General features: G+C 40.3%; 62 protein-coding genes, 1 tRNA gene and 2 pseudogenes (1 of these 65 running past the window's edge). 20 read left to right on the top strand and 45 right to left on the bottom strand.

Going from position 1 to position 56,834, the window contains the following annotated elements:
- The 15 genes from OCU21_RS01225 to OCU21_RS01155 all read right to left on the bottom strand — a co-directional run.
- Positions 1-1,654, bottom strand: partial view of a phage major capsid protein gene (locus OCU21_RS01225; RefSeq protein ID WP_261805677.1) — the 5' portion only. It extends 38 nt beyond the left edge of the window; only the first 1,654 of its 1,692 coding nucleotides appear in the window; the start codon lies at positions 1,652-1,654; the stop codon falls past the left edge of the window.
- The gene (locus tag OCU21_RS01220; RefSeq protein WP_261805676.1) at positions 1,654-2,748 is read right to left on the bottom strand and encodes a phage portal protein; all 1,095 of its coding nucleotides are present in this window, start codon (positions 2,746-2,748) and stop codon (positions 1,654-1,656) included. The genes OCU21_RS01225 and OCU21_RS01220 overlap by 1 nt, the downstream gene beginning before the upstream one ends.
- A 244-nt stretch (positions 2,749-2,992) precedes the next feature.
- The gene (locus tag OCU21_RS01215) at positions 2,993-4,879 is read right to left on the bottom strand and encodes a terminase TerL endonuclease subunit (protein ID WP_309297189.1); all 1,887 of its coding nucleotides are present in this window, start codon (positions 4,877-4,879) and stop codon (positions 2,993-2,995) included.
- Positions 4,876-5,340 (bottom strand): phage terminase small subunit P27 family, encoded by a 465-nt coding sequence (locus OCU21_RS01210; RefSeq protein WP_261805674.1) that lies wholly within the window; start codon positions 5,338-5,340, stop codon positions 4,876-4,878. Before OCU21_RS01210 ends, OCU21_RS01215 begins: the two co-directional genes overlap by 4 nt.
- A gap of 331 nt (positions 5,341-5,671) precedes the next feature.
- Positions 5,672-6,154 (bottom strand): HNH endonuclease, encoded by a 483-nt coding sequence (locus OCU21_RS01205; protein ID WP_261805673.1) that lies wholly within the window; start codon positions 6,152-6,154, stop codon positions 5,672-5,674.
- Between the two features lie 41 nt (positions 6,155-6,195).
- Positions 6,196-6,873: a hypothetical protein gene (locus tag OCU21_RS01200; RefSeq protein WP_261805672.1), complete on the bottom strand. Its 678-nt coding sequence runs from the start codon at positions 6,871-6,873 to the stop codon at positions 6,196-6,198.
- Between the two features lie 152 nt (positions 6,874-7,025).
- Positions 7,026-7,271, bottom strand: a complete 246-nt coding sequence (locus OCU21_RS01195; protein ID WP_261805671.1) for an ASCH/PUA domain-containing protein — start codon at positions 7,269-7,271, stop codon at positions 7,026-7,028.
- Positions 7,272-7,302: 31 nt separating this feature from the next.
- Complete coding sequence (locus OCU21_RS01190; RefSeq protein ID WP_261805670.1) at positions 7,303-7,872, bottom strand: hypothetical protein; 570 nt, start codon at positions 7,870-7,872, stop codon at positions 7,303-7,305.
- Positions 7,869-8,072 carry a hypothetical protein gene (locus OCU21_RS01185; RefSeq protein ID WP_261805669.1) on the bottom strand — a complete coding sequence of 68 codons (204 nt, stop codon included), beginning with the start codon at positions 8,070-8,072 and terminating at the stop codon, positions 7,869-7,871. The genes OCU21_RS01190 and OCU21_RS01185 overlap by 4 nt, the downstream gene beginning before the upstream one ends.
- 11 nt (positions 8,073-8,083) lie before the next feature.
- On the bottom strand, positions 8,084-8,311 hold the full coding sequence (locus OCU21_RS01180; RefSeq protein ID WP_261805668.1) for a hypothetical protein: 228 nt from the start codon (positions 8,309-8,311) through the stop codon (positions 8,084-8,086).
- A complete protein-coding gene (locus OCU21_RS01175; protein ID WP_261805667.1) occupies positions 8,301-9,107 on the bottom strand; it encodes a rolling circle replication-associated protein in 807 nt (268 codons plus the stop codon). Before OCU21_RS01175 ends, OCU21_RS01180 begins: the two co-directional genes overlap by 11 nt.
- A 182-nt stretch (positions 9,108-9,289) precedes the next feature.
- The gene (locus OCU21_RS01170; protein WP_261805666.1) at positions 9,290-9,529 is read right to left on the bottom strand and encodes a hypothetical protein; all 240 of its coding nucleotides are present in this window, start codon (positions 9,527-9,529) and stop codon (positions 9,290-9,292) included.
- 121 nt (positions 9,530-9,650) lie between these two features.
- Positions 9,651-9,881: a hypothetical protein gene (locus tag OCU21_RS01165; protein ID WP_261805665.1), complete on the bottom strand. Its 231-nt coding sequence runs from the start codon at positions 9,879-9,881 to the stop codon at positions 9,651-9,653.
- A gap of 2 nt (positions 9,882-9,883) precedes the next feature.
- Entirely contained in the window at positions 9,884-10,210 is a 327-nt protein-coding gene (locus OCU21_RS01160; RefSeq protein WP_261805664.1) for a DUF771 domain-containing protein, read from the bottom strand.
- Positions 10,211-10,240: 30 nt separating this feature from the next.
- Entirely contained in the window at positions 10,241-10,528 is a 288-nt protein-coding gene (locus tag OCU21_RS01155) for a hypothetical protein (RefSeq protein WP_261805663.1), read from the bottom strand.
- Positions 10,529-10,589: 61 nt separating this feature from the next.
- On the opposite strand from OCU21_RS01155, the gene OCU21_RS01150 reads away from it, so the two are divergent.
- Positions 10,590-11,072, top strand: a complete 483-nt coding sequence (locus OCU21_RS01150; protein ID WP_261805662.1) for a hypothetical protein — start codon at positions 10,590-10,592, stop codon at positions 11,070-11,072.
- On the opposite strand, the gene OCU21_RS01145 is transcribed toward OCU21_RS01150, so the two are convergent.
- From OCU21_RS01145 to OCU21_RS01125, 5 genes are all read right to left on the bottom strand, one after another.
- Entirely contained in the window at positions 11,050-11,274 is a 225-nt protein-coding gene (locus tag OCU21_RS01145) for a hypothetical protein (protein WP_261805661.1), read from the bottom strand. The two genes, OCU21_RS01150 and OCU21_RS01145, sit on opposite strands and share 23 nt — an antisense overlap.
- A gap of 131 nt (positions 11,275-11,405) precedes the next feature.
- Positions 11,406-11,585, bottom strand: a complete 180-nt coding sequence (locus OCU21_RS01140; protein WP_261805660.1) for a hypothetical protein — start codon at positions 11,583-11,585, stop codon at positions 11,406-11,408.
- A 6-nt stretch (positions 11,586-11,591) separates the two neighbouring features.
- Entirely contained in the window at positions 11,592-12,347 is a 756-nt protein-coding gene (locus OCU21_RS01135) for a phage antirepressor (RefSeq protein ID WP_261805793.1), read from the bottom strand.
- Positions 12,348-12,712: 365 nt separating this feature from the next.
- Positions 12,713-12,880, bottom strand: a complete 168-nt coding sequence (locus tag OCU21_RS01130; protein ID WP_373875448.1) for a helix-turn-helix domain-containing protein — start codon at positions 12,878-12,880, stop codon at positions 12,713-12,715.
- A gap of 37 nt (positions 12,881-12,917) precedes the next feature.
- Positions 12,918-13,130, bottom strand: coding sequence for a transcriptional regulator (locus OCU21_RS01125; protein ID WP_261805659.1), 213 nt, complete (start codon positions 13,128-13,130; stop codon positions 12,918-12,920).
- 236 nt (positions 13,131-13,366) lie between these two features.
- Between OCU21_RS01125 and OCU21_RS01120 the strand changes: the two genes are divergently transcribed.
- The 6 genes from OCU21_RS01120 (at position 13,367) to OCU21_RS01095 (ending at position 16,962) form a co-directional block, all read left to right on the top strand.
- A complete protein-coding gene (locus OCU21_RS01120) occupies positions 13,367-13,726 on the top strand; it encodes a helix-turn-helix domain-containing protein (RefSeq protein ID WP_261805658.1) in 360 nt (119 codons plus the stop codon).
- Complete coding sequence (locus OCU21_RS01115) at positions 13,716-14,132, top strand: M48 family metalloprotease (protein ID WP_261805657.1); 417 nt, start codon at positions 13,716-13,718, stop codon at positions 14,130-14,132. The genes OCU21_RS01120 and OCU21_RS01115 overlap by 11 nt, the downstream gene beginning before the upstream one ends.
- Positions 14,133-14,216: 84 nt before the next feature.
- Complete coding sequence (locus tag OCU21_RS01110; protein ID WP_261805656.1) at positions 14,217-14,936, top strand: DUF3862 domain-containing protein; 720 nt, start codon at positions 14,217-14,219, stop codon at positions 14,934-14,936.
- Positions 14,937-14,938: 2 nt separating this feature from the next.
- Complete coding sequence (locus OCU21_RS01105) at positions 14,939-15,379, top strand: hypothetical protein (protein WP_261805655.1); 441 nt, start codon at positions 14,939-14,941, stop codon at positions 15,377-15,379.
- 23 nt (positions 15,380-15,402) lie between these two features.
- Complete coding sequence (locus OCU21_RS01100; protein ID WP_261805654.1) at positions 15,403-15,693, top strand: hypothetical protein; 291 nt, start codon at positions 15,403-15,405, stop codon at positions 15,691-15,693.
- A 117-nt stretch (positions 15,694-15,810) separates the two neighbouring features.
- Positions 15,811-16,962 carry a tyrosine-type recombinase/integrase gene (locus OCU21_RS01095; RefSeq protein WP_261805653.1) on the top strand — a complete coding sequence of 384 codons (1,152 nt, stop codon included), beginning with the start codon at positions 15,811-15,813 and terminating at the stop codon, positions 16,960-16,962.
- 429 nt (positions 16,963-17,391) lie between these two features.
- Here OCU21_RS01095 and OCU21_RS01090 read toward each other — a convergent pair whose 3' ends face one another.
- The 3 genes from OCU21_RS01090 to OCU21_RS01080 all read right to left on the bottom strand — a co-directional run bounded on the left by OCU21_RS01090 (position 17,392) and on the right by OCU21_RS01080 (position 18,990).
- Complete coding sequence (locus tag OCU21_RS01090; protein ID WP_261805652.1) at positions 17,392-17,619, bottom strand: hypothetical protein; 228 nt, start codon at positions 17,617-17,619, stop codon at positions 17,392-17,394.
- 23 nt (positions 17,620-17,642) lie between these two features.
- Positions 17,643-17,786 carry a hypothetical protein gene (locus OCU21_RS01085; RefSeq protein ID WP_261805651.1) on the bottom strand — a complete coding sequence of 48 codons (144 nt, stop codon included), beginning with the start codon at positions 17,784-17,786 and terminating at the stop codon, positions 17,643-17,645.
- A 589-nt stretch (positions 17,787-18,375) separates the two neighbouring features.
- Positions 18,376-18,990: a hypothetical protein gene (locus OCU21_RS01080; protein WP_261805650.1), complete on the bottom strand. Its 615-nt coding sequence runs from the start codon at positions 18,988-18,990 to the stop codon at positions 18,376-18,378.
- 743 nt (positions 18,991-19,733) lie between these two features.
- Here OCU21_RS01080 and OCU21_RS01075 point away from each other — a divergent pair.
- A complete protein-coding gene (locus OCU21_RS01075) occupies positions 19,734-20,603 on the top strand; it encodes an aminoglycoside 6-adenylyltransferase (protein WP_261805649.1) in 870 nt (289 codons plus the stop codon).
- A gap of 150 nt (positions 20,604-20,753) precedes the next feature.
- A tRNA-Gly gene (locus OCU21_RS01070) sits at positions 20,754-20,824 on the top strand.
- A 218-nt stretch (positions 20,825-21,042) separates the two neighbouring features.
- Here OCU21_RS01070 and OCU21_RS01065 read toward each other — a convergent pair.
- Positions 21,043-22,185: a tyrosine-type recombinase/integrase gene (locus OCU21_RS01065; RefSeq protein ID WP_125650361.1), complete on the bottom strand. Its 1,143-nt coding sequence runs from the start codon at positions 22,183-22,185 to the stop codon at positions 21,043-21,045.
- A gap of 66 nt (positions 22,186-22,251) precedes the next feature.
- Positions 22,252-22,743, bottom strand: a complete 492-nt coding sequence (locus OCU21_RS01060) for a helix-turn-helix transcriptional regulator (protein ID WP_125650363.1) — start codon at positions 22,741-22,743, stop codon at positions 22,252-22,254.
- Between the two features lie 187 nt (positions 22,744-22,930).
- On the opposite strand from OCU21_RS01060, the gene OCU21_RS01055 reads away from it, so the two are divergent.
- A complete protein-coding gene (locus OCU21_RS01055) occupies positions 22,931-23,212 on the top strand; it encodes a DNA-binding protein (protein WP_125650365.1) in 282 nt (93 codons plus the stop codon).
- 311 nt (positions 23,213-23,523) lie between these two features.
- Positions 23,524-24,768 carry a replication initiation factor domain-containing protein gene (locus OCU21_RS01050; RefSeq protein WP_125650367.1) on the top strand — a complete coding sequence of 415 codons (1,245 nt, stop codon included), beginning with the start codon at positions 23,524-23,526 and terminating at the stop codon, positions 24,766-24,768.
- A gap of 367 nt (positions 24,769-25,135) precedes the next feature.
- Here OCU21_RS01050 and OCU21_RS01045 read toward each other — a convergent pair whose 3' ends face one another.
- The 5 genes from OCU21_RS01045 to OCU21_RS01025 form a co-directional block, all read right to left on the bottom strand.
- Positions 25,136-25,759, bottom strand: a complete 624-nt coding sequence (locus tag OCU21_RS01045) for a hypothetical protein (protein WP_125650369.1) — start codon at positions 25,757-25,759, stop codon at positions 25,136-25,138.
- A gap of 34 nt (positions 25,760-25,793) precedes the next feature.
- A complete protein-coding gene (locus OCU21_RS01040; RefSeq protein WP_125650372.1) occupies positions 25,794-26,138 on the bottom strand; it encodes a hypothetical protein in 345 nt (114 codons plus the stop codon).
- 17 nt (positions 26,139-26,155) lie between these two features.
- Positions 26,156-26,512 (bottom strand): hypothetical protein, encoded by a 357-nt coding sequence (locus tag OCU21_RS01035; RefSeq protein ID WP_125650374.1) that lies wholly within the window; start codon positions 26,510-26,512, stop codon positions 26,156-26,158.
- Positions 26,513-26,683: 171 nt separating this feature from the next.
- Complete coding sequence (locus OCU21_RS01030; RefSeq protein WP_261805791.1) at positions 26,684-27,340, bottom strand: helix-turn-helix domain-containing protein; 657 nt, start codon at positions 27,338-27,340, stop codon at positions 26,684-26,686.
- A gap of 202 nt (positions 27,341-27,542) precedes the next feature.
- Complete coding sequence (locus OCU21_RS01025) at positions 27,543-28,460, bottom strand: IS1380 family transposase (RefSeq protein ID WP_261805648.1); 918 nt, start codon at positions 28,458-28,460, stop codon at positions 27,543-27,545.
- A gap of 821 nt (positions 28,461-29,281) precedes the next feature.
- Between OCU21_RS01025 and OCU21_RS01020 the strand changes: the two genes are divergently transcribed.
- Both OCU21_RS01020 and erm(B) read left to right on the top strand, forming a co-directional pair.
- Entirely contained in the window at positions 29,282-29,365 is an 84-nt protein-coding gene (locus OCU21_RS01020) for a 23S rRNA methyltransferase attenuator leader peptide ErmL (RefSeq protein ID WP_031929417.1), read from the top strand.
- A gap of 121 nt (positions 29,366-29,486) precedes the next feature.
- Positions 29,487-30,227: pseudogene (erm(B), locus tag OCU21_RS01015) on the top strand (23S rRNA (adenine(2058)-N(6))-methyltransferase Erm(B)); the annotation flags it as partial.
- Positions 30,228-30,489: 262 nt separating this feature from the next.
- On the opposite strand, the gene OCU21_RS01010 reads toward erm(B), so the two are convergent.
- The 7 genes and pseudogenes from OCU21_RS01010 to OCU21_RS00980 all read right to left on the bottom strand — a co-directional run bounded on the left by OCU21_RS01010 (position 30,490) and on the right by OCU21_RS00980 (position 34,825).
- Positions 30,490-31,353 (bottom strand): zeta toxin family protein, encoded by an 864-nt coding sequence (locus OCU21_RS01010; protein WP_001284311.1) that lies wholly within the window; start codon positions 31,351-31,353, stop codon positions 30,490-30,492.
- Position 31,354: 1 nt separating this feature from the next.
- Positions 31,355-31,627: an antitoxin gene (locus OCU21_RS01005; RefSeq protein WP_000301765.1), complete on the bottom strand. Its 273-nt coding sequence runs from the start codon at positions 31,625-31,627 to the stop codon at positions 31,355-31,357.
- A gap of 16 nt (positions 31,628-31,643) precedes the next feature.
- Complete coding sequence (locus OCU21_RS01000) at positions 31,644-31,859, bottom strand: peptide-binding protein (protein WP_001835296.1); 216 nt, start codon at positions 31,857-31,859, stop codon at positions 31,644-31,646.
- 91 nt (positions 31,860-31,950) lie between these two features.
- Entirely contained in the window at positions 31,951-32,847 is an 897-nt protein-coding gene (locus tag OCU21_RS00995) for a ParA family protein (protein ID WP_001835294.1), read from the bottom strand.
- A 102-nt stretch (positions 32,848-32,949) separates the two neighbouring features.
- Positions 32,950-34,287: pseudogene (locus OCU21_RS00990) on the bottom strand (type IA DNA topoisomerase); the annotation flags it as partial.
- Positions 34,271-34,606 carry a transposase gene (locus tag OCU21_RS00985; RefSeq protein ID WP_309297191.1) on the bottom strand — a complete coding sequence of 112 codons (336 nt, stop codon included), beginning with the start codon at positions 34,604-34,606 and terminating at the stop codon, positions 34,271-34,273. The pseudogene OCU21_RS00990 and the gene OCU21_RS00985, both read right to left, overlap by 17 nt.
- A gap of 57 nt (positions 34,607-34,663) precedes the next feature.
- Complete coding sequence (locus tag OCU21_RS00980; RefSeq protein WP_261805646.1) at positions 34,664-34,825, bottom strand: hypothetical protein; 162 nt, start codon at positions 34,823-34,825, stop codon at positions 34,664-34,666.
- 170 nt (positions 34,826-34,995) lie between these two features.
- On the opposite strand from OCU21_RS00980, the gene OCU21_RS00975 reads away from it, so the two are divergent.
- From OCU21_RS00975 to OCU21_RS00965, 3 genes are all read left to right on the top strand, one after another.
- Complete coding sequence (locus OCU21_RS00975; protein ID WP_261805645.1) at positions 34,996-35,373, top strand: hypothetical protein; 378 nt, start codon at positions 34,996-34,998, stop codon at positions 35,371-35,373.
- 13 nt (positions 35,374-35,386) lie between these two features.
- Positions 35,387-37,573: a glycoside hydrolase domain-containing protein gene (locus tag OCU21_RS00970; RefSeq protein ID WP_261805644.1), complete on the top strand. Its 2,187-nt coding sequence runs from the start codon at positions 35,387-35,389 to the stop codon at positions 37,571-37,573.
- 2,344 nt (positions 37,574-39,917) lie between these two features.
- Positions 39,918-40,418, top strand: coding sequence for a hypothetical protein (locus OCU21_RS00965; protein WP_261805643.1), 501 nt, complete (start codon positions 39,918-39,920; stop codon positions 40,416-40,418).
- 237 nt (positions 40,419-40,655) lie between these two features.
- Here OCU21_RS00965 and OCU21_RS00960 read toward each other — a convergent pair whose 3' ends face one another.
- Together OCU21_RS00960 and OCU21_RS00955 are read right to left on the bottom strand one after the other, a co-directional pair.
- Positions 40,656-41,417, bottom strand: coding sequence for a response regulator transcription factor (locus tag OCU21_RS00960; RefSeq protein WP_261805642.1), 762 nt, complete (start codon positions 41,415-41,417; stop codon positions 40,656-40,658).
- A complete protein-coding gene (locus tag OCU21_RS00955; protein WP_261805641.1) occupies positions 41,414-42,760 on the bottom strand; it encodes a GHKL domain-containing protein in 1,347 nt (448 codons plus the stop codon). The genes OCU21_RS00960 and OCU21_RS00955 overlap by 4 nt, the downstream gene beginning before the upstream one ends.
- A 714-nt stretch (positions 42,761-43,474) precedes the next feature.
- On the opposite strand from OCU21_RS00955, the gene OCU21_RS00950 reads away from it, so the two are divergent.
- Positions 43,475-43,711, top strand: a complete 237-nt coding sequence (locus tag OCU21_RS00950) for a hypothetical protein (protein WP_261805640.1) — start codon at positions 43,475-43,477, stop codon at positions 43,709-43,711.
- 341 nt (positions 43,712-44,052) lie between these two features.
- On the opposite strand, the gene OCU21_RS00945 is transcribed toward OCU21_RS00950, so the two are convergent.
- The gene (locus OCU21_RS00945) at positions 44,053-44,229 is read right to left on the bottom strand and encodes a hypothetical protein (protein ID WP_261805639.1); all 177 of its coding nucleotides are present in this window, start codon (positions 44,227-44,229) and stop codon (positions 44,053-44,055) included.
- A 509-nt stretch (positions 44,230-44,738) separates the two neighbouring features.
- Here OCU21_RS00945 and OCU21_RS00940 point away from each other — a divergent pair.
- Together OCU21_RS00940 and OCU21_RS00935 are read left to right on the top strand one after the other, a co-directional pair.
- The gene (locus tag OCU21_RS00940) at positions 44,739-45,098 is read left to right on the top strand and encodes a BlaI/MecI/CopY family transcriptional regulator (RefSeq protein ID WP_261805638.1); all 360 of its coding nucleotides are present in this window, start codon (positions 44,739-44,741) and stop codon (positions 45,096-45,098) included.
- An 8-nt stretch (positions 45,099-45,106) separates the two neighbouring features.
- Positions 45,107-46,237: a M56 family metallopeptidase gene (locus OCU21_RS00935; RefSeq protein ID WP_261805637.1), complete on the top strand. Its 1,131-nt coding sequence runs from the start codon at positions 45,107-45,109 to the stop codon at positions 46,235-46,237.
- 576 nt (positions 46,238-46,813) lie between these two features.
- On the opposite strand, the gene OCU21_RS00930 is transcribed toward OCU21_RS00935, so the two are convergent.
- The 3 genes from OCU21_RS00930 to OCU21_RS00920 all read right to left on the bottom strand — a co-directional run bounded on the left by OCU21_RS00930 (position 46,814) and on the right by OCU21_RS00920 (position 52,302).
- Complete coding sequence (locus OCU21_RS00930; RefSeq protein ID WP_261805636.1) at positions 46,814-48,415, bottom strand: ATP-binding cassette domain-containing protein; 1,602 nt, start codon at positions 48,413-48,415, stop codon at positions 46,814-46,816.
- A gap of 675 nt (positions 48,416-49,090) precedes the next feature.
- The gene (locus OCU21_RS00925) at positions 49,091-50,686 is read right to left on the bottom strand and encodes an ATP-binding cassette domain-containing protein (protein WP_261805635.1); all 1,596 of its coding nucleotides are present in this window, start codon (positions 50,684-50,686) and stop codon (positions 49,091-49,093) included.
- Complete coding sequence (locus OCU21_RS00920) at positions 50,683-52,302, bottom strand: ABC transporter transmembrane domain-containing protein (protein WP_261805634.1); 1,620 nt, start codon at positions 52,300-52,302, stop codon at positions 50,683-50,685. The genes OCU21_RS00925 and OCU21_RS00920 overlap by 4 nt, the downstream gene beginning before the upstream one ends.
- Before the next feature lie 954 nt (positions 52,303-53,256).
- Here OCU21_RS00920 and OCU21_RS00915 point away from each other — a divergent pair.
- Complete coding sequence (locus OCU21_RS00915; protein ID WP_261805633.1) at positions 53,257-54,108, top strand: NAD(P)H-hydrate dehydratase; 852 nt, start codon at positions 53,257-53,259, stop codon at positions 54,106-54,108.
- Here the strand turns inward: OCU21_RS00915 and OCU21_RS00910 are convergent.
- Positions 54,076-54,810 carry a pseudouridine synthase gene (locus OCU21_RS00910; protein ID WP_261805632.1) on the bottom strand — a complete coding sequence of 245 codons (735 nt, stop codon included), beginning with the start codon at positions 54,808-54,810 and terminating at the stop codon, positions 54,076-54,078. The genes OCU21_RS00915 and OCU21_RS00910 overlap by 33 nt on opposite strands.
- Positions 54,807-56,462 (bottom strand): putative polysaccharide biosynthesis protein, encoded by a 1,656-nt coding sequence (locus tag OCU21_RS00905; protein ID WP_261805631.1) that lies wholly within the window; start codon positions 56,460-56,462, stop codon positions 54,807-54,809. The genes OCU21_RS00910 and OCU21_RS00905 overlap by 4 nt, the downstream gene beginning before the upstream one ends.
- Positions 56,463-56,834 lie beyond the last annotated feature (372 nt).

Raw genomic sequence — 56,834 nt, 5'->3', positions numbered from 1 at the left:
GTTCACCCGCTTCTTCAATTGCCTTAACAACATCAATTCGCAGATATGTGGCCAATTTTTGCGTGTATAGATCATTATCCTGCCATTTAATGGTCGACTCTTTCTTAACCGCATCAAGAACGAACGACTTCAAATCGCCAACCCATCCATGAATAGCACTATCTTTTTCGCTTGTCTTCAAAATTTCATCGTCAACAACAATGACTGGTGAACCTAACAAAGATTTACCAGATGGCGCCGCAATATTATCCTGCAACAAATATCGACCATTTTCATCTTTATAGTGATCAACGATGTCAAAGGCGGACTGTGTAAGCACAAATGATTTTGTATACCCAGCAGGAATATCCTTGTTATATGCTGTTTTTAAGTCGTCTGCACTAGCAACATCCTTTTTCTTTACTGTAGTTGTTAGTACTTCACCAATTTTGCGTTGCTCGGTCAAACGCGTGACATCGCGAACATATCCACCCGCAAGAGCGCTAATATCGATTTCAGAATCATCAATCATCTCTTGAGTAATTGGTAAAGAACCCGCATAAGTTTGTACAGCATAGTCGATTGGCGTGATTTGCATGCCCAACTCTGGGTTCTTTTCTGCCTCTTTCTTTGTGACTAAACCAACTCCACTGCGCTTCAAAACTGGCAAGGTTCCTTTTGGGGCGCTGATGGTAATGCGGGTTACATACTGGTATAAGTCATTAGGGTTCGGTGCTTCTTTGACGGCATTAAGAATCTGTGTTGGGATAACCGCCTCATTATCGGCCGTAGTTACTGCGGCCCGTTGTTCACCATGCGATTTAATATACTGTTCAAAGCTTCGTGTCTCTTGATCTTTTTGATTGATTTCTGTCAGGTTTTTTGACATATCTAGTTTCTTCCCTTCTTCTTTATCCTTATCAGGATCAGCTTGTTCTGCTTTAGAAACAAATTTCTGAAAAAGTGTAGTAGCTTCGTCAATTAATGTAGAAAGCTTATTGATGGCTAAACTTTCCCCCTTAGAATCACTTCCGCTCTCATCTTTTTTAACAGTTGACTTACTATCAGCTGTTTCTTTTGTCTCATCATGGTTATCATTCTTAGCTTTGTCTATCTTTTTTTTCGGTTCTAAATCTGTCTTCATTTTGGTACCTCCCTCTTTCAGGAATTTATCATAACTTCGTTGGGTCTCGTCCGATACGTTTACACTTGTGCCATCATAACTTGGAATTGCCGTCAGACTAATCTCGTTCAACCGTTCAATCTGATTAATAATATGGTAATCCTGACCGTCTTTTGACAGCCAAGTATCGCCATTTTCGGCAACAAAAAACCCGAAAGATAGACCTTTCAGGTTACCGTTTTCAATATTCGTATATGTGTCATGCCCTAACTGTGTGTCTGGCAATTCCGCTTCAAAGAACAAACCTTTTTCATCAACGGTCATTTGCAGCGTGTTGCTATCAGCCCGTGCTAGGATTGCACTGAAATCGTGATTATACAACAACAGTGTTTGGGATAGATCAACTCCTAAAAAAGCGGTTGGCTTAATGATTTCAATAAATGGCATTGGCTTGCTCATCTTATCAAACACGACGGCATATCCAGTAATTTTCATCTTGCCGTTCGTTTTGATTTCACTACCCGACGTTCGAAGTTCCATGTCTTTCTCCACTACAGCACTCCCCTTTCTTTCAACATTTGCTGTGCTATCTCTGGTGTAATGGCAGGATTTGTTCCTGCCATCAGCTTATTGATCTGGCCAACTAAGGTAGAATTATCCGCATCAACAGCAGCCGTTTCATCAAAATTACAAGACACGTTAAGTTTCGCTTCAATTTCCGATTCAAGCGGACGCACATATCTGCGTAGCGTGTTGGCATACAAGCTCTTCGTCATGTCTAGGCTGGACTGTTGATCGCCTTTGCCATTAAGATAGCTGTCGGGCACACCAAAGGCTTTTGCGATTTGAGTCTTACCAAAATCCTGAGTGCTTAGAAATTTTGCCACATCAGCATTAATGCTGATCGTGTCAAGCTTGACTGCTTGATCAAGCACAATAGCTCGACCAGCATTCTTACCTTCGTTTGCATTTTCCCAGCCTTTTCGAATGCCCTCTTTTTCTTCCTTGCTAAGCACACCTTCTGGAGCAGTTAAGACAACTGCAGGATTTAGCGCATGCTTTAGACTGCTCAAGGTAAGATGCTGCGCGAAATCTTGCATATTGACACTAGCGGCTAGTGACTGCAACGGACTAATCCCGATATAAGTATCAGTATCATTACTACCCACACTCAACAGGCGAAAATGGAGCATGTCGGCGGACGAATAGGATTGTATTTGTCGTTCATCTTGCCAATTCACTTGATATGAGATGTCAGCACTGGCGTCTGCCAGGATAACACTAACTGAATCGGGAGGTGCAATCATCATGCGTTGGACAATATTATCATTTCTCCGATTAAGCGCTACATAAGAGTTGCCGCTGAGAAGTAGCTGTGCGACTACTGATTGCCAAAAATTGAACCCACTTACTAGATTGTTTGGCCGCTTCATCAGCGTCCCATAAGGTTCCTGAATAATAATCTTTGAGCTGGCCACATCTGATGAAATCAGATTGACAATCGCAAAAATATCAGAATTTTTTAGTGCGGTTTGCGCTGAAACTAATTTATTTGGAAGAATTTTACCATCGCTGATGACATAACTAGCAAAACTTGTACTAGGTATCACCATGGACCTTTTTTGAAATTTGCTAAACGGGTTCATTCACGTCTCACCACCTTTTCAGGTGAGATAATCCACGCGACAAACATGAACCCAACGGCCAATACGATTACACCAATAATTTTATTGATCATGAAGCCAGCAAAGATAAAGCTAATCACGCCCAATCCAAAGAGAATCCAAGTAAATAGATTCTGAATTAGGCTATTCACTGACTGATGCTTATCCTTTTCCGTGTCCTCACCCCCTCGCTTTCAATAACACTAACGTCTATCCGGCACCGATTTTAGAAACTGTAATTTTCAAAATAATTTTTCTTTTGCTCAGAACTCCAACCTTCAAACAGGCTTTTGTTCTTATCATCGCTGTCCGGATTATAATCACTGAAATGATAAATTGCACGGGCCATTGCATTAATAATTGCGTCTACACAATCAATTTTGCTAGTTGCTCTATCTTTATCGACCTTAAGACCAGCAGATGTGTTGACTGTGATTGCGTTTTTTAAGGCGTATTGAATAATTGGATCGTTATCATAATGCACGCGTCCGGTTTCGAGTGCCTTACGAAACTCGAACGTCGGTTTATTGAGTTTATCGGCGGTTTGTTTTAATGGCAACAATGGCCAACAATCTAGCGTTTGTAATTTCTCGACTGTATTTGCACTACTCCACCGATCAAAAATAAAGAATCGAACATTTAGCTGGTTTTGTTCGGCATATTCTAGTATCCAATCTGTCACGCTATCTTCATCAATATAACCAAAACGGTTTTTAGCAATAGTTGCATACCCGCGCGTTTCTGCCGCCCGATAGTTGATACCGTCCTGTTTCTCCTTTTGAGCGACATTTCCGTTAGTTCGTGCGGTTGGAATCCATGAATGCTGTTGAATATAATAATTGATTTCATTTTGATACATGTACGGGAAGACGGCTGCCATTGTCGTATCATCAGCAAGTCGGGATAAATCAAACCCTAGATAGACTTCTCGCCCAATGATGTCAAGCGGTTTGTCAATGACCGCGTCCTCAATATCGTGAACACTTAGATAGCGATTCTGCTTGACCTTAATCCACATATTCAGATTCTTGTTTTGAAACTCACTAATTGTTCCATCGGCCATTTTCGTATCACGTTCACTGATCATGCTTGTTAGCATTGACTTACCTTTTAGGGTCAAAATCGGATTTGATTTTATCCAGGTCTCCGGCTGTTCAACTTCATTCACGTGGTCCTGACTATAATTTATCATCAGATAATCATCTAGTGTTCGCTGATTGTCTCTTAGCATCGCCTCATGAATCAACTGCTCATCTAAATAAAATTGGCTATTGCTATCGGGATAGGCCGAACTAATTTGCCAGAATTGGCTATTGGGGGTTTGTACTTGGCCTGACGTAATCTTGCCATTATTTGCCTTGATCAGACCAATTCGCCCATCATCACCTGCTTCATCGCCGACCGCAAAAGAGAAATGATAACTATCAAACTGCCCAGATTCATGGCTCAAGCGCATTAACTGGTTTTGATTAACTGGCGATTTGATGACATCTTCACCGATTTTCACCTGTTGTGCTCGAAATATCTTGGCAAAATCTTTTTGCTTTTGCAATTTTAGAAATGTTGTTTTGACATAACGCCAACCTTTTTTACTTTGCTGGGTTACCGGTGCAATATATGCCATATCGGCATTAAATCCGCCGATAGAACCGATAATAAATTGGTAAGTCAAAAGAATATTTGTAATGTATGTTTTTCCATTTGTTCGACTCACCGAGAATAATACTCGATGATAACGACGTTCTTTATTCTTTGTACGCCAGCCTTGCGAAATACACAAAATTGCCTGTTGCCATAATTCAAGTGGCAGCGGTTCGCCAGCATCTACATCTGGGCACTGTTTGGCAAAGTTCAACACTTCGCGACAATAGTCCAAATCATAATGAAATGGAAATTCAGCTGTATTTTGCCTAGTTAGATCCTGTAAATGCCGCCAAGCATTCAATTTGATGTCTTCACCAGCTAGGATATCCCCTTCCAGAACAGCAAAGGAGTACCTAGTTCCTGGGTCACGATACTGCTCAAAAATTTGATCATATACGCCCGCCTTCCTTTGCTGACCATAAGCAACTTCGACAGACATTCCCCTCTTGGTCAAGTCGTACTCAGTCACCAACTTCCATCTCCTTTTTTCATTTTTTCAATAACGCTTGTAACATCAACTTCTGAATCATCAATATCATTACCGCTTAGAATAGATATTCGCGCTTGTGGGTTTAAACCTAGTGAGTCAGTCAACGACTTAACTTTGGTTGTTGAATCATTTAGAACAGCACAGGCGGGATTCTTACGCCCGTTTGCCAACACAATTCCATTCTTGATGACATTCTCATACGCTAATCTCTTGACAGACAACTGCTCACACAGACTCGCAACAATTGCCTTATCCGCTTGATTAACTAATCCCCCCTTCGTTAGTATTGGCCATAACTCGTTCCATGCGCGAAAAGCTATTCCAGTCAAATACCTTGGTGGAGTCTTCTGTAGCTGGCCAATTTCAGCTGAAGCCGCCAGCACATTCTCAGTTCGATTGCGCTGATCAGCGCGATCACTCTGATTAGTCGTGACTTTCATCTTTCGACCGGCCACCGTTGTACACCCCCTTTTTTTCTTCTGAAAAACCAAACTACTTAATAGCCTAAATTTTTGTTATAATTTCAAACCTTTTCCATCGCACCGTTTTTCGGTGCCAAAGCCTTGCTACTACTCATTTCTGACCTCGAATAAAAATCATTTCATTTCTGCATTTTTTTTGAGAGAAGATGATTTCATATTGTGCGGTTATTCTTAGGCCTATGGGGCGGGGGTATTTGCTCTCCAAATCCCGCCGCACTCACATCTCTAACGTTTTCAAGGCTCTAATTTTTAAAGCGCAAACGGCCAGTGCCAATGCACCGACCGTTCTTCATAGCGTCTGACCCTTCTTCTCACTCAGCACTTTGATCCACCATGATCTATCCAGATGGCCAAGCTTGATGTCCCCATTTGGTTGATCAGTAATCATCTGCTCAAGCTTTGTCTTTCGCCAGTGACAACGATAGCATAGAACCCACAAGTTGTTCGTGGCCAACGCGGCTACTCTCGTTGGTAGCAATCGTCTTGGGATAATATGGTCAACGATCTTGCGGTCTTGAATAACATTACCACAGACCTGACAGGTCGCTTCATCTCGTGCAAAGACATAATCACGAACAGAGCGCCAAGACTTTGATTGATAGAATGCCCTAGCTTCTGGATCACGCTCATATTGGTCATACCTACGTTGATCCTGCTGTCTAAGCGCTTTGGCCATCTTCGACTTACGATGATTCGACTTCACTGTCTGCCATTGCTGCCAATGCTTGGTCGCGTGCTGTTCACAATATTGCTGACTCTGTGGAATGATCATATGACAGAATGGCTCACCGCATTCATGTAACAACGGTCGGCTCATGCATTCACCAGCTTCTTATTCAGATAAACTAGTTTCAGTTCTAAAGCATTGATCAGGCGATATTGCTCCGCATGATCACATTTTGAAAAATCATTTAGCATCAATAATTGATGATTAATTCCTGAAATTTCGCCCATTAGCTCCTCACAATATTCTCGATTGCTGTTGATCCAAACCACAACATCTTCATCATTCGTTTCTGAATCAGCCAACAGGTCATGTATTGACTGCAGCAGTTCACGCTCCACCACATCCTTTTTATCTTGCCGACTACTAACTAATCCAATGATCTTCTGCCGATGTTGACAACAATATTTTTCAGCTCGCCGAAGCTTTGCAGCAAACTGCCTTCTGTCCAAATTAAGTCGAGCCATGGTTTCCGCTTGTCCAAATTGTAATGTGTCCAGCACAAATGTTTTAGTAGCCTGATTGGCAAACAGTTGTTCAACAATTGGAATGGCTGCTTCGATGTCTTGTCTAGTCCTCATCGCCGAGTCTAGTTCAATCATCCGGCTTAGTGCGTTAACACTGTCCATCCGTCGCCGTTGTTCCCGATAGTGCATGCGTAAAATGTCGCGACGCGCATAAACAATTCTGAATCCCATGACTTGATCATCTTGGTTGATTGCAGAGACGAGTGCAGCATCATCGTAATCATTCAGCCTGTTAGTCACTACCTCAACCAGCAATTCTTGTTGAGCGTCTGCATCCGAGATCCGCAGTGTGTTGGCAAGCTTATGCTGTTCAACTCGAAACGTCCGATAACCAATTAACTTGGTCGCAACCTCTCCCGAAATAATAAGCGCTCACCCAACCCTTCTAATCGCTATTTCCTGTAATCCAGCTCAATGCCCATGACAATATACCCATCTCTCTGCGCAAAATTGGTCATGTAGGTTACAACTACAGGAATACTCAATCCGGTATACCCCGATTCCGGCTGCCATTCATTTAAAACCAATACATCGCCAACGGAGAAATTTCGATCATTACGGCGAATCTCAAATCTCTTGCGTCCATTTGCAATGGCCGACAAGTAATCCGGTAGAATCTTCAATTCATGCTCACTCATTCTATTTCCTCACCGTTCAAAGTTTCTATTGCTAATTCTTGCCATTCTGCTCATCAACCCACGCCACCGCATAAGGCGCGAAATATTGCCGTGCTTCATTTAGGGCATCTATTAGATTCAAGGGCGTCAATCCCAAATCGCTGGCGATTTCATCAATGCTATAACCTTCTGCAACTCTGTTTAGTACATGTTTAGGATCAAAGGAAGCATCAGGATAATCAGCACGCTGAGACAGGATAAAATCATCAACCACATCTGCTGTTATCTTGACGGACTGATTAATGTAACTTGGCTCATTACCCAAATCGAGCGTTGTCTGTCCATTGTCAATTTCGACCCATTTATTATTACCATTTCGATGATATGACTTTCTCAATTCTCCAGAGCCCGAATCAACCTGTCGTTCAAAGCTCATCATCGCCGAGGTGATTGACAGACTGACCACATGATCACTTTTGATTGCACTCAACAAGTTTAGCTGATCATGTACTTTCTCAGCTGGTGCTTTTAGCTTGATCACCAAGTTGTTTTTGCTATCGATTGATAGCATCTCAAATGTCGCATAAAAATCCAATCCCATCACTGTTTCCTCCTCTTTCAATATGGCAGAAGTGCACCTAAAAAGGCTGCATTGATCTCTGCTGATGTCATATTACGCAACAGCGTTTTTAACTGTTGATTACTATGCGATTCATCATAAATTGTTAGGGCTACTCCAATGATGTTGACTGGATCATCAGCCTCTTCAATCAATAATCTCTGTACAATTTCTTCCAGTTTTTGTACATTTTCGGCATGCATTTGATCACCTCCTAAAATTGTAGTAATAGTTCACACAAGACCTGGTTCTTTTCTGCCGCCGTCAATCGATTGGCCGCCGAAGATTCAAACGGTTTGATCACATTTGGATGTCTTTGCAAATAAACCAAGGTCTTGACCATATCATCCTGATGCAGTGGCATTGACTTTCGAACCAGTCGTAAATAAACCTTCTGATCATCAGTCAAATAGCTAAGCTTATCTTTATCGTTATTTTCCATTTGATAACCCTCCTCTCGGCCTAGTCTTCTGCCACAGTCGCAGGTAGACGTGCCAACCAGTATCCTCGTAATACACTTGATCAATGGCCACCAGATCATACTTCGGATACTTCTTTGCAAAATACTCCCATGCCTGATCTGACTGCTCCGCCAATGATTCAATCTTTGATGTACGATACTTGTAATCATTCGTTCGCTGACACGGTCGCACGAGATTTCTTGATGAACTCCAACGTTTACGGCCCTGTGGATCTTTAGTCAAATATCTGGTCAATGCTTCAAGTCCATTTTGATTGACTTGAATCCTATCTGCATTGACATACCCCATCTGGTGACCATGTTTTGACCAAATCCCCTCGACCTCATCACGATCTAAGCCAGCATTCATGATAATGTGATGATGAATTCTCTTGGTCCAACCAGCATCGGTCAATTTGTACTCTGTGACTAAAATGTATTTGAGTGGATCCAGTCCCTTCTTCTTCCTTCGATACGAAATCCGTCTCAAATAATTCGTAATCTCCTTCTCTGCCTCTTTAACAGTTTCAGGGAGATATTCGTCAGAATACGTGCAAGTAACGTGAAGATCTCCCTTGCCAAAATTTCCATTGGCCAGCTGTAATAAATACCGCTTTGAATTCTTTTCATTCAATGACTGCTGCTGTGGTCTGCTTATCCTTACTTTTTTTGACCGAGTCCCTCGTTTTGCTGTCTGTTCTGCTGCTAATGTTCGAGGGATAATGTCTACCTCACGATAACGGCCAGTATCAATCTTCTTCTCCCGATAAAAGAGCATGGTCTCATTCCTCGCCTTTATTTCGTCGTAACGTTAATACCCAATACAAGCCCGCATTAGTCTCACGAAACACGAAAGAAAAAGCTTGAATATCAAGCTTTTAATTGACCCAGCCCTTAACTAGTGTATAATTGTGTTTGGATGGTTAAGGGATGGTCGTCGCGTTCGCGATGGCTATTTTTTTATGCTCTCTTTTCAAGCTCAAAATTAACCTGGATAAACTTCGTAACTCGCTTAACTACATCATCATCGCCAAGAAAGCGAATATAGAATAGCCGCACCGGATCATCTACAAAAGACTCAGTTGATATATCGGTTCGGATTTTAAATCTATTCCAGATCTGAAATCTAACTTCTGGAATAATCAGTCCAGCAAACTGACCATCAACTTCGAGCTGTATTTGTTGTTGTTTATATTTCATGCGTTCTCACCCTCCTTAAACATCAAAATACTTCTTGGCGGTTGCCTTGACGCCGCCCGCTTTGATAACCACCAATGTCGTAGTCACGCCGAATATTAGACCAATAATCGTGCTGAAAAGATCAATTGTGACCATATTCCTTGGCCTCCTCTTCGTAATCTCGTTCTTTGGCTCCGATTGCAGCAATTACTTCGTGGAACGCATTCATGATTGCCCAATCCTCCGGTGAAACATTCTCCCCATCGGAGATCCGCTTGGAAATCTGAAGGCAGCGTTCGTTGCACACTATCTCTGCAGCTAGAAGACCGTTGTTGTAACTTAAAACAGATGCTGCGTGAATTTGATTAATCATTTTTAAGCACCGACCTTTCGACAAATTTCAGAAAAATGCATATCCATAAAGTAGACAAACTCTTTCGGCTTGACCCAATAGGTGCTCTTGCCACCATATGGATACATCACGATCCGATCCCGCAGCTTTCGCTCAAATGGTGCAAAGACATTATCGACAAACCATTTACGTCCATGACCATAGCGTTTCTCTAACTCGTCAAGTCCCCACCACCCAGACATGTCCGCCTTTTTAACTAACTCATCGTATTCACTCTTGCTGACGATGATCTTATCGGTAGGTAAATCAATCTTGATTGTCGGGTTAATTGTGATTGTTGATTCGCTCATCGTTTTCATCCTTTCCTAGTTTCAAATGGTCTATTCATTCAGCTCGTACTTCAGCAGAAGTTCGAGCTTTTTTTGCGTGTAAGCAGTCATCTCATCGGAAACAATTATTCTTAGCCCGATTCTGATTCTGCTATTCATCAGCTCCAATCGCCCCATGCGTGCAGCAAAATCGTGGTCAGTTTCATTGCTTGCTTTGACGCGATTGGGATGTACTTTTGCCTCAGAAACGACATGATCATACACACCAACCACACGACTGATTAATTTTAGCGATGTGAAGAGTACCGTTTTGCATTCGTTTGCAGTTACTTCTTTCATCGCCGTTCACCTCCGTTCCCATTCTTTATCTGCTATAATCGCCTTGAAAGGAGGTGATCATATGAAATCAGAAAAAATAATTGCCGTCGAATATGCATTAACGACCTTCACAAAATTATGTGATACTGCACCACTGAAAATCGTCTGGAATACTTCGCTAGGCCTTGCTGAATTTAATGCAGTTCACTATCGCGGTGAATACACCATTATTCTCCGTGAAGAAGCCGACAACTATGAACTGGATGAGATATCTGCCACGACAACCCCAAATGGAAATAACTTATTCTCCGTAGTACGTTCAGCCGTGTATAAGTCTTTCAAGCCTGAATTTGGTCCAGTTGCCATCTTCTTGTTGAATAGACCAGATATCTTATTATCCAAAGTGACGGAGATCATCAATTCGATTGATTTTTCAAAATTTGAAATGCCAAACTACGACGCTTTGCTTGATTTCAAATTGCTTGATAGCAATAAGAAGTTTGATTTCGTCAATTATGCGGCAATAGACGTAATCGGCCCGCTTACTTTAATTTCAAAAAGTTAGATTCATACTTAATTAAGTTGTAAGCATATTGAAGACTTGCGTACGCCTCATCGTGCGTCAGGTCTTTTTCTTTGAGCAAATCAACAATTTCAACGCCAATTTGCTTAATCTGAGAAGCATCGCCAAAACCATCCAACTGATTCTCCCGACGAAATTTCTGCAAATAATGATCGCGGGCTGTTTCTTGTGTTTCAGACTTCATCGCCGTTCACCTCCTTTTTTAGCTCTATTCATTCAGCTCGTACTTCAGCAGAAGCTCGAGCTTTTTTTGCGTGTAAGCAGTCATCTCATCGGAAACAATTATTCTTAGCCCGATTCTGATTCTGCTATTCATCAGCGCCAATCGCCCATGCGTGCAGCAAAATCGTGGTCAGTTTCATTGCTTGCTTTGACACGATTGGGATGTACTTTCGCTTCGGAAACGACATGATCATACACGCCGACCACACGACTGATTAATTTTAGCGATGTGAAGAGTACCGTTTTGCAATCATTTGCAGTTACTTCTTTCATCGTCGTTTACCTCCCCAAAAATTTATTGACGAAATATTGCTGGCCCTTGCCAGTAACCTTAGTCGTCTTGCTAATTGTGGAGTGTCCGTCGGAATGCTGAATTGACGTCTCCTTGATTTTGAATAGTCCCAATTCCATTGACCGCTGTGTTGGCATGTTGAAATCTGTGCCACGCCGGCTGATCAGATAACCATTACCACGCAACCAATCAAACAAACGATTCTGACCAATGTTGATACCATTTTGGTGTAAGATCTTGGCCAACTCACCGACTAGAATAGTGGTGTGTGAGACCGCGACCGCATCGGCAAACAGTGCCTTGGGTTTCATTTCTGTGATTTGCAAATCTCTTTGCTTTAGTTGCTCTCCAGCTTGCAAAAGTAAATCAGCTAAAGAGTTAGGATTGTGTGTTATATCGTAGGCTTTTTCGTCTGTGAGATAAGCACCGTTTTTTCTGATTGTAGGTAAAACTTCCGCCGTGACCCAATGCTTGAACTCCTTGGCGGTTGGTAGCTTGCTGGACAGGATCAGGCTGTATAAACCGGATTCGTTTATTGCGGTCATAATTTGATTTCTGCCGATGGCGTCACGAATCGTTACGTCATTCTTATCCTCGGTGTCAACGTGGTCAATCAACGCTTTGCGATTGTTTGAGTAGCCAAGAATTTCAGCTACATCCTTACCAACAAAATATGGCTCATCATCAATTTTTACTGTTCGAACTTCGTGTCCTTTGAAATCGAACTTTTGCAACTCGTTCATTGTATTAGTCCTTTCTTGTTTTAATATTTGACTTTCTTTCTTAAGGAAAGCTTTGGTATAATGAAATTGTTCAAGTCTCTTAACTGAGGAGAGTGATGTCCTATGACAAAACTTTTGAACAATACTGTGTCTCAATAAAACAATCCTAAAGGAAATTCAACAAGCGGTTTCCACTGTCTCCCATGACGTAAAATGCGGGGATGAATTCTTAGAACCTTAAGAATTCTAGCTTGGTAACTGGGAGAATTTTATTTCAACCGCAGTGCTGGGCGACGATACCAGCAAAGGCGTTGAGATGTGCGCGCACACCTCGAAGACATTTAAAATTTCGCAGGCTATCTGATTGCGCGATCGGATAGTCTTTTTTATTTAAAAAAATCATTCATGTCTACCTCGTCAAAATGATCTTTAATCCTTTTCAGTAATTCAAAACTTGGTTTAACAAAATCATTCTCAACTTTTACATAATGTGAATAAGATATTCTTAGTTGCTTTGCCATCTCTTTTTGGCTTAGCACTTTTTGAGCTCTGATTTTTTTCAGTACCTCCGTGTTACTTCACCTCCTGTTTCTACTTAATTTCCAGCAACTGATTCAACTTCCCGCGAATTTCAACCGACTTCGGATCGCTAGCCCCCTTGATTGCACGATTAAGCTGCTGCGGGCCCTCATCAATTAGTTTGGCCGCCTGAACCTGCGTAAGGTCGTGATTAAGAAGTGCAATTTTATAGTTCTTCGCTTGCTGAGCGGCCAAATCGACGAGATCTTTCTCGATTTCCGTCATATCGTCTTCCTCTTTTCTGTTATTTATTCATCAAGTACTTGCAAGCCTTTAGACAATCGTCTATACTAGGCGTATAGAAAATAAAGCGTTTGCGCTTCCATAGGCCCCACTCGCCAAAGTATGTGCCTTGGATTTATTCTCTATACTATTACTTGATGAATTAATCATAAGCCAATCGTCTAAATACGTCAAGACAATTGTCTAAATTAGTTCGTCATATTTAGGAGATTGCTGATATGACGCTCTTCGACAGAATAAAAGAAATGGCAGCAACTCGAGGGTTGAGCCTTCTCAGTCTAAATGAAAAGGCTGGTCTGGGAAAGAATGCAATATATAAGTGGAAGACACAAAATCCCAGCACTGAAAATCTGCAAAAAGTTGCAGACACCCTTGACGTCTCCGCTGACTACCTTTTAGGTAAGACCGATAATCCTACCCCAAAAGATCAAAAATATGTTGATCTATCCGGCACCAATATTTTTACTTACCAAGGCCTTCCAATTCCAGAGGACGATTGGGAGATCATCAAACCTTTACTTGAGGCTGCAGCTAAACGAAGAAAAGACAGCAAGGACGGTAAGAGGGATGATGACTGATTTTTTAGCGAGAGTCCTAAACTTCGCGCTAGCCGAAGATATTGGATTCGATTTAATGCCTCTGCGTCATCCTGACACACCACCATTGGTTGACACAGAGAATCGCCACATTGTCCTCAACAGCTCCTGGCGAGATCAAAACGAACTGCCCTTTCAGGCAGCACACGAGATTGCACATATTGAGAACGGGGATATTGGAATCCAGCACTACTCTCCTTGTTCAGACGTCAGGACCGAATCGGCCGCAAATCGACGCGCACTTGAGATTGTCGTGCCACTATATTTTTCCGATCTTGAATTTGAAGAAGCCAACGGTGACAAATTCGTGAACGATTTGCGTATTCCGGCTTGGCTTTGGGATGAGGCACACTCGAAAATTGTTAACTACTATTTGTTTGAGACGTAAAAAAGCCACCGCTGGCACGGTGGCTTGAGAAAGAATCTTATAAAAATATTATACCAGACATTATCTGGATGGAGGAGTAGGAAAATGGCAAAAAAGATCAAGGGCGCAGATGGTAAGGAATACAAGGTAAAGAAACCAATATATAAGCGAGTTTGGTTCTGGATTTTGATTGTCATCATCGTTGCTGGTATTGGGTCTGCCCTCGGTGGCAACAAAGGCGATGATGAGACAGCATCAGATAAAACCGAAACGGAAAAATCCTCTTCAAAATCAACGGAATCTAAAGCATCGTCTTCAAGTAAAGCAGACAGCGGAAAAATTACCCGAGCGCAGTTCGATGCCGTAAAAGTTGGTGACTTGTTTAAAGAGGGCGAAGGCGGCCAAACCACTGAAGAAATTGAAAAACTATTCGGAAAACCTTCTTCAACATCTAGTAGTACAACTGAAAATGTAAAAACCGACCTACTCACTTGGACAAATGTTGAAGGTGGATTTGGGGCTAACATCGTCATCGGTTTTACTAATAATAAAGTCTTTTCTAAGGACTTAACCGGTTTTAAAGTTAACCGCAAAAACAAAATCACATTGGCCGATTTTGAATCAATCGCAAACGGCACTAGTTATAATGACGTTATTTCTAAATTCGGTGAGCCCGACGGCCTAACTGAAAGCATGATCAATGGCGATAAGAATGTTGTTGCAATGTATTTGACAGGCGTCAAGGGAAGTCTTGGAGCGAATTTCAACATCACGTTTGATAATGACGTGGTTTCAGGCAAGTCACAGTCCAGCATGGAGAATTAGGCATGGCAAAAATTGGCAATAATTTTGATAATCAGTTTATTACCGAATACTCGGTTTTACAACAAGACAAAATCGTACATCAAGTTAGCCCAGACAGTAACGGTCAGTGTAACTTCAATATAAGAATTGGAATCGGACAACTTTTTTGGGGAGAAGCCTTTCAAAAGCTTCATATTGATCTTCATCTAATCAATCGGCAAGAAGGTATTTTCGAAGAAGAAAACTTTATCACCGAAAGTAGAGAAGCAGATATTCCACCAGAAAAAAGAAGCTCCTTTACTTTTGAAGCCAATTACTCCATTAAGAAGGAGATCCTTTCTAAGACCTCAGCGCCGTACCTGCGAATAACAGTATTCATTTTAAATGAATCCTTGAAAGATGGCAGTTATCTTCCTTTTGTTTTATTGGATACAGCTCTTCTCCTTCAAGATGTGACATCATGATGGACACAAACAAAGTAATATACATGAATGAAACAGATAAAACTATTTCTATTCCTCCAGAGGTGCAACATGGTACACTAAAGTCAAACGGGAGTGATGGAGGTGAACCACCAATGCGAAATAATTATGTGACAAAGGAAGAATTCAGCAAATCTATCGACAGCATTAATCACAAAATTGATTTACTGGACGCACACCTAGACACAAAGTTCGAGCAAGTAAACACAAAATTGGAAAAGCAGAAGGTTTGGTTTTACGGCACAGGAATTGCAATTGTTGCTGCGATTATCTCCTTTATTTCTTTTCTAAAGTAATTGTTCTTTAAAATAAAAAACCACATCCCCTACCGACCAAAGTAAATGGGATGTGGCCACCCAAAAAGTGCACGCTTTTTGTGTACTCTAATTTTACCATAGATGGAGGTTATTTACATGGCATCTTATCGTAAACGCGGCAAAACATGGGAATATCGGGTAAATTGGACAGATGCTCATGGTAATCAACAGGTCCAGTCATGTGGCGGATTTGTCCTAAGGAAATCAGCTGAAGCCGAAGCACGTCGCATGGAAGAATTGATTCTGAGAGGTGGCGAACCAAACAAGAACGATATTCTTTTCTTAGACTATTGGGATCAATGGATTGAGGCCTATAAGTCAGGGAACAAATCTAAGAACACAGAGTATCGTTATGAACTCATACGTGGCCATCTTGAACATACCTTTGCAGGTAGAAAACTGAAATCAATTACAGGAACAGAGTGGCAAATTTTTCTCAACAATTTAGCTGCAGGTGCTGATAGAAAAAGGCAGCGACCCAGATCACAGGATTTTATAAGTAAAACTAACAGTTATGTTCGCGCTATGGTCAAGACGGCAATCAATGAACAAATTATTTTCAAAGACTTCACTTTCAATGTGGATGTACGTGGAATTAGACACAGCGAGAAAATGAAGTATCTTGAGTCGGAAGACTTCAAGCGGGTAAAACAAATTTCGGAAGAAAAGGCAAGTTTTCGTAGCATGGGTAACTTTGCAATTTATATTGCCTCGATGACAGGAATGCGAATTTCTGAAATATTAGGTCTGACATGGACGGACATTGACGAAGCCAATGGCGTGGTTCATGTCAATAAGTCTTGGGATCATATTTATGGGACCGGGTTTAAGGACACGAAGACACCAGCATCGATTCGCGATATAGAGGTTTCTGCATCAGTATTCGAAGTATTTAAACGTGTCCATAAAGAGCAACTTTCAGTATATCTACGTCAAGGTTACCGAGATCAACTGAATATGGTTATGCGAGGGCGTCAGCATACGATACTGACAGATAACGCCTGTAACAAGTCCTTGGCCAACATTCAAGCAAGTATTGACGTTCCAAAAGATAGATTCATTACATTTCATGGTTTACGACATAGTCACGTTAGTTACTTAATCAGTCAAGGCGTTGACATATACTATATAAGTCGGCGTATTGGCCATTCTAACATCAGTGTGACGCTCAAGGTATACAGTCATCTATTAGACAGCCAGCGGAGAAAAGAAGCAGAAAAATCAGTTCGTATATTAGACAGTCTCTAGTCAGGGAAAATACTCACAGTCGGCTTTGCATTTTATTAAAAATGATGCAACCATTACTTTTAACGTAATGGACAAATATTGGACAAACCACCGCTAAACCTGCGCCACATCAGCATTCTATATGCCTGCCAGCGGCATTTTTAACGATATCTCGACTCTCTAGTAATGAATTTCCTAAAGGATCCTGATATCAAGACCTGACTAAGACTTCTGATTTATTTTGGAAGTCTTTTTATTTTCGCTTGGACAAAAATAAGCCCGCGTCAAAATAGATAAAGCAGGTATCGCTGGTCTTAGTTTGATCAACGATACCTGCTTTTGGTTTTAGGCGCCACATGCTTGGCTTCAATCATGCTCCTTGTTCACCGCTTGATTAGCTTTCTGAGACAGAAAAATAGCACTTGCCAACTTATTAGTTAGTGAGTGCTGTTAGTACCAAGCAACCATGCCCGATTTTTTTAAATTACCATTATCATCCCGCATACCTTGCACAAAATGACCCAGACAATCAAATGGACTATTAGGCTCAATCCTAGTTTTTACCTCTTTAGTTTCAGGGTTGAAAATAAAAGTTCCCTTAGCTTCAACTTTAGATTCAGGATAGATTTCGTAATGATAAAATCCATCAACAATTTCAATTAATTTAAAAGTTAACATTACTCTACCTCCTTTTTATTGCGCTATTGATGCTTCTGACTATTTTTTTGCAAAGCGATGATTTTTTCTAATCTCTCATGTGCTATTTTTTTCTGCTCTTTTGTAATATTTCCCTTGCTCTGACTGTCCATACGGTCCTGGAAATTTTCCTGTGATTCTGACTTCATCTTTTTTCACCACCTCGTATAATCAGGTTTTACCAAATTCCCAATCAGTTCAAGTTCAAGCGACACCGACAACCTAATAATTGCTAAAATTGCAGCTCTTGTCTGGAGGACAAAAATCGTCAATAGCGTCTTGTCCAGGCCATCAATTTAATCCACCAACCAGCAAATAGATCGGTCCATGGGTGAAGATGTACTGAAATCAAACAATCTCTCACGCACCCGATTCGAAATCTTGAAGTTAAAGATGCAACTCACTTTTTCGAAAAACAATCAAAAGTAGCATTTCCCAAGCTTTCAATTCCAGAAAACAATAAAGTTCTAAGGTCAGATTCCTAGGATAAAACTAGCTTTCAACACCATTTAACACCAAAAATTCTAGAGCCAAATTTAAAAATAGCCGCCCATTCCTTTTTTCACAATGGAGAGGCGGCTATTTCTCATTTATTCAATAGCAAAATCAATCGTCCAGCTACTTTAACAACAATATCGCAGACAATTTAAATCCAAGTCCTAAAAGAGGAGCGACTAAGGACCTGTTTTTGCCCTACTGATTTTTTCAAGATCAGCTGACATATCTCACGGGTTCAGACTATAAATCTTCGGGATCTGTTTCGTAAAGTAACGTGACTTGACCTAGTTTTAAAAGATCGTCTGGATCAACCAACTTGACCGCGTGGTAAGCGTCATTGATTAGTTGGATCCGACCAGTGGTAAATAAATCATCGGCAGGTTCAGTCGTTGATTGCAATTCAAATTCATACCCAGAAATGCCAGATTTATTCTTGATGGGCTTAACTTTACTAATATCGAAACCTGATGTTTCCGTTTTATTGGGATACCGAATGACTAAAATAGAACCATAGAAGAAAACTTCCGCTTTTGATCGTGACATCGTCGCCACTGAAGTTAAATCAATGGCTTGCCAGCGTGCCTTGGTAAAATCCGCTGTTGAATTGGCGCGTTCCTTTATGTCGGAAGTATAAATTTGGTTATATAAATCGATAAAGTGATTTCCCTCAGGATTATTAACGAATTTACTGCTGCTAACCAATTCACTACTGCTGGAATTACTGACTGATTTTTGAGAAATATCAGCCACCTGGCGATCACGCTTGTTCGAACGGTTAAATTGGACCGAAATGCCGACCACCACTAAAGTGATAAAAAGTCCAACAACAACAAACCACCTAGATTTTTTACGCATTCTGTCACTTCCAGTCTATAAAATTAAAAGGAAATCCCAACAAGTTCAACAAAAATAATCAATGATTTTTGCTGCTATAGTAGTTTCTTGCAAAGGCATTTTTTGAAATCGATTTCATAGTTGATTATATTCTAAATCACAAATAATGTCCACTGATTTTTCTAATAGAATTAAAAAAAATTTCACTGTTTAGCGTTTAGTTTATTATTTCTTAATGTTTGATAAATTGCGGGCCGCTTTTCCAGTAAAATCAGTTACGTCACAATGGCGATTGATGAATTTAACAGCATGATGATTGTCATCAGAAATCAGAAGTCTTGTGACTGCATGAATTGACGTTTCTAAAGTAACTGATAGTTGCTGCCTTGAAAGAAGGTCCAAGTCGATCATTCGCTGTCAGGGATGCGAAGGCATCGCATTAAGCCAGGTGTTATGATATATTGAAAAGCGCTAAAATGTTCTTATCAGCCTCAAGAACAATCAAACAAATAGTTCATCGTGAAATTATAACTTGACTATTTCTATAAAAGCTACTTGTTTGACCAGAAAGTTAACGCTATCATATATGTGATAAATGAATCATATTGCGAAAGTACCGCAACGTCTGCAAAAACCAATGGATCTAGTAGGTCGGGCACTAGTTCTATCCTTTTCTTATTCCCATGATACTGATCACCATCAGTAGAAGCACGCCAGTATTCATGCACTTACTTACAAACAAAAAACTAGAAAGGATCAGTGAAATGCGTTCATCAACTGAAATGTTTGCTTTGATTTTAAAAAAGGCCCAAACCGACCCCCGGATCCGAGCCGTTTATTTGGAGGGGTCGCGGGTTAATCCCAGTGTTCCTAATGATATCTTTCAAGATTATGACATTGCTTACGTCGTTGACGACATCAAACCATTTTATCAGGAGCAGGCTTGGTTGGATCAGTTTGGTCCGCGGCTTTATTGGCAACTTCCCGACGACAACGCCTACTTTCCACTAGCGGAAGCCGCCGATGCGTATGGCTGGTTGATCCAATTCGCAGATGGCAATCGCTTGGATCTGCATGTTCGGACACTCGACAACGCCCTGAATCATTTGGAAATGTATCAGATTCTTTTGGATAAGGATCACTGCCTGCCTCAACCGATCGAAGTGACGGACCAACGTTATTGGGTGCAACGCCCCAGCATCGCCGAATTTCGGGGAACCTGTAATGAATTCTGGTGGTGTTTGAACAACGTGGCTAAGGGCTTGTGGCGCCAAGAACTCCCCTACGTTTTGGATATGTTGGACTTCAACGTCCGGCCAATGTTGAAGCAAATCTTGAATTGGCAGATCGGCGCGACTCATGATTTTCAGATCAGTGTCGGTAAAAATGGCAAATATTATCGCCAGCTTTTGCCTGCACCGATTTACCAACAATTTCTCGCCACTTATGCGACCGGCGATATTACAGCCCTCTGGTCGGCCGTGACGATCATGTGTGACCTTTTCCAAGCAGTCGCCAGTCAATTAAGTCAGCAATTGAACTTCACCTATGATCAACAAGAGGCCACCAATAGCCGCCTTTTCCTTGATCGGGTCCGTCAATTACCACCTGATGCAAAAGGTATCGATCAATGACCACTCTCACCATCTTGTCCTGACGCTGATTTAAGATTATCCTATCAAATGGTTGATCCTAGATAAACAAATTGTTGGGGTAGATTTGAAAAAACTATTGAAATCTCCGTTCAAATTCGATATGATATTATATGTAGTTTTTAACTACTTGCGGGTGTAGTTTAGTGGTAAAACACTAGCTTCCCAAGCTGGAGTCGCGAGTCCGATTCTCGTCACCCGCTTCATGTGAGAACCCTTGATTGATAAGGGTTCTTTTTTTGTGTCTTCGTTTAAAAAAAGTGTTAGTTGTCAACAAATAGCAGAAAATATCAGTGAATATCAAAACTTTCGGACAACACTCCGGACAAGTTTCGGTTAGTTTAATGCTGTAAGACCAGTAGTTCATTCAGCTGAAAAGCTCTAACTCGGACACTTTTAATAAGTCTTGTCCATTATCCTGCTATCCCAGATTCTCCTCAACAATTCGTGAGGCTTCCATCTGCGTCTCTTGAAAAATATCTGAATAAATATCAAGCGTTGTAGAAACAGATGCGTGTCCCAACATCTTAGAGATTGTGTGCGGATCAACTCCATTATTGACAAGAATAGAGGCAAAGGTATGTCGTAAAGCATGCGGGCTTAATTCTGGTAATCCAGCTCGTTTATTGATTCTCATCAACCACAACCGTGGATGTGTTAATTCCGTAAACTCATTTTTGGAATTGCTAAAAATCAGTTGCTCACTTTTCTTAACCGTTATCCCAGAATCAAAAAAGTCAACTTGTTGTTTTTGCCATGATTTTAAAATCGTCGCCGTTTTGCTAGTTAATTCAACTACTCGCCAAGAATTCTTAGTCTTGGGCTCTCCCAGGTAAAGCCGCCGTTGCTCACCTCTCGTTAACGTTCGCCGAATACGAATAATGGAACGGTCAAAATCAATATCTTCCCAGAATAACCCTAACAGTTCTCCCTCTCGACACCCAGTTGTAGCCATTAATTGAAAAAATGCATAGATTAGTAGTGGTTCATTTTTCTGAGCATCCTTAAGCAAAGCCTGTTGTTGCTTCTTAGTATAAAACTTATTTTTTCGATGAGTCTGCTTTTGCTGACCTCGTGGCATAATAATATTGACTGCCGGGTTTTTACTAATGAATTCCCGCTTAACTGCAAAGTCCAAAATGCGAGAAATATTATAGGTGTATTCTTTAAATGAAAACAATTCCTTCGATAATTCATTCGTAAAATCTTGAATTTCTGCCGTTGTTATTCTTTGAATTAATTTATCACCAAATATTGGTAAAATATGAACTCTAAATTTTCCTAATAATTTTACATAACTTGATTCCTTAACGGTAAATTTATACGTTTTCAGCCACATTTGATAAACTTCTTCAAATGTATATTTTGTCCGTCTCAATGTACCGTTCGTTTCAAAAATTGTTGCTTGTTCGTTCAAATATGCTTTTGCAGCATTTTTCCTTAAAAAACCTTTCTTTCGTACTTTCACTTCTTTGCCAGTCAGACGATCCATTCCAAGATACGCACTTACCTGCCAATATTTTTGATTGTCGCGTTTATTCATATACGTTGAAAATACTGCCATTATTAATCTCTCCTCTTATACTCGGGGAAGCACATATGAAAGAAGATTAATAACAATAATTACTCACTACCTAAATTTTAAATACCCTTCGGTGCCACGACGATCCATATAGGTTGGATCCTTGAAACGTTCAGCGATTGTTTGTTCACAACCGCGGCGCGTGATATCCAGAATAGGTTCATATTTGTTGCGCTCAACGATTTCAGCTAATTCTCTGGTAGGCAGGCTATTAAGTTGCTCCAATAAAAAGGCACGCTGCTTTGTCTCATCATTCGCCAAGCGATACATACGATCCAAAAATTCAGTATAGTCATCCATTACCATCTGAGTTGTCTTGGCATAATCGATTGCAACACCAGTTTCGACACTATAGAAAATAGAAGTCGTCGTTCCCAATGCAAGTGCAATTTTCTGAACCATTGTATTGTCAGGAATTGTCCGACCATTTTCATAATTATTGACAGTTTGTGTTGAAACGCCAATTTCTTTTGCCAATTGCGCTTGAGTGACCTTGCGACTTTTACGCACTTTACGTAAAACATTTTTAAACGTGTTCATTTAATCACCTCGAATTTAGAATACAGCAAACAGCAAATGTAGTCAACTTAATTATATTTTATTACGCTTATTAATCATTATTATACATATATTTGCTATTGATACTATTAAAAAGCAAATTTGCTTGATTTATAGTCGATTATCCCCTATACTAAAGCTATAAAACATTTGTTCGGGGGAAGTGCATATGACAGAAAACAATCAACTCATCAGTAAAAATATGGAAAATACATTGGCTCTTCTATTGAGGAAACTAATCAACCAAGAGTTGCAAAAAAATGATTATTCCGATTTTCTCAATCAGAAGCAATGCGCGGCTTTTTTCAATATCAGTGTTAACACGCTTAAATGCTGGGTTAGCCTTGGATGTCCAGAAATACGGTTAGAAACAGGCAGTGTTTACTATACCAAGAAAGCTATTTATGAATGGCTTACCCAGCATCAAAGAAGTCTAACAAGAATCCATTAAACAGATACCCCTACAAAGACGTGCGGAGTGCAAATGTAGCAGTGGAACTGCGGAAAGCCGGGCCGTGAGAGACCGGCGGTGCGGCACTAGGGAACCCAATTGGAAATTGGGCGAGCGACAAGCACGCTCGGTGGCGCTTGCGCCACCGAGTTTCACCCTCCGCATGTAACACGGAGGGTAACACGGAGGGTGAAACAGATAAAACAAGTCAAGAAACAGTGATAGAGGTTGATACAACAGAGTTTTCAAAGAAACTTTAGATAAAATAAAAGTTGCCACTTATCTATTTCAACAAGATCGGAGCGAATAACATGGAAAAACTACGAAATTTAAGTATTGCTGAAGCAATTAAAGATTATCGGACACATCGTCATTTAACGCTTAAAGAAATGGCTGACATCCTAAAGGTGTCAAAGTCAGCTGTTAGTCGTTACGAATCAGGAAAACGGCGCCCTGACAAGAAGACAATGGAAGAAATCAATACGTACATGCCATGGTTAGTCAACGATGGTAATCCGCTAGAATGCGTTTTTGATTATGTTCGTGTGAGAATCATGGACGCCACGGTTGATGAGGTTATTACTAAGCTGCTCAATCTTAACCCTAAAACATTTGATGATGAGGGACACGGGTTATTGCACTATGACTCCTGCTTGAGCCGTGGACACATTAAAGTCCTGTATGATCACAATCGTGTTGAAGGAAATTCTAAAGGCGTTCTAGTTGAAATGACTGGACAAGGTTGCCGTGAATACGAGGTGTTGCTCAGTTATAAAAAATTCGACTGGAACACATTCCTCGTGACTGCTCAACAAGATTTCAAATGTTACTTCAAACGAATCGATATTGCCATTAATGACTACTATGGCATTGTTGATATTCCAGATTTAATTGAAAAAACCAAACGTGGCGAAATTGGAACGAGATTTAAAAAGGTCCAATTTCAGGGAGGAATGGAAATAGTCAATTACGATGGTGAGACTATCATGCGCGACAGTGGCTCAAGTATTTACTTCGGAGCGCCAAAGTCAAATCTGCGAATTGTCTTTTATCAGAAAGATCTCGAAACTTTTGAAAAAACGGAAGTCTCTCATGAGAACTATGTCCCAATCAAAAACCGTTATGAGATTCGCCTCATGGACGATTATGCTGAAGACGCAGTTCTTAACTATTGTAAATTCGACCATAGTTTTCAAAGCCTTACACTAGGTATAATCGACTATTATATTTGTTATTACGACCCTACTGCGTCTGCTGGCGCCGAGGATCGATACGAACCGTGGCGACAACTTATTGAGGACGCCGATGAAGTACAGTTGAAAGCTAAGCCTAAAGAAAACAACTTCGATCATTCGGTCACAGCTCTTACTAAACAGTATGGACCGACACTATCAATGCTTGCAGCTTATCAAGCGAGAACGGGAGATAACTTATTTGAGAAGATTATCAGTGAAGCAAAGATGAAAAGGCGCCAAGAAAAAATGCTTGATACTAAGTTGGGTGAATTTGATGAGATATACGGCGATTATGATTGGGGAATGAATGAGGAGTGGTAAGAGGAAAAAATTGAAATCTAAATTCTGGTGCAAAAGTTAAGACACCAAAGAATGCGAGAATATTCTTTATAACAACAATCGCTGTAGCAACGATGACAGCACTTAATGGTATGTCTAAAACTCATAGAACTTCTGATGAATTTTCTCGGTGCTATAAAAATCGGGTATTAAATTTCTGTGGAGGCTTAAGAAAAACGAAAAATAACTGCATACTCCATTTGTAAAATGAGAGCATACAGTTATTTTTCGTTTACTCAATAATGAAATCAATCATGCAACCACTTCACAAACAATATAAAGCACGCGTTTCAATCTTCGAAGAAGGATTGGCTGAGGACCTGTCTCTGCTACCAATTCATCTTTAAGATTAACTTTTACCAGTTGCGAAATCACTGCTGGAACTTTTGAGCTTCGTTTCGTAAAGTAAAGTGACCTGACCTAGTTTTAAAATGTTATCTGGATCAACTAACTTGACCGCATGGTAGGCGTCATCAATGAATTCAATTCGATAGGTGGTAAAGAAATCACCGCCAGGCTCAGGCATTGGTTGAATCTCAAGCTCATAACCAGAAATACCAGATTTATTCTTGATAGGCTTAATCTTCAGAATATCGAAACCTGCTGTTTCTGTCTGATTAGGAGGCCAAATTATCAACCAAGAATCATAGAAGAAAACTGCCGCCTCTGATTGTGACATCGTCTCAATTGACGTTAAATCAATCGCTTGCCAGCGTGCCTCGGTAAAATCCTTTTTTGAATTAACCTGTTCCTTTTTGCCGGAAGTATAAATTTGGTTATACAAGTCGATAAAGTGATTGCCATCAGGATTATTAATGAATTTACTGCTGCTAACATTGCTGACTGATTTTTTAGAAGTATTAGCCGACTGGCTAGGTCTGGCGGAGCGGTCAAATCGGGAGATGAGACCGCCAGCCACCAATAAAGTGATAAAAAGCGTAACGACGACAGCCAAGATAGTTTTCTTACGCAACACATTCACTCCAAGTCTAAAAAATTAAGAATTGTCAATAAACCTGAAACGTTCTTGTCTCATAATACGTGCGTCGGGAATAAGTACCATCTGTATTATAATAGACGGTTTCATCGTATGGATTTCTGTACACTGTGAAACCATGTGGATAATTAATTGTTTCGGTTTTATACGTTTTCGAATAAGTAACTACCCATTGGCCTCCTTCCCACTTTTCTTCAATATAGAGATAACTTGGTAACGTCACGACCTTGGCCAAAATTCCTTGGGTTGAATTTAGGTTAAGAGTTGCCGCGCTGACATTCACAGTTGGTAATGCTACAAGCGAAAATAATAAGACACCAACACTACAAATTGCTCTTAAACTTAATTTTCTCAATCTGTCTGCCTCCCAACTCAATTATTAATTGGCGTATAGTAATAAGTACGCGTTTCAAACCGCTGAACTTTTGGCGTTTGCTGTGTATCACTGGGTCCAGATTCACTAACATTGGAAACCGTATATTCTGTTTTAAACGATTTTACATACGAAACGGTTGTATATGAAATTGCATCTTCACTCACGACAAACCAAGGTGAGTTTTCGTTTGCACGTAGTAACCATACATTAGTTTTATATGGCATTTGGGCCACCTTTGCCATCGCAGACTGTGTGGAATCAGTCGCCTGAGTTGCGGCTCCAACATTACTCGTAGAAACTGAAGCTAAGGAAATTCCAACAAGTGCAGCAAAAATAATCAATGATTTTTTCATATTTGTAGTTCCTCTCATTTTTTGAAACCGATTTCACGATTAATTATATTCCACATCACAAGCAAAGTCTATGGCTTTTTAAATAATATTAGAAATAATTTCATTGTTAAGAATCAAACCAATTATTATTTAATTTATAACGGCAATTAATTGGCTCATCATTAAATCTAGCTACGTCACAATGGCGATTTCCGACAATATCCCCTTCAAGAATACTGTTGTTGTCGACTCTAAGCCGTCTAATAATGATGTAACATAAATTATCATTTCTGGGCTCATTTTACCCTTCGGTCTTATTACTGCATGGATGAGCTCATACTCAAAGAATGACTGAACTGACAGTAATTCTGAAAAATCGTCAGATAGCGGATCAAGCCGATTAATGAATTTAGCAGCATCATGATTGTCGTGCAAAATGAGAAGTCTTGTGATGGCATGGATTGAGGTTTCTAGAGCAGTTGATAATTGCTGTCTTGAAAGATTAAAATCCATATTTCTCTGTAAGATTTGCGGGAGTACCCTCACTATTGTCTTAACGGTTGCACCTGGAAGCACTTGTTTAAATAAATCAACTTCATAGTCATAAAACTCATTAACCTCTAATAAATACTGACTAATATTGTTTACCTGATGCTGTATTTCAAAGATATTCTTCTGTTTCAATCGCGGCATGACACTGGTAAAGTCATCCATTGTTGCGTTCATGGCGGCAAGAATATCTAAAAAATCTTTAGCTGTAATTGAGGAGCGGCCATTCTCAATGTCTCGATAATGGCGCACCGTCATTATGTTATACGCAACTTCTGACTGAGTTAATTTTTTATCTATTCTTAGCCTGAATTATTCATAGTTCATAAAAATCCCGTCAGTTTTCGTATTTTTTCGAAAACTGACGGGTATGTCTTTATCTTTTGCTGAAATACGATGTTTATCAGTTCTAGCTAGTGAGATCTTTCAACTAACTCAGAATTGCTTTGAACTTTTGGATACACTTGTCCCTTGGTTGTACAGATTTTTTTAATTTTGCCGGTTATTCAATAGCCTGGATACGCTGTAGAGCCTGGTAGAACAGCCGATGGTAAATATGATACGAGCTCAGCCGCAACTGAATGCGTCGGCCAGTATGCACAACACGTGCCGCAACTTTGAATAAACGGATCCGCAATGTGCTAACGCACAAGCCGGAATCATGTTTTGTCAGTGTTAGCTGCTTTAAAAAGTTGACAATATTGTAAGCCAGTACACTAACCATCATCCGGGCAGCATTGGCATTAAACGTTGAACTATCAGTCTTATCGAAAAAGAAACCTGTTTTAGCTTCTTTGATGTAATTTTCCATTTGGCCGCGTTTGTGATACAGTTCGAAGGCAGTTTCAGCCGTTAAATTAGTCAGATTAGTGACGATAAATTCATGTGAAAAGATCAGTTCACCAGCTACTCGAGTTGATTTAATATAAATCTGCCGTGGCTTAGGCCACGATGCTGATTGATAGATTTCAGAGTAGTAATGAGTCTCTTCCTCTTGCCACTGGGTTTGATCATTGATCTTGACGAACTTTTCAGCTAGATTCTGTAATTTTCGATTGCGTTTGAGTCGAATAATGTAAAACACATCTTTGGCTTCACAGACATCGTAAACTTCTGGCGTGGCGAAGCCACTATCACCACGAACCAGAATGTCAGTCGTGGGCAGCTGAGTTTGATAATGCTTTAATAGTGGTGTTAAAAAAGCTTTTACATCTTTGCTGGTGTAGGCATTTCCAGGACGCAAGACAGCTTTCAATAAGTTACCATCTTGATCAGTTGCCAGTAATGGATGATATCCTTCAGTACCATAATGTGCGTTGTAGTTAGTGGCTTCCTGTTTGCCATAAGTGTCTGAGTGAGTCGAATCGATATCAATAATCGTGGCTGTCTGGTTGGTTAATAGTCGAACACGGTCGATCAAAGCCTCATTTAAAGTCTGTAATGTGCTAACACTATCTTTATCAAAGCGTTTTTTCTTTTTTTTGATTTTTAGTTTTTTGACAACCATTTTTGTTAGGCGTTTGAGGAAGTGAAGCTGTTTTCCTCATGTTTTAAAAGCTAGAAATAAATTACAGTGTACGCTCCTTTCTTTTTTCGTTTTGTTGGTTCATTTTCGCCAGTGTGTTCGTGTCGTTTGCTGTGACGAGTACGCAACATAGACACAAAGAAAACACAAGGGCGAGCTTGCTCGTTTATATACCCTTGTGTTTTCGACTGGATATGTTAAGGTAACAAACAGTAAATGACACGTTACAGACTGCAAAATGTACCAACTGAAAAAAGAAAGAATACCGTTGTGTGTTTTATTTCTCGATCAGCTTTTAAAACATGGGGTCCCGAGCGCCTACGAGGAATTTGTATCGATAAGAAATAGATTTAAAAATTTCGCTGTTATTTTGTACATTTAACTTGACGGTGACATCTCTCTATTGTGAGTTATTAGTGGTACAGTTTTCAACCGTTTTAATTATAAAAAAGTGGTGCATTTTTAAATTGGCACAAACAGGTAACGGTTATTGCAGGTGTATTTCTTATCTATGGGTTTAACATGGATTTTATCATTAAAATCATGAGTATTGTCCGAGAGTGATTGGTCTTGCGTATGGTTAACCCTAAAGTTATGGAAATAAGACTTAGAAGCAAACTTAAGAGTGTGTTGATAGTGCATTAAAAATTTTGTATAATAGGAATTGAAGTTAAATTAGATGCTAAAAATTTGTAATTAAGAAGGAGGGATTCGTCATGTTGGTATTCCAAATGCGTTATGTAGATAAAACATCTACTGTTTTGAAACAGACTAAAAACAGTGATTACGCAGATAAATAAATACGTTAGATTAATTCCTACCAGTGACTAATCTTATGACTTTTTAAACAGATAACTAAAATTACAAACAAATCGTTTAACTTCTGTATTTGTTTATAGATGTAATCACTTCAGGAGTGATTACATGAACAAAAATATAAAATATTCTCAAAACTTTTTAACGAGTGAAAAAGTACTCAACCAAATAATAAAACAATTGAATTTAAAAGAAACCGATACCGTTTACGAAATTGGAACAGGTAAAGGGCATTTAACGACGAAACTGGCTAAAATAAGTAAACAGGTAACGTCTATTGAATTAGACAGTCATCTATTCAACTTATCGTCAGAAAAATTAAAACTGAACATTCGTGTCACTTTAATTCACCAAGATATTCTACAGTTTCAATTCCCTAACAAACAGAGGTATAAAATTGTTGGGAATATTCCTTACCATTTAAGCACACAAATTATTAAAAAAGTGGTTTTTGAAAGCCATGCGTCTGACATCTATCTGATTGTTGAAGAAGGATTCTACAAGCGTACCTTGGATATTCACCGAACACTAGGGTTGCTCTTGCACACTCAAGTCTCGATTCAGCAATTGCTTAAGCTGCCAGCGGAATGCTTTCATCCTAAACCAAAAGTAAACAGTGTCTTAATAAAACTTACCCGCCATACCACAGATGTTCCAGATAAATATTGGAAGCTATATACGTACTTTGTTTCAAAATGGGTCAATCGAGAATATCGTCAACTGTTTACTAAAAATCAGTTTCATCAAGCAATGAAACACGCCAAAGTAAACAATTTAAGTACCGTTACTTATGAGCAAGTATTGTCTATTTTTAATAGTTATCTATTATTTAACGGGAGGAAATAATTCTATGAGTCGCTTTTGTAAATTTGGAAAGTTACACGTTACTAAAGGGAATGTAGATAAATTATTAGGTATAGGGCACCTCTAATAACTACCAATTAATTCACCTCAAAATGAAATTAGAAAAAAACAGCGAAATTTTTAAATCTATTTCTTATCGATACAAATTCCTCGTAGGCGCTCGGGACCCCAACATGAGGAAATGTTTTTATAAAAAAAGAGTAGTTACCGTTTTTTGGTAACTACTCTTTTCCTTTTTTAAGGTTTAAATACCTGGAAGTTTAGGTGTTTTGGGTATTGGTGGTGTAGGTGGCTGCAAGCTTTCCAATTTTTGTTGAATTGCTTTAAATTCAGGTGTCTCTTGGTGTTTATTTAGAACCATTTTTTGCTCTATTCGTTCTAAAGTCGGTTGAATTTCTTTCCCTGATACTTTACGATTCAATTCTTTTTCTAAGGTTTCTTTTGGACTAATAGAAGGTGTTTCCAAACTTGAATAGAGTTTTACTCCTTCTCTGTTATATAGCCTTATATCGCTAAATAAGCCCGTTTTATGAAGGGTTTCTAAATTGGTCGGTAAGTTTTTGACAACAATATCATGCGCTTGTTTTGGTGTTGCCCTGGCTGTCATTGGATCATCTGCATACATGGTTTCATATCGTTCAATTGTTCCTAAATATGAGTTGATTTTAGGTACTGCCATGACATACATTTTTGTTTCATAACCTTTGGCTTGAAGCATTGTTGCGGTTTGAATAGGAACGTCTGTTGTTCGTCCTGTACCTTCGATCACCAAATTATACCCTTGATCGCTCAAACGGCTTATGATCGCTTCTGTCATGCGATTAGAATAAGGGGTAACGTGTTTTACTACGTCTTTTTCATAAAGTTTCACTAGTTCATCAAAATTAGGGTGCTGTTGTTTAAAGGTATCATTATCAATGACAATAACATTCCCTTGTGTTTCTTCAAAAATTGCTGATCGCAAACTGGTTTTCCCTGACCCTGGTTGCCCACCAAGTAAAAAAGCGGTTGGCGATTCAACCGCTTTTTTTCCTTGAATCAATTCTTCTAAATTATCATTTAAGCGATTCTCAAATTGTTTGTCAGTAAAATTGACTATATTTGCCATATTAAGCCACTTTCTCTTTATTCAAAACTTGTTTTGAGTAACGATTCATTGACCGCCAATACTCATGAACGGCTTGTAATTCTTCTAAAGAATAATCAAAAAGATTTACACGTTTTGCAAGCTTTAATTGGTTTAATAAATTGACTTCCAATAATTGAGAGTCATTTTTATTTAATTCATGGTTCAAAACATAGTTTAATACTCGATTATAAACGCTTGCCGATAATTCGTTAATGATCTCTATTTCAAATGTTTTTTCATACGTAACTGCCATTTCATTTTCACTCCTTTTAAAGTTTGTCAGGTAAATATTTCCGTATATATTCTTCTAAGGCTTGATCCATAACTTCTTTTACGTTTCCGCCATTCTTTGCTGTTTCGATTTTTATGATATGGTGCAAGTCAGCACGAACACGAACCGTCTTATCTCCCATTATATCTTTTTTTGCACTGATTGGTGTATCATTTCGTTTTGCTTTTTGTGCGCCTAAATTTCCCACAATCACTCACTTCTTTCTATTTCTTCTTACTCTTATTTTATCATCAACAATCACAAATCACAAGTGATTTGTGATTAATCACTTGTGATTTGTGATTCTATTCTTTTTCGTTTTCTAATTGAATAATTCGCTCAAGCATTTCAAAAAATACGTTCTTATACATGGATAAAACTTTTTTGTCATAGCCTTTATGCTCTGTAATGCCGTTTTTAGACCAGGTACTTACTTTATTACTTCGCTTGATAATATTTTGGAAAACCAAGTTATCTTCTTTATGTTGCTTATACAGTTCTTCCAGGTTTGATTTTATCGTTGCGCTGTCCGTATCAACTAAATAAGGAACAAAACCGATCATATCTAGTCCAGGGTTAAATTGTTCTTGTAAATCAATCAAATAGGAAATATAGTTTTGAATGTTGTTTGTACTTTCTTCTTCTGCTTGTAAAGGGATCATAACGTAATCACTCGCCACGATTGCATTATTTGTATAAACGCTTGGCGTTGGTACAGTATCAATAATAATGAGATCATAGTCACTTTTTAAAGGTGCTAAAAGAGTAGCAAGCAATCTACTTTCATTTTCAAACGTCCATGAACGAGTTAATTTTGGCAGTAACATCAAATCAAACGTGCCAGGGATCAAGTCTAAATTATCAGTCAAATGAACAATAGAAGAAGCCAAGTTTCCATTTTTCAAGCCTTCATAAAAATTAACACGTGGCAATTCTACCTTAAAAGTTTTTGCTAAGTCTTTTGTCAATGTTGCTTGTAAGTCCTTATCGATCATTAAAACTTTTAAATTCAATTTGTCTGTCAAGTAAGCAAACATAGTTGATAATTTTGACTTTCCAACACCACCTTTAAAGTAATTATTCAAAATAACAATTGCTTCATTTTTATTGCTTAAAATACGTCTTAATTCTTCAAGTATTTTGAGTTCTTCCTTCTCCATAACTACGCCCCATTCTTTTTTTGTATAGTAATATTGTATCATTAAAAATCACAAATCACAAGTGATTTGTGATTTGTGATAAGTGATTTGTGATAAGTGATTTGTGATTAATATATAAAAGCCCTATTTAAAGGGCTTTTATGCTTATTTTGAGAATGAAATAAAATCAATATATCCCTTTTCCCCGATTTTTACAACGGCATTGTAGGACTTTTTCTCTTTATTTTTGATTCCTTTTACCAGGGTTTCTTTTCCCTCCAGTAATTCTTTTACATTTGTTTTAGTGAGTTTTTTCTTTCTAAAATGTTCAGCTAAAGTGAACTTACATTCAGGATAATTTGAACAACCATAAAACGATTTTTTTAATACAATATTATTGCCGCACTTAGGACATTTGCCTACAATACTTTTTTCTGCTTCTTTTTCTTTCTGTTCCTGGTAATCAGAAAAATTTAGTTTTTCTATATCGGTAGGTACAGCTTCCAGTAAATGAACAATGAATTTTTTGATATTCGTAATAAAGTTCTCTTGATTGCCTTCTCTTTTACCGATTTTTTTTAAATACGTTTCCCATTTAGCCGTCATTTCAGCACTCGTTAAGAGGTGCTGACTTTCAACTGCCTGGCACAATAATTTTCCTTTTTCAGTCACAACAAGTTTATTTTTAATGACTTGGATATATTCTTTTTGTTTCAAGGCTTCAATAATGCTTGCTCTTGTCGCTTCTGTTCCGATACCCTCCGTATCTTTTAAAATCTTTTGAGCTTCTTCATCATCAATGGTTTTACCAGCGGTTTTCATAGCGGTTAAAAGTGTACCCTCTGTAAAAGCTTTCGGCGGTTGTGTTTCTTTCTCGGCACTCTTAACGTCAACTTCGGCATGTTCGCCAATGATAACCAATGGTAACGTTTGAACGTCCTCTTTTTCTTCTTTATTTTGTTGTTTAAAAAGAATTTTCCACCCTTCTTGTTTTGGTGTCTTGCCTATTGATTGAAAAAGTAAGTCGGCTACTTTGGTTTGTATCTTGGTTTCTTCATACAAGTAATCAGGTAAAAACATGGCAACGGTCGTTTTAACGACTAAAGCATAAATTTTTCGTTGTAAATCGTCCATTTTCGCTAATGCAGATTCGGTAGGTACTTGTTTTGTTGGGATAATGGCGTGGTGTTCCTGTACCTTACTACCGTCCACATAACGCTTTCTAGGCTCTGTTTGAACCATTTCAAGATCAAGTCCTAAAAAACCGCTATATTTGCCAAAATTCGCTTTTAAATAAGCAAATTCGTTCTCTGTAATAAATGGTGTATCTGTTCTTGGATAACTCAATAATTTTGCTTCATACAGCCCTTGCATAGCTTTTAAAGTTTGGCTCGCTGTCGCTTTATAAAGCTGATTGACTTTTGATTGCAAACTACTTAAAGAAAACAGACTAGGACTATTCGTTTTTTTCTCTTTGGTTTGCACGTCAGTGATTCTGCCCTCGCCAAAAACGTGATATTGTTGCTTGTGAAGCCAAAGACGGTTTATCCAATAATAATTTAAAAAGCGGTTCTTTTTCTAAAAAAGTTGCCGCAGAATCTGCGCTATAACCAGCAATAATCTGAAGAATTAACTGTTTTAAGATACTAGAATTACTGTGTTGACAATATCGTCGCTGGTCATTGAACCTCAATAGTTTGTCGGCCAAGATGGTGAACTGGAATTTTGCCATCAGCTCTACACACAATGTTAGCCCGCCATCGGAAGATAATTGACCACCCGTATGCGATACTAAAATGTTTTTGTTGAAATTTAATGCCATTTCCTGTAAAGTTTTCAATATAGAGTCCTCTTCTCTCATGTGGTTTTGTTTAGCAATTTAACTATACCAGAGCTGAGGCTCTTTTTGTGTACTTAAAAGGTGAAAATACAAAATACCCATCAAACGCGTGATGCATGTGTTTGATGGGTATTTTGCATATCTTTGTGAATAAATCAGGCTTAGTATCCTTAAACCATCACCGATTGCAGCTTTATCCATAATATCCACTCCTAAACTAGCACTTAGCTAATTTTAGAACGAAATTATGTGTAAATTGCTTTTTTTGCGGAAGGATCCTTCCGGTGTTTTACATTTCGCCGCTTCTTCGTGTCACAATGGTCTTGTTCTCGAGAACAAATTTGTGCACTGACACAGTTAGGAGCAAAACAATGCTCGATCACCTTGGCAATATTATCTTTGGCGGTGCTTGGTCGCTGATGCCTTTCTATTTAGGGGTGCTGCTGATTCGCGTCATTTTTATTTCAGCAGATTATGGCAGTAAGAAGTTCGGTAAGACGTTACTGAATTTCCTACTGACCGAGGTCATCAGTTGTTGCTTGATGGGCATGTGTGCCATCATCGATCAACTGTTACCCTACCTGAATATTAGTTGGAATTGGAGTGTGGCAACTTTCTTCGGGTTGATCATTATCTTTGAAGAAATGCTTTGGATCATTTCCAAATCAAGCAAATACGTCAATGTCGGTTTCTTACGACAAACAGTTTCAAACTTGCTTCAGATTGTTCAACAACACACTGAGAAATGAGGTCTTGTCAATTATGGCAGATGAAATGGTATTAGAAGTACAAAAATGGTTAAACACAACTTATGCAGGTAAAGCTGGTTATGATCAAGCACCGGAGGATGGTCAAACCGGTTGGTCGACGATTTACTCCCTGCGTGAAGGGCTACAAATCGAGACTCACGCTGAGGGTGTTGGTCAAGGTTTCGGTGAAGCAACTCGTGCCGCTGTGGCTAAGATAGTTAGTCAATTGAAGCCAGGCTATGCTAATAAGAACATTACCAAACTGATCAAAGGGGCGTTCTGGTGCAAAGGGATTACACCCAGTGACTTTAGCGATGTTTACAGTGCGGCAACTCAAGCAGCTTTCGAGGAATTACAATCAGATGCTGGGTTAACGGCGAATGGTGTAGTGACTGTCAATCTGATGGCAGCGTTGTTCGATATGTCCGCCTTTGTCCTTGTTCCAAGTGGTAAAGAAAAAGTTCGGGCCCTGCAGCAATGGCTGAATAGTATGTACAGTAATTACACTGGTATTCTTCCCTGCGATGGAATTTATCAACGTGACACAAATGTGGCTTTGATCTATGCACTGCAGCGTGCGCTAGGTATGGCGGCTACTACCGCAAATGGTAATTTCGGACCTGGTACAGATTCTGCTCTAAAGAACGTGGTATTGAGTGTAGGTTCAAATAGCGAAATTGCTAGAATCGTGCAATATGGTTTGTATCTAAATGGCTTTTATGGTGGGACGATTTCAACGGCCTACACATCAGCTGTAGGAGCAGCCGTACAGAAGTTTAGTGAATTTATGAAATATGACAATGTTAGTAATACAGCCGGTTATACTGTTATTAAAGGTTTGGTAACTAGCAATGGTGATACAAACCGAAATAGTAACGCCATGGATTGTGCCACACAGCTAACCGCTAGTGATGTTAAAAACATGCATAATATTGGCTTTGACATTGTTGGTCGCTATTTAACGGGTACAGTTGGCACCGGTTCATCCGAACGTGCAAAGAATTTAACTTCAACAGAAGTTAAGGCAATTCTGGATAATGGTATGAAGTTCTTCCCGATTTATGAAGATGGCGGCTACTATGAAGGATATTTTACCGCGGCGCAAGGTACTGAAGATGCACAATTAGCTGCTGTTGCTGCAGCAAACTTAGGGTTACCATATGGGACAACAATCTACTTCGCCGTGGATGTGGATGTCCAAGACGGTGATATTGCTGGAACTATCTTGCCATACCTAAAAGCTGTTGCAAGTCAACTAAGTGGCAGTTGGTATCGTCCAGGTGTTTATGGCACCCGTAATGTTTGCCTCCACGCACAAGATTCACTCGGTTATAAGAATAGTTATGTCGCGGACATGTCATATGGGTGGAGTGGTAACTTAGGATTCAGAATGCCAGAAAACTGGGCATTTGATCAATTTGTCGAATATACAGCCTATGGCATCGACATTGATCAGTCAGCTGCATCAGGACGTGATGCTGGTGTATCCAAAATTTCTACTGAGCAACAAGAAAATCCACAGATTTTCATGGCCCATCAACTGATGAAAAAATTCCCCGCATTTAATGACTTATTTGCAGACGTTAACTGGACAGTTGCAACACCTGAACAGCATATCACGACAGTTGCGGCGGATTATTACATGACATTAACCAATGAATGGTCTGGTATTGCAGTCGATGACCAAACCGGAGTCTTGAATATCAAAGATGGTCAAGTCATGGATGCAATCAACGATACTGCCGAAGACTTCAATACGGCTCTTTCTGGCATTGAATCTGGAGATTATCTGGGGACCTTTAATGAGCTAGCCCCAATGATTGGTAATGGTGCCATTAAAGCTGGACTAGCTATTAGGAACGGCGCTGTCGGTATTAAAGTAAGTATTGAAGGCTCAACCAAAGTGGAAAACTCGTCTGCTTCACTTGAGTCTAAATACACGCTGACAATGGAAACATACGTTCATCGTAATATTCCTAACCTACCTGTAACCGATTATGATAATTTATATAATCCAGTATCTACGAAACAACCTTTTGAATTGCCGGTTACGACCCTTGGCATTTGTTTAGGTATCACGGCGGTATTCTTGGCAGTGATCTATTTACCAGTTGCAGCAGTTACTGTAGCAGTAGCGACTGCCATTGATGGTGTACTTAAACTAGTAGTACGACTAATGAATTTTTCCCCAGCACTATAGAAATTAGGCCATCAAATTAATAAATGAGGCCGGAGTATAGATTAAGAATGGCTGCATATTCCTTTTTCACGCGGAATATGTGGCCACTTTTAATCTATTCAATAACTAAACTAATATAGTCTCATATGCCTTAATAACGAGGTAAAATTACTTTTTAATATTCAAAAATTCAGATTTTACAGCTGTATATTGGCAGTTATACATATGTTACTCAGCCTTATTTTTGCCAAATTGATTGTCATTGAACATTGTGCTAGTATTAATATTATTTAAATGAGGTGAACAAATTGAATTCATTAATTTATGTAAGCAGTCCTTATCTCATTTTTATCATACTCTGGCTAATTGTTGTCCTAATATCTAAACGTAACACACGAAACTTTCAGCGGTATATGATGAAGAAGTATAACTGGTCCAAAAGTGAATTTGCTAGCAAAGAAAAAGTACAACGAACCGCCGCAATAAACAGAGTCCCCTTCCTTGCTCAAATACTGCCGCTGGCTTTGATTTTGGCCACAATCATTGCTTTCATAGTTAGTTGGAGTCTGTTACTACTAAGTTTTTCGAATTATTCCAGTGCGTGTTTAACCATGATTATTATTTTAGGACTAGACCTTCTTTTTATTGGACCATCTTTTTTTTACGCGGAGAAAAAGAGATCCACCTACAGGAGCAAATTTGCTGAATTTAATAATAAAAAAAGAACGCCCTTATATGCTGCTTTGGTCCCCACAATTATCAATTTAATTTCATTATTCTTATTTGTCTTAATTCGTATTCAAAATTGATTGCAAAGACAGAAACTATAACCTGATTTATTCATAAAAAAAGTGCGTGGTGCTAAAATCCATTGACTGACTTGGCATCACGCACTTTTTAATTTACACCGAATGGGTGTAAAAAACTCCACCATGTTATCGTGAAGTTACCAACCGAACGATACATGAAGAAAAGGATTTCTCACTTATGAGTTTACAGGCGAAAAAGCTAAACTTCAAGGAAACCTTGATAATTACTAATACCAGTGGTGTTATCTAGCAATGCAGGTATCGTACAATTAAAAGAGTTTATTGAAAAGTCCGGACTTAAATCCGGGACCTGAATCTTTCTATAAAGGCTAGTTCACTACCTTTTTAAAACGAAAGTAGACGATATTCTATATATAACAAACAAATTATAGAATACAGGATGGGCAACATGGACATCTCAAATCTAGTTTTTTACCTTATCTATACTTTTTGATCATTTGGCCAATATTAATATGCTTAGCTCGGCGGCAATTTAAAAAACAAAGAAGATTCATGATGAACAAGTATTCGTGGACCCTAGAAGAGTTTCGGACACAACAAAAACAGCAACAAATGAATTATACTGAAAAAATACCTAGACGTCTGCAAAAACTAATGAATCTAGTAGGTTGGACACTATTCTATTCTTTTCTCATTGCCTTGACACTTATTGTCATAAGTAAAAATCTTTATAATATTTCATATTGGTTAATGATGACAGTTTTGGTTCTACACAGTGTTGTTGCTTCTACAATTGTTTATAACTATCAAAAGAGTAGAAGTCTTATTCAAGGAGATTTCTCTGAATTTAATACTGGTAAAACTATTCCAATTAAAAGTGCATTAATAATGTTTACTATTGATTTAATTTTACTTGTGCCGTTTGTTTGGTGTTACGTTCTCGTCAATCCTTAATACTCATTTTTACTAATTCCAGTAATCATTTTCCTACAAAATTAGTATCAAACAGCTCAACCAACACGTTAATCACGTCTGACAATAATTCAGGAAAATTCAAGGGCTGGCACTAAGCAGTCAACCATTTAAATTCTTTCATATATGCTTCCCCATTATCTCTGACAAAATCTCGGTCAATCTTAATCTCTTGGCTTGTATTTATTGGTATAACAAGGCTTGTCATACCCACTTACAGACACATTAGCTTCCCAAGCTGAAGTCGCGAGTCCGATTCTCGTCACCCGCTTAATCATTGGAATCCTTGGTCGCTAAGGGTTCTTTTTTTGTGCTGTCAGCCGCTACGAATCAGGAAAACGCCATTCAGACAAGGAAAGAAATCCATAGATAGGTCCATGCCCTGGTCAGTCAACGAGGGTAATCCGCTAGAATGCGTTTTTGATCATGTTCATGTGAGGATCATGGACGGACGTGGCGGTTGCCGAGGTTATTACCTGGGATCAACCAATGAATGGTCTGTTATTGCCGTTGACGATCAAATCGGAATTTTAGCATTATCAATATGCCTCGGCTTTAATTTCTTTGATTGATTGGTTTTTATCTTTATGCTAGTATTAGCATTATTTAATGAGGTGAAAAAATTGAGTTCTTTAATTTATCTAAGCAGTCCCTATCTCATTTTTATCTTACTATGGCTGATTGTTGTCCTAATATCTAAACATAACACGCGAAACTTTCAGCGCTATATGATGAAGAAGTACAACTGGTCAATCAGCAAATTTATTAGTCAGGAAAGATTACAACAAGACGCCGCAATGAGTGTAATTCCATTCTTTATTAAGGCGATACTAATTGCTTTTATTTTGGCCACGATCACTATTTTCATAATTAGTTTGAGTCTGTTATTTATAAATTTTCCGAATTATTCTGGTGCATACTCGCTTATAACTACCGATCTAGGACTAAACTTAATTTTTATTGGGCCACTAATTTTTTATGTGGAGAAAAAGAAATCCCCCTATCGCGGTGAATTTCCCGAATTTGATAATAAAAAAGGAACGCCCTTATTTACTTCTTTGGTTCCCACAATTATCAATTTGATTTCACTATTTTTATTTATCTTAATTCGCATTCGTCATTGACTGTGAAAACACAATTGATCAAGCTCACTAGACTAGTATCAAAGTCTAGTGAGCTTTGATATCCTCAATGCGACGACCTTTTAATAAGTCCGACCCAAGATCTCGATCCGGTCTTCCAGATTGCAATTGCACTAATGTATCGCTTATGTCGCTTTTAAATCCCGTCCGAGGGCAATGCACCCCTAGAAAGTACTTGATCAAGAAACGCGCAATACAGGCAGGTGTCACTAACCATCATCATTGAAATAAATTTTGTTGGTCTTTTTCTTGCGCTCTGAGCCAACGGTCAACTTTACCGCTGCGCCGTCGCGATACGGGGCAGTCATCCCCATTGCGGACAGTCAATGTCAGCGTCTTCTTATTATAAAGGGTCACATTCGCCATATTGACGATAAAAGAACGATGAACTAACATCAATCGATGATCGGAAAGGTCAATATCCGCCATGTGCCCATAAAATTCAATTCGTTGATTCGCAGTGATCAAAACGATTTTATGCGGCTGCGGTGAGGTTTCAAAATACATCAACTCGGCAAAGGGCAAGTGAACGCTCTTATTCGTGCTTTCAAAGTTAAAATAATCTTGCGGATCAGTTTCATTTGAACGAGTTGCGACATAGGCCAAACTTTCCTCAAGTTGCTCAACAAATCCCGACTCCGGCTGATCTTTAGCAATAAAATCCAACGCCGCCACTTTATACTGATAGGTCAAGGGGGCAAACTCAGAGTGAGTCGTGACAAAAATAATCGTCCCGAACGCGTCTCGTTGACGGATCGATTGTGCGACTTCTAGCCCGCATTTGGCGGAGTTCTTGATTTCAATGTCCAGAAAGTAAATCTGTTGCTGACCAACTTGAGTGAGCCGTGTCAATAGCTCATCTGGCTGACCCGTGGCAATCACCTGATCAACCTCGAATTTACGGCGTTGGGTAATTTCATAAACCTGATCGACAAACTTCTGCCGTTGCCAAACATCATCTTCAAGAATAAAAATATTCATTTTAACTCACGTCCCATCATGACTTGTTGAGTAAATTGTCGTTGCCTTAAACTAGTTTCCAGCGTCACACAGCGATTTGCATCAATGATTTTCATCGCATTAGCCAGACCCTGACCGCGGTTAGGGCCTTTAGTTGAATAGCCCACCTCAAAAATCTGTTTCAGCGAAAGCTGATCGGCTACACAACTATTTTGAATAATCAGAGTCATCTGCTTTTGATCAGCGATCATCGCCAGTCTTAATGTTGGCTGTTCAGTTTCCAGCGCCGCCTCGATCGCGTTATCCAATAAAATCGAGAGTAACCGCACCAGATCTAACAAGTCTAGACTTAAGTCTGCTGGGATCTCTTCTTTGATCTCGATCGTTGTGGCGATCCCAGCTTTTTTAGCTTTCGTTAATTCCCAAAACAAAACGCTCTTGAGTGTGTTGTTTTGGATATTGACCAGCTCGTTGATATTCGTCACATTATTTGTTAGCTTCACATTTGCCGCAACTAGGACATCTTGATAGGCTTGCTGAACCTGTTTCAGATCACCCGTATCAATGCTATCCTGCAGACTGATCAACATATTCTGATAATCATGCCGAAACCCCCGCAATGTCTGGTACATTCCCTCGATCTCGTGGGTATAATGGGTGAGTTGCTCGTATTGTTGATCCTTGACTCGTTCGAGTTGCAGGTGTAAATATGTCTTGGTTTTATTACTGATGAAAGCAATCACAGTTATCAGCATAAATACGTAAATAAACATAATATACTTGGTGTACTCACTGATTGGCGCACTTGCTTGCAGCCTAGCAGCATACACTTCGTAGTAGTAAGCGACAAAGAAAAATATCAAACAAATCGTCAACAAGTAATTTAACGGCCTGATGATTTCCCTTTTGACGAAGACGTCATCTTTTTCCAAAACATCCAATTTGATTTTGAACCCGTGAATGATAAAAAAATGAATAACGATGGGAACAAGCAAGGCAATTATTTTCAAGATAATAATGTGATTTTGATAAAACCGAAGCGGAATCAGCTCAAAGCTCAGCATAGAAATCAGATTTGATAGTAGTAATCCAATAAAAGTGACGTAAACACTGTAAAAATAGGCCAGATCATTTCTTTTGCGATAAGTGCGGCAGCGCAGATAACCATAGAAGAAAATCGGGTATGCCAGAGCACTGACCTGATTAAGTGAAAGATTGAGAAATCCAAATATACATAGAGAGATCAAATAGGCTAGGACATCAAACTTTTTTTGATCGGCCTGATAATAGATCACCCAGTAAAGAGAGCTCTGGATCGTAATGATCAGAATCGATTCAAGGATCGTTAGTGTAGTTGGCATCATGGGCTCCCTTTTTTCTCCGCGCAAATATTTAAGCTAACTGAAAGCTGATCGATCAGCTTCACAATCAAAGTGAAGCCAACCTTTTCTAAGTTTAATTCCTAACAGGTTACTTAGCTCAACCCAAACGCTGCGCTGATCTCGAAATAAGTCGAAAATTTCCGCTAAATTTCGCTAAGCTCAGTATAACTCAAAACTAACAAAGAACCGAATTAAGTTGCCAACCCAACTGATCCGTGCCAGAAGTCATCAATTAATCAATAGTAAAAAGCCCATTAGAACTTGATGGTATCCAAATTCATCATCGGCTTCAAAATAGTCATGACGCGCAAAGACTTGAGTTCAATAATTTTGCTATTTTTCTTGTTGTTTAACCAAGTAAATTCGTTTCTCGGTTAATTTGATCGCAACCACTGACTTTATTGTTAATTCTTTCTGCTCACGCTGGCGTGTACGGCGAAGGTGCCTGTATATCAATAGCGTTTTCTAGTCAGTGACGTCCTTATTCAGCCGAATAGATATTTGGCGTGCTTGGCGTCAGGGAAAATAAGACTTAAAGCGCCTGAGTATGTTCCGAATTCAAAAAACAATAGGTATCCTTATCTTCGCAGTAGTACCATTTAGGACCAAATGAGCACCAATGGCGATTTTTGACTTGTTTTCAGTCCTTTATCTCCTATAATTATGTTAGTTGCTAAACAAAGGAGGGGATTAATCATGAGTACTGAAGGCATCATTGCCCTGGTAATAATTGGACTGATTTTAACAGCAGTTGGGATTTGGGAATTAGTGATTTCGATCAAGTATTTTCGGAACGTCAAATCTGGCGCGGTCAAATCCAAAAGTGGCTTTTTAGGGTTCTCGATTTGGTTCAGTCTAGTTTTTGGTGTGCTCTTTTCCGGAGCCGGTCTAGGAACACTGATCAATGCAATCATTAATGTCACAAAATTATAGTCAAAGAAATAATAAATCATGAATAAAATTTTTACTGAATTAAGCAAAGCATGTTCCTGATTGGTTGAAAACTGCCGTACAGTTGGTAATGCCCTTGGCGATTTTATTGAGCGGCAATGGACGTCGCTGCGTCACCACATCACAAATAAGTTAATACTATCGGTTTTATGAATTTGTTACAGAGAGAGGCTAAGACCCAATTCTAGTTTCGAAAATGAAAGCCCCAAAAATTCCGAACTTTTCAGAATTTTGGGGCTTTTTATGTACCAAAAAAGGCTTCATGTCATCATGAAACTTTTATGAAAAAATTTACAACTTGAAATCATTTATCAGCGACACCATCAGCGCGCCGCTCTGCCGATTTTGCCGCCTAATAAGACACCACTGACCATCACAATTACTCCAGTAATATATTTCATAACCGTATTGTCAATAATATCTGATACTAAGTAAACACACAGGAAACTGGCACCCATATAAATTAATAGCTGAATCAATTTTAAAACCTTTTTGTCCATTGATAATCCCTACCCCTCATCGCCAACTATAGCAATTGTGTACCTGATATTCTTAAAAATATTCAGGACACTCGCTATAAACCATTTTTACTATTAGAATCTTATCACGGAGGTTCCAACATTCCGATAAACTGCTCCTCAATACTGAGGCAGAGGCAATTTCTTCGCTATCCTCTGTTTCATTTTACTATCACAACAATAATCAACTATCAAATAATTAAATCCAATATATTTACATTCTATTACAATCTAATGATACAACAATAAACATTATTGTCAACGGTTACATTGCTTTTAAACCGACATGATCCCACTTATATTTAACACAAAAATCATGAGAAAGTTCGGTGAACGCCGCTGCACCGGTCTAACCTAGTTAGGCATAAGAAATCACCAATCAATTTAAATATAAAAATATTGCATTTATTGACTATTCGCGACAATTCCCTTATATTTAAGCTATCGAAAGAGCGAATTTATGAGTCATTATCGAAGGGACGTCTTTCACTATGAAACTCACGAAGAAAGAATTAGAAATTATGCAGATACTCTGGAAACAGCCAGAACCATTGTCTGCCAGAGGTATCGTCAGAGTGAATCCAGAACTTAGCCAGAATACTGTTCAGTCGGTCCTAAGTAAGCTGCTCAAAAAAGGACTGATTGAAAATTCGGGCTACGGCAAAACAAGTACTAATATCACGCGAGAATATCAGGCTGTTCTTTCCGAAGAATCCTATCTTGAACAAAATGTCTCAAGAAGCGCGATCAATAATTTATTAACTAGTTTTGTTGCAACAAATACGACGCTAGCAGAACTGGACGATCTCGAGCGGGTGATTGAACAACGTAAAAAGGAACTACGAAAATAGGTGATATTATGAGGTTCTCTGCAACATCATTGCTCATCACACTGATCTTCACGACCTTACTCGTCGTTATTTTGCAGCTGATCCTTACGCACCGCAAAGTTTATCGGACCTTGCGCCTTGATTTTCTATTGGCCTTCGTCACGATTATTCTGTTGCGCCTATTTCTACCCGTTGAATTTGCTTTTACGCACACCATTGCTTCACATTGGCTATTGCCAAATCTCTATAAATTCAACGAAACTGTGCTATTTTCATTTCAGCAGACAATCGTAACAGTCAGATTCTTGTTAATTACAGTCTGGACCGTGGGCGCGTTGATCATGCTGGCCTGGAATATTCGCATGATGCTAAAGGTACATTCTTTCAGCAAAAAATTGTCCAAAAAAATAGCAACAGCTACTCTCAAGGAGCAGCCGATCACTGTCTACCGGAGGATTCCCGTTTATCAAATCGACCATCTCGGTTCCCCCTTCGTGATCGGTATCCGCCATCCGAAGATCATCATCTCCCGCCAGACATTAGCGGCGGAAGAATTGAAATATATCCTGCAGCATGAATATCTCCACATCGTTAATCATGATATTCTCAAGAAATACTTGGCCGCCCTGCTCACTTGTCTCTATTGGTGGTTCATTCCGATCTATTTCTTAAAGCAACAGGTCAGTTTGATCATCGAAATGAATACCGATCAACAAACAATCGCCCAGTGCCAAAATTCAAACTGCTTTGATTACACGACCGCGCTAGTGACAGTTTCCCGAAAGCTACACCAAAAGCAACAGATGATCCGAGAAGATCAGCATTTATTACCGCACTTCACCATCTATGAACAGAATACCTTAGCGCAGCGAATAAATTTTTTACTAGAAGGACACCGCGTCAAACACACACCAAGATGGGTCTTACTTGGGTTAGTCATCTTACCAATAATGATGACTTCAATCATTATTGAGCCAAGTTTCCAAGACGAGGACACGATTCGTGGTACTTACGAATTAAAGCAACAGGAAGGGACGTATTTATTACAAGAGGGTGATCAATATTTTCTCTACATTGATCATCAGCGTTTAGGCAAAGTAAGCCAGCCGGATCATCCTTCGCTTGCAGGAATCGAAGTCAGAAAAGCTGAAGAAGAATAAAAAATACATTCGGGTCTCGTTTTGACGCTACTCATGACGATCGTTATTTCGTATTTATCGAATCTACGACCAATTCAAGTTGCGAGCAACACCGATAGTCCAATAAATGCTAGAAATGCAATTATTGTCTGGAAGACTAAAACTAATGGTGATCTGTCTGAACGCCAAGACAATCTATCTACTGATAAATAGATCGGTTCGAGGGTTGAGACGTCATGTCCATGTAGATCTTCCAGCCATCTATTCATAGTTATCTGAGGAAAAAGAAGATCAATCTGTCAAGATAAATCGTTGACAACTTGATCTTCTTTTGATTTTTTCTGAAATTTTTGTAACTCAGCAAATCAATCTCTTGATAACTCACTTGGCGAAATAACCGATCAGATTCTGTACTGTGGTCTCAATACTTTCGCGCCACAAAAAAAGACCGTCATCTCTACGAGCGTATGAACGGTCTTTTTGAACTTCGATAACTAACGTTTGAAGTAATTTTTGCTAACTTTAGCAGGCTCAATAGGCGCGCTGATCATCACCGTTGGGCGCGGCAAATTCTGACGAACGCTTACGCCACAGCTATCAAGCGCCTAATTTGATGACTTGATCAAACTGGGCCACCAACTGATGATCACTGGTGTGGGTGACCATTAGCAGCGTGATCTCTGGTTGGTTCAATAGGCGCTGAACGATGTCACGGGCGTTGGCTTCATCTAAAGCTGAAGTCCCCTCGTCCATGATCAGAAATTCCTTGCCGCGAATCAGAGCCCGGGCCAAGGAGATCCGCTGCATCTCGCCACCAGACATGGTGCCATTGGCCGGATCGACCACGGTTTCGACCCCGTCAGTCATGCCCTGGACCGTGGCCGCTAAGTTGACTTTCTCCAGCGTTGGCGCTAGTTCGGTCTTGAGTCCTTCATCAAACAAGAGCACATTTTCGGCGATCGTGGTCTTGAACACGTGACTGGTTTGGGGGATGATCCCGATTTTCTCGCGCAGTGATTCTTGATCGATATTTTTTATATCCAGGTCATTGATCTGGGCGACACCTTGATAACCGGTCAGCTCACCACTCAGGATCTCCATCAACGTGGTTTTCCCGACACCGCTGGGGCCAACGATCGCCACTTTACTGCCTTCTTTGATGGTGAAATCAGGGAATTTGATCGTCTTATTCGGGTATTCGTAACTCAGACCAGCAACTTTAACCAGCTGGGGCTGACCAGCTAACACTTGTTTATTCGTTTCCGTATCCGCAGGTTGCTTCGTCTGCAACAAGTGCTGGTACTTCTCACTGATCACCTTGCCTGAGATGTGACTAGTAATATTATTGCTCATAGTCACCAAACCAGTAAAAATCAAATAAATGAAATCGCCGACACTGACCACGACCCCGGTGGTGACCAAACCACGAGTAGACAGATAACTGGCCAATAGAATCAGGGCAAATTGGGAGATCGTCCCGGTAATGTTGCCAAAGAAGCCGATCCAACTATCCACGGTCTCATTCTTGACATAACTGTCTTCTAACGCCTTGGCTTTAGGGCTGATCCGGGTCCAAAGTTTCTTGGCCGCCCCATTCCAACGCAACTCGAACAGCCCGCCCAACCAATCATTCAAGGAGGCGATCAACTCCTGGTTTGAGGCGGAGATACGCTTCGTCACTGCCGTTAACTGTTTGTTGAACAACATTGGGATCACGATCATCATGCTGGCTAAGAAAATCGCCGCGATCACCAGCGACCAATGGAAGGTGAACAAGGCCACGATTGCGAAGAGAATTTTGAAAACGGCGTTGACCATCTTCAAGAATCCCCAAAGATACTTCTCCGAAAGCAACAGTAAATCGTTGGTCAGCGCGTTGATGTGCGCATTATTATCCTTAAGCACGACCTCGCTGGAGCCCAGATCCTGAATATACGCTGCCCGTAAGAAGTGGTTGTACCTCTGAATGATCATCTGACCCCAAATACCAAAATAAATCATAGCTAAATCAGAAATAATGTTCACGAGTAGAAAAAGTGACTCATAGCGAATAAACGAATAGAAGCGACCCTCGATCAATTCGTTAAAGGCGTAGGCCATGATCACAGAAGAACCGGCCCCGGCGGCCATCCCGATAATACTGGCTAACACCACTAAACTAAACAGCCCTAAATTGCGTTTGACAAAATCTTTAATCATAATTACCAACCCCTTGCCCGGCGAGTTGATCGTTGCTCGCCGCTCAATTAATTTAATCAACCAATCCAATAGCTTCTATGACCGCACTAGATCAGTCGCCACGTTTCAAAACGAGTTAAGTTGATCCTCGCTTACTGATTATTGCTTCGCGCCGATCAGCACGGCAACCCAGCCTTGCTTTCAAACGAGCAATGATAACTTAATTTTAATTATATGACTATTAAAAAATAAAACAATGATTTTTTAATTTAATTGCAATAATGTTTGTTAACCAGACGATTTTCTAATAAATATTCTTCAAGAAGCAAGGACGCAAGTAGGAAAAATTCGGCCATTTTTATTTTTCCAAAAGGCCGTTACTTCGATGAACTCGCTGTTAAAGCAAGCTAGTGCTACCAGTGAACATCATGTTGAACCATCGCGCGTTAATACTCAACAGACGACAAATTCAACGGCACCGTCAAATTGCCTTCGCTGGATGCCGATTTCACGACCGTTCCATTTCATTTTCTTCTCATTTTTAAGTTTGCGGTTGGCGTCATCGCTGAGCCTTTGAGTACACCTTTTTCGTTACCTCAAATAAAGCCCGATTTACGCTCATTGAGGGTAAATCGGACAAGTAAAGAAATGTTGTTACATCGCAGCGCTGCTAGTTTTTTGCCGCTTTGGGATGAATCATTCAGGTGAATTATTATTTTTTAAGAATATTTCTTGATCGAAATATTCTTTTAACGCGGCCTTTTTTTCATGGGACACATAAATCACCGTCTGATCCTTGTTCGCTAATAGTTCCTGCTCAATGGACAGCGCGGTTGGATAGTCTACATTTGATGTGCTCTCATCAAATAGTAAGACATCTGGGTCAACCAATAAAGCGCGGGCCAACGCAAGACGTTGGCGTTCCCCACCAGAAAAGTCACCGCCACTAGCCGATAATTGCGTTGCCAGTTGTTCGGGTAGCGTTGATATTTTCTTTTTTAATTTAACTGTCTCAAGTGCTGCCCACAATTGATCATCCGATTTTGTTGCCCCCAAGGTCAAATTATAGCGAATACTGCGATTAAAAATATATGGTGTTTGGGGAATATAGAGAACACTCGGCTTCTCGTTTCCTGCCCAAACCAAACTTCCTTGATAATGGCCACTTAACCCGGCGATAATTCTTAAAAGTGTACTCTTCCCACTACCACTATCGCCGGACAAATGCACCTTGTCATGATTCTTGATCTCCGCTGAAACAGGGAATAGCCATTGATTGCCCGCGAAATAACTACCGAGCTTATTTAAATGTAAACTAGCATTGCCCGTCCGGATCAATGGTGGATTCTGCGAATGTGACTGCAAGTCTAACGCTTGATACTTCGCGAAGATCGGTCGAACACTCTTTATGGTTGCCAGCTCTGAGCTCAGCTGACTTAAAGAATAAAAAACACTGCCAGTCAATCCCATGGTGGTGATCAACGCCCCGGGTGTTAATTGTTTCAAATAGACCAGAACACTCGTCGTAACCACAATAGCAATTGTACAAAGGACACTTCTGAGATTGGTTAGGATCGAAATACCGATTTGTCGCTGTTTAAACTTCAATCGCGAGAGCGAAAGTTTGTAGGCAGATCGACCGATCTGCTTGACCATTTCGGCAAGATGGTGAAATGATAAGAAAGTATCATAGCCCTGAAGCATATTTTCGCTCGTATTAATGAATAATTCATTACTTCTAGTCAGTTTCTCAGAAGCATTATTTAAACTCCCCTTTAACCTTTTGGGAATCAACAAGATCAACCCACCTAATAATAAGGTCACTAGTAACAAGAGCCAGTGGTAATACGCGATTGCAATCAATGAGGTCACTATCATTGCACAATTACTAATGATTTGGAAAGTATTTTTAAGACCATTATTATCGATCAACTGAATATCATTAATAAACCAGGCCAAATAACCCCCCGTTGTTCCCTTTTCATGAAAATCATCATTTGAAAAATTGACAAGTCCAGTTGCGAGGTTATTTCTAATATCCTGATTGATACTTTGAGTAATGACCGCAACTAGATAATCAAAAATCAGACCGGCTGTATAGCTCAGCAACGCAAGGATAAGGGTAAAAATAAACCAGCTGATAAACGCGCTTTTGTTGATTTGAATCAAACTATCCGTGATATTCGTTAAAAAAACCGTTGTTAAAGAACTGCCCGTTGCTTGGGCAATCGTCAATAAAATAATGCCGCCAAAAAGAAATTTATGCTTGCCAAATAGTTCACTCATCTTCATACTGGGTCAGCTTCTTCCATATGGTTGTCTTGACCAATCTCAATCGTTTGCGTATAAAGACCAGCTAAATCAGGATAAGAACTATGGGACGTACAAATAACTAAGGCGTCCGAACTTTCAAGGAAGGTTGCCAGTATCTTTTCAGCCCGCCGTGAATCCACATTAGAAGTCGCTTCGTCCAGTAAAACTACCGAGGCTTGGATCAATAATCCCCGCGCAACTGCCAATCGCTGCTGCTCCCCACCTGAAAATTGACTATCACTGATATTAATAACTTGATCTAACCCTTGGGGAAACTTCTTGATCTTATCAGTTAAGAAAACTTGATCTAAAGCCTGCCATAATTGGTCATCAGAAAAATGACGGTTCAATGAAAGATTAAAGCGAATCGTTTGATTGAACAGAACAGGTTTTTGCGGTAAATACAAAACATCGGGTCTGGTTGGCGACCACTCGATTTCACCTTCGTAATTGTCCGACAAGGCGGCCAGAGACCTTAACAAGGTGCTCTTCCCTGAACCACTAGGACCACTTAATTTGACTTTTTCGCGATTTCCTATCTTTGCGGAGGTCGGCGCCAACCAACGGTTATTTTCGCCACTAGCAACCTTAGTCAGTTTCAACCGGGCCTCAGAATTCTTGACAAATTCCAGGACAGCTTGTCTCTCCAGAGATAAATTCTGATACTTTTCAAAAATGATTGCGGTCGTTTTTGACTGCGTAAAATTATTAAAAAACTGGCTAAAGCAGGTAAAGACCATCCCTGCCAATGATCCAGTCGCCAAAAAACTCCCCACGGATAATTGATTGTTCAAAATCAAAATACCCGTCATTAAATAAATCAAATATTGTCCGATTATGGCGCTATACGTCATGACACCATTGGCTTTAATCAACTGGCGCTGATAATGAACATTCACCTTGCCTAATCGGGCCGCATCATTGGCAATATTATTTTGAATTTCTTGTTGACGATGATACGCACTATATGTATCGTAACCATTCAGCGTATCTTCAACTCTGGTAGCAAACGATTCATTCTCCACGGTCAATCGTTTGGTTGGCTTGTCGATGAGTTTGCTGACAATCTTCGGCAAGCCGACTCCTAAGATCGCATATCCTAAAACCACACTGCCTAGTAACCAATGGTAGCTAAACAACGAAATCAGCGGTACGACGATCCCGCTAATATTTGTCACTTGCCCAAAAATATTGTTAAAGCCAAGCTCATCAATATTATCAATGTCATTATTCAGCCAAGAAACAAACTTACCGATCGTGCCCTCGTGGTGAAATCGATCATAACCCAAATTAGCGATTCCCCATAATAAATCCGTTTGAATATCAATATTCATTTTTTGAATACTTAACGTCTGTAAGTAGGTGGCTAACCCATCGATCAAATAGACACTAATATAAATCAAGGCAAAGATCAATATTGCTGAGATGATAGGTCGGAGTGAAAAAGTTAGCATACTATTAGCCAAAGCGGCCAAACTGGTTGCTTGTAATGTTTGGACGCAGACACTTAGAATGGTCAAAACTCCGGCAAAAAAGACACTTTTCTTTTCCCTAAGTAAATAATTATTCAGATTTAGTGCTTTGCTTTCTCTCATTACTTATCCCTTCAGCCACACGCTCAAATAAATTATTGGACCCGCACGCTTTAGGTCCAGCTATTTAGCAATGTTTGTTACCCCGCTTTTTTGGTAAATAATTCCGTCAAGTCCTGGATCCACAGGTCTTGTAACCGTTGAATTGGACGAACCAGCTTCTGGGCCTGCTCGTGCTAATGTCAACATAGAAGTAGCTTGGATAGTTAGTTTTACCAACCATGATTCAAACTACTTCTATGTTGGATTTCATCACGTGGTGACTTTGGCCCGCTTGTGATGACTATTATGATAGTTTTATAGTAGTTTAATGTTATTAATATGTCAATAAGTAAAAAGTATCTTTCATTTTTTAGGACGCCTATGCGATATTGTCGTTATAAATTTTTTAAGATCGTAAATCATGATCGATAATCTACATCAGTTTCTTAACCTAACCCTCTAAAACTCGGTGGCCGGAGTTAAGAATCGAGAGCTCAACAAAGAGCGCCCAACAATGCTGCTAGACACAGGAAGTTCTAACTCGGTCGCCTACCGCTGAAGTACAAACTATGGTTTTGGCAATTTTGCTGATTTCTCTTTTTCAGGTAACTAGGGATCATCTTCGCCCTGCTTTGAGCAACAGAGATTAGACCCGCGTAGCTATAATTAAGGTTGAAAGTTAAATATCGCCATTCTTCCCCGTCACACCAGCGTTTTTTTTAGAAGTCGAAAAGCCGCCTAGATTGACCTACGGAAGGTTTGCTTGATCCAAAACTAAAAAAGGGAGTAATCACTATCTTTTCGCCTCAGCATGTTAGCTATAATATCAATACGTTTTATTCCGCCTAATTGACGGACTACCTAATCACGCTTATCATTGAACTGAGTTGTCAACACGATAAGTCAAGAGTCCCTCTCAGTTCCAGTACAGAAGGCGCAGGCGCCACCAATCAAATTTCAGAGGAAGTTGCCAGAATGATTGAACTTACTGATAAAATCTTAACAGATGTGATTCAAACGCGACCGGCGGAAAGCCATAAAGGAACTTTCGGTCGCGTTCTTGTTGTCGCCGGCAATGAACAATATGGCGGTGCGGGGATCATGAGCGCCAGCGCCGCCTTGTTTGCGGGGGCGGGGCTGGTGACGCTGGCCAGTGCAGCAGTCAATCGCACGGCGCTACATGCCCGCCATCCAGAGATCATGTTTTTGGATTGGGCTGAAACTGCCGCCTTACACGAAAGTATTCAAAGCGCTGATGTGATCGTGGTTGGCCCCGGCCTAGGACTTGATCCAGGAGAACAGGCGCTTTTACGGCTGGTGTTCACCGCAGTCAGCGCCAATCAAACCCTGATCGTTGATGGCTCGGCGCTAGCCCTAGTCGCTGGCGGGGCCATCCCCTTCCCCCAAAAGCCACAATTGATCCTAACGCCCCATCAAGAAGAATGGCATCGCCTGAGCGGGCTGCCAATTGCTCGTCAAACAGTCAGGGCCAATCAAACCGTGCTGGCCCAGCTACCGGCGGCAACCATCTTGGTCCTGAAGCAACATCGCACCCAGATCTATGCTGGTCAGGAGGTTTTCCGTAACACCACCGGCGTTGCGGCGATGGCCACTGGGGGCATGGGTGATACCTTGACCGGGATCATTGCCGCGTTTTGCGCCCAATTCGGCCAAAACAAAAAACCGTTACCAGCAACACTGGCAGCGGTCTATCTTCATGGTTTAGCCGGGCAAGAACTGGCGCAGGATCACTATGTTACGCTTCCCAGCCAAATCTGTAACCAATTACCTATCCTAATGGCGCGTTTCAGCTGCGCTGGCTCTTAAAGCAACCAGCTCGGCGGCGGTCAATTCACGATAAGCGCCACTGGCCAGATCTTCAGGCAAGCTCAAAGGACCAAAGGATTGGCGTTGCAATTGTAAGACTGGATGATCAAAGGCCATGAGCATCCGCTTAACTTGATGATATTTACCTTCAGCAATCGTCAGTGCCACCGTCGATTGCTTTTTTTCGGTGTCCACTGCGAGAATTTCTAGTCGCGCCGGTTGCGTGGTAAAGTCACTCAACTTGACCCCTTTCGCCAAAATGTCGCTTAATTCCGGCTGAACCAGACCGGCCACCGTAGCCAGATAACGCTTGGTGACGTGATATTTTGGCTGTAATAACCGGTGCGCCAATTGACCATCGTTAGTGATCAACAAAAGCCCGGTTGTATCGCGATCTAAGCGACCCACTGGCGCTAATTCGCGATAGTGAGGCAATGTTGGTGCCAAAAGACCCAAAACAGTCGGCTGAGTCTGATCAGTCGTCGCCGTGAGCACCCCCGCCGGTTTATTAAGCAAATAATAGACATATGGGACAAAGACCAACGGCTGGCCCGCAATCGCCACTTGGTCATTTTCCGCAACCGCCTGACCAGCTTTTTTGATCACTTGACCATTTAGCGTGACTTGACCTTTTTTCAGTAATGCTCGTACTTCTTGCCGACTTCCCTGCCCCATATTAGCCAAATAACGATCTAGTCTCATCGAATGTGTAACCTCCGGCGCAGCCCACTGATCCGATCACCGATGATCCGATCAGCCAGCCGTGTTTTCAAAATCAAATAGCCATAGATCGCGACACCGATCACGACAGCCACGATCAAAATCAGGGCGGAGAATATTTTCCGTTCTGGATTCACGACCAGTGATAACAGATTGACCACCGTCGCTGTCACAAAATACATCAACAAGGAAAAGGCCAAAATACCCAACATTCGCCGCAGGGTCTGCTTGACGCGGAACCCATAAGTCTGCAGTAACGACCAAAGCATCAATAAACAAGTCACCAACATTCCGAGCCCCGTTGAAACCAACGGTCCATAAACATTGAAGAAAGCGATCATTGGGTACTGAAGGACCAATTTAGTAGCGATCCCCACGACTAGGTAACCCATTGCTCGTTTATTTTGATACAGTCCCTGCAAAACAGCAGCTAATACAGTGAACAAACCGGAAAGGATCGCGGTAAAGGCGTTAAGATGCAAAATACTGATTCCTAAAGGATCATAGCCATAAAACAACGTATAAAGTGGTTCCGCTACGGCTGCTACCCCAAAGGCAGAAGGCACCATGATGATCAGAAACAGTTGCAAAATATTGGTGATCTGCGCTGACATATCGCGCCGATCCTTACGTGCGTAAGCAGCCGACAATAACGGCACTGCCGCCACCGCCAAAGCGGCCGCGAAGGAGATCACGATCATCACCAATTTGTTGGAATTAAAGTTGAAGATCCCGAAGTAGATCTCCATTTGTTTGGCAGATACGATAAAGAATTTTGGTAACATTCGGAAGAAAGTATATTGGTCGATCAATTGGAAAATCGTGATCCCGGAACCAATCAAAATAAACGGCAACGCTTGCCGCAAAATATCCATGACTAAGCCCCGTGGTGAGACCTGGATCTCATTATCGGACTGAGCTACCAATCGACTGATTTTCGGCCGTTGGCGTAAATAAAACCAGACTAAAACCAAAATACCGAATAAAGCGCCAATAAACGCCGCAAAGGTCGATTGGACCACAGCTTCTTGATAATGACCATGATTGATTTTCATAATCACGAAAGTCGCGCCTAACAAATAAGCGACCCGAGCCAACTGTTCCACTACTTGCGAGATCGCAGAAGGCGCCATTTCAGAAAATCCTTGAAAATATCCGCGGAAAATACTTAAAAACGGAATGATCAGCACCGCCCAACTCAAGGCGTGATAAACTGGGATCTCCTCTGGACTCTGCGCGTACAGTGGCGCCGCAAAATACATGATCGCCGCCGAAACAACACCTAAGATCGCCATGATCCGTACACCGGTTTTAAATAATTGTTGCCCGATCCGATATTCATTCAGTGTGTTATAGTGCGCCACTTGCTTGGCGATCGCGCCAGGGATCCCCGCTGTCGAGATCATCAAGAAAATCGAATAGATATTGTATCCTTTGCCATATAAAGCATTCGCTAAGTTACCTGTCTCGGCATTGCCGATCATCGGTAGCCAAGCCATAATGTAAACTGCCCCTAAGATCCGCGAAAAGACACTTCCGGCGGTGATCCAGGCAGATCCGCGTACAAAAGTATCGCGGCTAGTCTCCGATCGTGCGGGACTGACCGCGTGTGGTCGATTTGTTTCTTGCGCCAATCAAAACGCTCCTTTAAGGAGGTGGCCCGCGTCAACTAGCGCCACCCCGATAATCTCAAACATCCATTAGCTTTTATTGTACCCCATTCACGAGGTAAATAAAACAAAGACTGGTAAACGTCTGATCAGGCCGTGCTGACCAAGTCAATATTGGGCGCTTCCAGCTGGGCCCTGGCTCGCTCATTATCCGTGCTTTGCACTGCATGGTTAGGGGCGAGTTTGCTGTGATGGCTGTTCCGTTCCAATGTTGGCCGCGGGCTGCGTTGCGTGTGGCGGGTGAGCTCGCTGTGCTTCTATATCTTGGCCGTAACTTCCACTGCGTGGTTCGGGGTGAGCTCGCTGTGGGCGTCACTTTGAGCTTCGCAAAGTGCG

It is taken from the genome of Lapidilactobacillus luobeiensis (assembly GCF_024345205.1).
Lineage (GTDB): Bacteria > Bacillota > Bacilli > Lactobacillales > Lactobacillaceae > Lapidilactobacillus > Lapidilactobacillus luobeiensis.
The sequence above is the reverse complement of the archived record's forward strand: the minus strand, read 5'-3'. Positions and strand labels throughout refer to the sequence as shown.

What these genes read in the sequence shown, in the direction of transcription:
- OCU21_RS01220 (WP_261805676.1), bottom strand. Translation starts at nt 2,748, where the DNA reads ATGAACCCGTTTAGCAAATTTCAAAAAAGGTCCATGGTGATACCTAGT.
- OCU21_RS01210 (WP_261805674.1), bottom strand. Translation starts at nt 5,340, where the DNA reads ATGAAAGTCACGACTAATCAGAGTGATCGCGCTGATCAGCGCAATCGA.
- OCU21_RS01205 (WP_261805673.1), bottom strand. Translation starts at nt 6,154, where the DNA reads ATGATCATTCCACAGAGTCAGCAATATTGTGAACAGCACGCGACCAAG.
- OCU21_RS01195 (WP_261805671.1), bottom strand. Translation starts at nt 7,271, where the DNA reads ATGAGTGAGCATGAATTGAAGATTCTACCGGATTACTTGTCGGCCATT.
- OCU21_RS01185 (WP_261805669.1), bottom strand. Translation starts at nt 8,072, where the DNA reads ATGCATGCCGAAAATGTACAAAAACTGGAAGAAATTGTACAGAGATTA.
- OCU21_RS01180 (WP_261805668.1), bottom strand. Translation starts at nt 8,311, where the DNA reads ATGGAAAATAACGATAAAGATAAGCTTAGCTATTTGACTGATGATCAG.
- OCU21_RS01175 (WP_261805667.1), bottom strand. Translation starts at nt 9,107, where the DNA reads ATGCTCTTTTATCGGGAGAAGAAGATTGATACTGGCCGTTATCGTGAG.
- OCU21_RS01170 (WP_261805666.1), bottom strand. Translation starts at nt 9,529, where the DNA reads ATGAAATATAAACAACAACAAATACAGCTCGAAGTTGATGGTCAGTTT.
- OCU21_RS01165 (WP_261805665.1), bottom strand. Translation starts at nt 9,881, where the DNA reads ATGATTAATCAAATTCACGCAGCATCTGTTTTAAGTTACAACAACGGT.
- OCU21_RS01160 (WP_261805664.1), bottom strand. Translation starts at nt 10,210, where the DNA reads ATGAGCGAATCAACAATCACAATTAACCCGACAATCAAGATTGATTTA.
- OCU21_RS01155 (WP_261805663.1), bottom strand. Translation starts at nt 10,528, where the DNA reads ATGAAAGAAGTAACTGCAAACGAATGCAAAACGGTACTCTTCACATCG.
- OCU21_RS01150 (WP_261805662.1), top strand. Translation starts at nt 10,590, where the DNA reads ATGAAATCAGAAAAAATAATTGCCGTCGAATATGCATTAACGACCTTC.
- OCU21_RS01145 (WP_261805661.1), bottom strand. Translation starts at nt 11,274, where the DNA reads ATGAAGTCTGAAACACAAGAAACAGCCCGCGATCATTATTTGCAGAAA.
- OCU21_RS01140 (WP_261805660.1), bottom strand. Translation starts at nt 11,585, where the DNA reads ATGAAAGAAGTAACTGCAAATGATTGCAAAACGGTACTCTTCACATCG.
- OCU21_RS01135 (WP_261805793.1), bottom strand. Translation starts at nt 12,347, where the DNA reads ATGAACGAGTTGCAAAAGTTCGATTTCAAAGGACACGAAGTTCGAACA.
- OCU21_RS01125 (WP_261805659.1), bottom strand. Translation starts at nt 13,130, where the DNA reads ATGACGGAAATCGAGAAAGATCTCGTCGATTTGGCCGCTCAGCAAGCG.
- OCU21_RS01120 (WP_261805658.1), top strand. Translation starts at nt 13,367, where the DNA reads ATGACGCTCTTCGACAGAATAAAAGAAATGGCAGCAACTCGAGGGTTG.
- OCU21_RS01115 (WP_261805657.1), top strand. Translation starts at nt 13,716, where the DNA reads ATGATGACTGATTTTTTAGCGAGAGTCCTAAACTTCGCGCTAGCCGAA.
- OCU21_RS01110 (WP_261805656.1), top strand. Translation starts at nt 14,217, where the DNA reads ATGGCAAAAAAGATCAAGGGCGCAGATGGTAAGGAATACAAGGTAAAG.
- OCU21_RS01105 (WP_261805655.1), top strand. Translation starts at nt 14,939, where the DNA reads ATGGCAAAAATTGGCAATAATTTTGATAATCAGTTTATTACCGAATAC.
- OCU21_RS01100 (WP_261805654.1), top strand. Translation starts at nt 15,403, where the DNA reads ATGAATGAAACAGATAAAACTATTTCTATTCCTCCAGAGGTGCAACAT.
- OCU21_RS01095 (WP_261805653.1), top strand. Translation starts at nt 15,811, where the DNA reads ATGGCATCTTATCGTAAACGCGGCAAAACATGGGAATATCGGGTAAAT.
- OCU21_RS01090 (WP_261805652.1), bottom strand. Translation starts at nt 17,619, where the DNA reads ATGTTAACTTTTAAATTAATTGAAATTGTTGATGGATTTTATCATTAC.
- OCU21_RS01085 (WP_261805651.1), bottom strand. Translation starts at nt 17,786, where the DNA reads ATGAAGTCAGAATCACAGGAAAATTTCCAGGACCGTATGGACAGTCAG.
- OCU21_RS01080 (WP_261805650.1), bottom strand. Translation starts at nt 18,990, where the DNA reads ATGCGTAAAAAATCTAGGTGGTTTGTTGTTGTTGGACTTTTTATCACT.
- OCU21_RS01075 (WP_261805649.1), top strand. Translation starts at nt 19,734, where the DNA reads ATGCGTTCATCAACTGAAATGTTTGCTTTGATTTTAAAAAAGGCCCAA.
- OCU21_RS01065 (WP_125650361.1), bottom strand. Translation starts at nt 22,185, where the DNA reads ATGGCAGTATTTTCAACGTATATGAATAAACGCGACAATCAAAAATAT.
- OCU21_RS01060 (WP_125650363.1), bottom strand. Translation starts at nt 22,743, where the DNA reads ATGAACACGTTTAAAAATGTTTTACGTAAAGTGCGTAAAAGTCGCAAG.
- OCU21_RS01055 (WP_125650365.1), top strand. Translation starts at nt 22,931, where the DNA reads ATGACAGAAAACAATCAACTCATCAGTAAAAATATGGAAAATACATTG.
- OCU21_RS01050 (WP_125650367.1), top strand. Translation starts at nt 23,524, where the DNA reads ATGGAAAAACTACGAAATTTAAGTATTGCTGAAGCAATTAAAGATTAT.
- OCU21_RS01035 (WP_125650374.1), bottom strand. Translation starts at nt 26,512, where the DNA reads ATGAAAAAATCATTGATTATTTTTGCTGCACTTGTTGGAATTTCCTTA.
- OCU21_RS01020 (WP_031929417.1), top strand. Translation starts at nt 29,282, where the DNA reads ATGTTGGTATTCCAAATGCGTTATGTAGATAAAACATCTACTGTTTTG.
- OCU21_RS01010 (WP_001284311.1), bottom strand. Translation starts at nt 31,353, where the DNA reads ATGGCAAATATAGTCAATTTTACTGACAAACAATTTGAGAATCGCTTA.
- OCU21_RS01005 (WP_000301765.1), bottom strand. Translation starts at nt 31,627, where the DNA reads ATGGCAGTTACGTATGAAAAAACATTTGAAATAGAGATCATTAACGAA.
- OCU21_RS00995 (WP_001835294.1), bottom strand. Translation starts at nt 32,847, where the DNA reads ATGATACAATATTACTATACAAAAAAAGAATGGGGCGTAGTTATGGAG.
- OCU21_RS00985 (WP_309297191.1), bottom strand. Translation starts at nt 34,606, where the DNA reads ATGGCATTAAATTTCAACAAAAACATTTTAGTATCGCATACGGGTGGT.
- OCU21_RS00980 (WP_261805646.1), bottom strand. Translation starts at nt 34,825, where the DNA reads ATGGATAAAGCTGCAATCGGTGATGGTTTAAGGATACTAAGCCTGATT.
- OCU21_RS00975 (WP_261805645.1), top strand. Translation starts at nt 34,996, where the DNA reads ATGCTCGATCACCTTGGCAATATTATCTTTGGCGGTGCTTGGTCGCTG.
- OCU21_RS00970 (WP_261805644.1), top strand. Translation starts at nt 35,387, where the DNA reads ATGGCAGATGAAATGGTATTAGAAGTACAAAAATGGTTAAACACAACT.
- OCU21_RS00960 (WP_261805642.1), bottom strand. Translation starts at nt 41,417, where the DNA reads ATGAATATTTTTATTCTTGAAGATGATGTTTGGCAACGGCAGAAGTTT.
- OCU21_RS00955 (WP_261805641.1), bottom strand. Translation starts at nt 42,760, where the DNA reads ATGATGCCAACTACACTAACGATCCTTGAATCGATTCTGATCATTACG.
- OCU21_RS00950 (WP_261805640.1), top strand. Translation starts at nt 43,475, where the DNA reads ATGAGTACTGAAGGCATCATTGCCCTGGTAATAATTGGACTGATTTTA.
- OCU21_RS00945 (WP_261805639.1), bottom strand. Translation starts at nt 44,229, where the DNA reads ATGGACAAAAAGGTTTTAAAATTGATTCAGCTATTAATTTATATGGGT.
- OCU21_RS00940 (WP_261805638.1), top strand. Translation starts at nt 44,739, where the DNA reads ATGAAACTCACGAAGAAAGAATTAGAAATTATGCAGATACTCTGGAAA.
- OCU21_RS00935 (WP_261805637.1), top strand. Translation starts at nt 45,107, where the DNA reads ATGAGGTTCTCTGCAACATCATTGCTCATCACACTGATCTTCACGACC.
- OCU21_RS00930 (WP_261805636.1), bottom strand. Translation starts at nt 48,415, where the DNA reads ATGATTAAAGATTTTGTCAAACGCAATTTAGGGCTGTTTAGTTTAGTG.
- OCU21_RS00925 (WP_261805635.1), bottom strand. Translation starts at nt 50,686, where the DNA reads ATGAAGATGAGTGAACTATTTGGCAAGCATAAATTTCTTTTTGGCGGC.
- OCU21_RS00920 (WP_261805634.1), bottom strand. Translation starts at nt 52,302, where the DNA reads ATGAGAGAAAGCAAAGCACTAAATCTGAATAATTATTTACTTAGGGAA.
- OCU21_RS00915 (WP_261805633.1), top strand. Translation starts at nt 53,257, where the DNA reads ATGATTGAACTTACTGATAAAATCTTAACAGATGTGATTCAAACGCGA.
- OCU21_RS00910 (WP_261805632.1), bottom strand. Translation starts at nt 54,810, where the DNA reads ATGAGACTAGATCGTTATTTGGCTAATATGGGGCAGGGAAGTCGGCAA.